Here is a 55,689-nt window from a genome sequence, read left to right as displayed (position 1 = left end):
CCGGGCGTCGAGGCACGCGGTTCCATGGCCCGCGCCAGCTTGCCGTCCAGGGTGGTGACGGAAATCGCCACCTTGACGAGGCCCTCCCGCGCCATCTCGCTCAGAATGTCGATATCGCGGGTGACCAGCGCCGACTTGGTGACGATGCCGACCGGGTGCTTGTGCTCGGCCAGCACCTCCAGCACCTGGCGCGTGATCCGCCGCTCCCGCTCGATGGGCTGGTAGGGATCGGTGTTGGTGCCGATGGCGATCACCCGCGGCTCATAGCCGGGCTTCGCCAGTTCCCGCCGCAGGAGCTTTGCAGCGTTCGGCTTGGCAAACAGCTTGCTCTCAAAGTCTAGCCCGGCGGACAGGCCCATATAGGAATGGGTTGGCCGCGCGAAACAATAGACGCAGCCATGCTCGCAGCCCCGATAGGGATTGATGGAGCGGTCGAAGGAAATGTCCGGCGACTGGTTGCGGGTGATGATGGTCCGGGCCGCTTCGTCGCTGACATGGGTGCGAAGCGGACGGTCGTCCTCTTCAATGTCCCATCCATCGTCAAACGCCTCCGCGGCCCGGTGCTCGAAGCGCCCGGACCGGTTGGAACGCGCGCCGCGACCTTTCTCGGCCTCCTGCAGCTTCCTCAGGGCATTGGGGGGGAGGCTGCTGCCCGGCCCGAATACAGGGCGGGTGACAGGGCGTGGGGGTGGGCGTTGGCCCCTGTCATCTGCGGGCAAGGAGGCAGGCGTCCCCGGCTGACCGGATTGGGGGGCAGTCAGCGGGAACACCGGCATGGTCGCGGCGCGCGCCGGCTCGGCGGCTTGGGGGGTGTCATCCGCCCGCACCGTGTTGCCGATCCTGTTCATGTGCGCCGTCCTCATCATGTGAGGAATAAAATCATATCAATAAGAACAAGACAAGAACATTTAGGTTAACATCCGCAGACTTTCGCGGGCGCAGCATTTTGGCGCTAGAGTGCGCCGCATGCTGAGCGTCGTGATTCCAACTCTCAATGCCGAAAAGAGCCTGACCCGCACCCTGGCGGCCCTGATCCGCCCGACCGTGCGCGGGCTGGTGAAGGACGTGGTGATCGCCGATGGCGGCTCCGACGACGGCACGCTGGGGATCGCGGAGACGGCGGGCGCCAAGATCGTGAAGGCGCCCAAAGGCCGCGGCACGCAGCTTGCGGCCGGCGCCCAGGCGGCCCGCGGCGAATGGCTGTTGTTCCTGCACGCCGACACGGTGCTCCAGCCCGGCTGGGACGAGGAAGTGGAGACCCTGCTGGAGCGGCTGGAAAAGCGCGGTGAGAAGGGCACGAGCTTCGCCGCCGTGTTCAAATTCGCGCTCGATGATTTTTCCTTCTGGGCCCGCATGCTGGAGCGCGTGGTGGCCTGGCGCTGCTGGCTGTTCGGCCTGCCCTATGGCGACCAGGGCCTGCTTGTGTCGCGCAAGCTCTATGACGAACTCGGCGGCTACCGCCCGTTCCAGATCATGGAAGACGTGGACCTTGTGCGCCGCATCGGCCGCAGGCGGCTCGTCTTCCTGCGCACGCCCGCCGTCACCAGCCCCGAGCGCTACCTCAATGACGGCTACCTCGCGCGATCGTCACGCAATGCGATGTGCCTGATGCTCTATTATCTCGGCGTCAATCCGGACCGCATCGCGCGTATCTATTCCCGCCGCTAGGGCAGACCCATTCATGCAGCACAGCCTCGTGATCATGGCCAAGACGCCGGTGCTTGGCCGCGTGAAGACGCGCCTGGCCCGCGACGTGGGCTATGTGGAAGCGACGCGCTTTTACCGCGTGGCGCTGGCGCGGCTCATCCGGCGTCTCGGCGCGGACCCGCGTTGGCGCACGATCATTGCCGCCAGCCCGGATACGGAAGCCGTGCCGGACGCACCCTGGCTGCAGGATGCCCATGCCGTAGTGCCGCAAGGGGAGGGGGACCTCGGCGACAGGATGCAGCGCGTGTTCGATCAGGCGCCAGCAGGTCCGGTGGTCATCATCGGCAGTGACATTCCCGATATCTCCCGCCGCCACATCACCGCGGCGTTCAAGGCGCTGGGCAGTCATCATGCGGTGATGGGGCCGTCCGTAGACGGAGGATACTGGCTCATCGGCCAGAAACGCCTGCCGCGTGTGTTGCGGCCGTTTGAGGGCGTCACCTGGTCCAGCGGCCGGGAGCGCGACGAGACCCTCGCCAATTTCGGTGACGCGCGCGTGGCGCTGCTGGAGCAGCTGTCCGACGTGGACAGCGGCGCGGATCATGCCGTGTGGCGGAAGGCTGAGGGCATCCGCCGCCTCCGATAGGCCCTCCGGTCAAGCCGGAGGGAAAGCGGTTGGGGGTGGGTCCACACATTCTGCGACGGGGTGGGGTCTTTGACACGTTCAGCGGTTGAGCGCGGGGCCGCCAAGAAATCCGCTCGCCCTCCGGCTTGACCGGAGGGCCCATCAGAGCGTGCGGCATGGATATACCGGTGAAGCCGGGGGAGGGCGGTGGATGGTTGTTTTCCCTCGCCCCCTTGGGGGAGAGGGAGGGGCCCGCGCGCGGTCAGCGCGTGGGAGGGTGAGGGGGCGCTGCGGCGTTTATGTGAGGTTTTTCCGGCAGCTGCCTTCCATCCCCCTCACCCGGTGCTGCGCACCGACCTCTCCCCCAAGGGGGCGAGGTGATTTTGCTTGAAGGCTTTGCCGCAAATACGCCGCTCATCCTCCGGCTTGACCGGAGGATCTCTTGCGGCTGGCCTGCGCGCCTGACGGCTGCTTAGAGCCGGGAGGCGTTTTGCAGGGTGACGCCGGCGCGTTCTACCGGGGCGTAGACGGGCCAGTCGCCGGAGGCGGCCTGGTCGAGGGAGGGGGAGGGCTGGCCGAGGCGGAGGCGGTAGAGCCAGAGATTGGTCATGATCCGCTCCACATAGCCGCGGGTCTCAGCGGCCGGGATGCTCTCGATGAAGGTGAGCGGGTCTTGGGCAGCGGGGCCGATCTGCTTGAGCCAGCGGTTGAGATTGCCCGGGCCCGCATTGTAGGCGACCGCCATGTGGAACAGATTGCCGTAGGGCTCTCCGTAATTCATCAACTCCTGCAGATAGGTCTGCCCCAGGGCAAGATTGTGGGCCGGATCCTGCAGGCGGTCCCGGTTGCGCCGGTAACTGGCGTCGCGGGTGATGTGATAGGCGGTGCCAGGCATGATCTGCATGAGCCCGGCAGCGCCCGCCCGGCTGGTGGCGCCGGAGATGAACTTGCTTTCCTGCCGGGCCACGGCCAGCAGCAGGGCGCGATCCACCTGAAAGCCGCCCTCGGGCTTGATGTCCGGCACCGGGAACAGCGCCGCGCCGATGGGCTGCGGGCTGGCAAGCGCCACGGCCAGCTGGGTGGCGGGCAGGTCAAGGTCACGGGCAAGGGCTGCCAGCGCGCGGTCAAGCGACGGGTCAAGCCGCCCATGCGCCCGGCGCAGCTCTGCTTCCGCCAGGTCACGCATGCCAAGTTCGGCAAGGGCTGCGCCCCGGCGCACCTGGTCGATCTGCAGCAGGGCCGAATGGCTGGCGACATCGGTCACCGGGTCCGACCATTCAACCTGCAGGGTGCGGCCAAGCTGGCGTTGGGCCAGCAGGCCGTAAAAGGTCATGCCGGTGGCGGCAGCGGTTTCAAGATGGGCGACAGCGCCCGCCGGGTCGCGCAGCTTGAGCGCGGTACGGGCCGCCCAGAAGGCACCGGCACCCCGCGTCCAGTCGGACACACCCACATTGCCCGCCAGAGCATCGAAATGGGTGTTGGCTGCGGCCACGTCGCCCAGCCGCCAGGCGGCAAGGCCCGCATACCAGTCAGCCAGCGGCGCATCCCGCCGGTGGCTCTCAGCCACGCCGGACGCGATGGCGAAGGCCTTGGTGATCTTGCCTTCCACGTAATAGGACCACGCGATGCGCGCCATCAGCGCGGCGCGCTCATCAGCCCCCAGGCGGTTGCGCACCTTGGCTGATTCCAGAAGGCCGAGCGCCTGGGTCGGCCGCTCGCGCGAGATCAGTGAGCGCACCTTGCGGGCGATGGTGCGGCCATAGGAGGTGCGCCCTTCGGCGCTGGACCCGGCAACCGCATAGACGGAGTGATATGCGGTGGGCCGGTAGGCGCGGCGCACCGGACGCATGGGCGCGGCACTTCCGCCGCGGCGCTTGAGCGCCAGCTTGTGGATTTTATCCGCCCCCGGATGATCCGCGTAGCGCGCCAGCCATGTCTTCAGTTCAGCGTAGCGCGAGCGGTAGGCGGTGGGGTGCATGTAGCGCTGGAACAGGACATGGCCCATCAGCACGTCATCTTCGAGCCCGTCGATCAGCCTGTCTGCTGTCTTCCAGTCCCCGGCCTCCTGGGCGCGGAAGATGCGCGCATAGGCAGTGCGGTCGGCGTCGGAGAGAACGGGTGCGACTGTATCGGCGCGGGCGATATTGGTGAAAGCGGAGATCAGCAGCGCCAGCGCGACAAGGGCTGTGGTGACAGCCATGCGCAGGCGCGCGGCCTCACGCTGCCGGCGCGCTTCAAGATCCGTGGCCCGTGCCATGGTCCGGGCACGGGCAACGAAGGATGCCATGCGGGTGTCCCGCGACGGCGCAAGGATAAGTGACGTCAGCGCCGTCCGGCGGCCGAATGTCATCCTGCCGTGATGGTCTGCAGTGATATCGCGATCTGGCATGTGGCCCCCCGGCACGTTGCCTGTTTCGGTCAGATACAAATCTAGCTTCTGCCAATGGCCGATGCGAGTCCCATGCCAGCCCGAGGTTAAGACGGGCTTGAGGGGATGGCGGTTGCGCCAGATGGTATGAGGTCAAACGGCGAGCCCAAGCTCCGCAATCCGCGCCTTCAGGCTCAGCAGATCACGCCAGGCCAGGCGTTTCTGGGCCGGCTGGCGCAGCAGATAGGCCGGGTGGAGCATTGCCAGGGCAGGAGCCTTGTGGCTGCCTGCGCTACCCAGCGTTGCGGAATCAAAATCCCGCCACTGGCCGCGAAGGCGGGTGATGCCTGTCGTGATACCGAACAGCTCCTTCGCCGACACACCGCCGACGCAGACGATGATCTCCGGTGCCACAAGCTCGATATGGCGCAGGATGAAGGGCAGGCACATGGCCACCTCGGCGGGGGTCGGTGTGCGGTTGCCGGGCGGCCGCCAGGGCAGCACATTGGCGATATAGACGGTCTCGCGGCTGAGGCCGATTGTCGCCAGCATGCGGTCCAGCAGCTGGCCGGACCGGCCGACAAAGGGCAGGCCGCGAATATCCTCGTCCCGGCCCGGCGCTTCCCCCACCAGCATGATCTTCGCCTGGCTGTTGCCATCGGCGAAGACGAGATTCTTGGCGGTCGCCTTGAGCGGGCAGCCGGTGAAGCCGTCCAGCGCCGCTTTCAATTCCTCAAGCGATGACGCAGCGGCCGCAAGGCTTCTGGCCTCGCTGATGATCGCCTTGTCGTCCGCCACCTCGCCCGCAGGCGCTCCGAACGCCGCCGGGGGCGAGGCCTGCGGCAGGGGAGGCTTGCCGCCGGAAGCAGCCTGGGGCTGGAAGGACGGCGCAGGCTCCGGCTCCGGCACATGGGCCAGCCGGTCTATGGGCTCATCGCCCAGCGCCTCGTCGGCCCCGGCTTCGGAAAACCAGCGCAGCAGGTCCGCAAGCGCCGCATGCTCGAGGGCAGGGTCCGTGCCGGCAGCGTCTGGGGCGGCCTCGCCGCCGGGTCCGTGAGTGGAAAGATCGGTCATGGGCGCTAGATTTACACCGCAAGAGGCCGCGCGTCACATCATCCTGCAGGATGACCGCGTCATCAGGTCCCGCCGCGGTGATGTCACACAGAGGTGACGCGCATCGTCATCGGGGCGCATTATGTGCGCAATGGGCCAAACGGGGCTGGGACCCACGCCGTGGCTTGACCCTTGGCCGGGCTTGGCCCCATAAACGCGGTCCGTCATGCCGGGTATGGCGGAATTCCGCGAAGTTTGAAGACCAGATGCCATGCGCCCGGCAGCACCGATCCGCTGCGGCCCTCTCCCCCGGCCGCGTGCGGACAGTCGAATTTTAGGAGGTTCACCGTGACTGACGTCCTCAAGCAGGCCAGCCAGGTCAACGCGACGCAGGGGTTCATCGCCCACCCCGAGCAGCGCGAGGCCATGGAATATGACGTGGTGATCGTGGGCGCGGGCCCGGCGGGCCTGTCCGCCGCTATCCGCCTCAAGCAGCTCGCCGCCGAGCAGGATTTCGAGCTCAGCGTCTGCGTGCTCGAAAAGGGCGCCGAAGTCGGCGCGCACATCCTGTCGGGCGCGGTGATCGACCCCATCGGTCTCGACGCCCTGCTGCCGGACTGGCGCGAGGACGAGACCTGCCCGGTCAAGACCGAGGTGAAGGCCGACCACTTCATGGTGCTGGGGCCGTCCGGCTCCATCCGCCTGCCGAACATCATGATGCCGCCGCTGATGAACAATCACGGCAACTACATCGCGAGCCTCGGCAACGTCGCCAAGTGGCTGGCCGAAAAGGCCGAGGCCCTCGGCGTTGAAATCTATCCGGGCTTTGCCGCCGCCGAAGTTCTCTACAATGACGACGGCTCGGTGAAGGGTGTCGCCACCGGCGACATGGGCATCGGCAAGAATGGCGAGCCCAAGGACGGCTACATGCCGGGCATGGAGCTGCACGGCAAATACACCTTCTTTGCTGAAGGCGTGCGCGGCTCCCTTTCCAAGCACCTGATCAACAACTTCAAGCTCGATGCCGACAGCGAGCCGCAGAAATTCGGCATCGGCATCAAGGAAGTGTGGGAAATCGACCCGGCCAAGCACAAGAAGGGGCTGGTGCAGCACTCCTTCGGCTGGCCGCTGGACATGTCCACCGGCGGCGGGTCGTTCCTCTATCACTTCGACGACAACCTCGTGGCCGTCGGCTTCGTGGTGCACCTCAACTATTCCAACCCGTACCTGTCGCCGTTCGACGAGTTCCAGCGCTTCAAGACGCACCCGTCGATCCGCCCGACCTTCGAGGGCGGCAAGCGCCTCTCCTATGGCGCCCGCGCCATCACCGAGGGCGGCTACCAGTCGGTGCCGAAGCTGACTTTCCCGGGCGGCGTGCTGGTGGGCTGTTCGGCAGGCTTCGTCAACGTGCCGCGCATCAAGGGCAGCCACAACGCCATGGCCACCGGCATGATGGCCGCAGAAGCCGCCTTCGAGGCGGTGCGCGACGGCCGGGCCAATGACGAGCTGGCCGCCTATCAGACGGCCTATGAAGGCAGCCACGTGAAGAAGGACCTGAAGCGCGTCCGCAACGTGAAGCCGCTGTGGTCCCGCTTCGGCACGCTGATCGGCGTCGGCCTTGGCGGCATTGATATGTGGATGAACAATCTGGGCATCGGCCTGCCGTTCACCCTGAAGCACAAGAAGACCGACGCGGCCTCGCTGAAGCCTGCCGCCAAGTGTAAGCCGATCGACTATCCGAAGCCGGACGGCGTTATCTCCTTCGACAAGCTGTCGAGCGTGTTCCTGTCCTCGACCAATCACGAGGAAGACCAGCCGGCGCATCTCACGCTCAAGGATCCGTCGATCCCGATCGATAAGAACCTGCCGACCTGGGCCGAGCCCGCGCAGCGCTTCTGCCCGGCGGGGGTGTATGAGGTCGTCACCAATGACGACGGCACCAATCCGCGCTTCCAGATCAACGCGCAGAACTGCGTGCACTGCAAGACCTGCGACATCAAGGACCCCAGCCAGAACATCAACTGGGTGGTGCCCGAGGGTGGCGGCGGCCCGATCTACGTCAACATGTAGTCAGGCCGGACTGATCCGACAGAAGGCGGGCCGGGGCACATGCTCCGAGCCCGCCTTTTTACTGTGCGGGAGGGGGCAACACGTGCAGACCGGGCACGGGCCCTGCTGATGGCGAATTGATGGGCCTGTTAAGCTATGCTCGGGTATGGTGCATTTGCAGAGGCATCAATCAGGCAAGATCAGGCAGGTCAGGTGAGCGGCGTGACATTCAGCATTCCCAGCATGGCAAAGATGAAATGCGTGACGGCGCTGGCGCTCGCAGGTGCCGTGCTGGCCGGTTGCGCCTCCGTTGGCGGCGGGTTTGGCAGCCCCGGAGACACCAATGCCGTGGTCGCCGATAGCGGGCGCAACACCGACACCAAGCTGGGCAATTATCTCGCCGCGCGCCACGCCACCAACCTGCGCGACCGGGATGCGGCAGCCGAGTTCTATGACCGGGTGCTGCGCGAGGACCCGGCCAACACGGTGATTCTCGACCGCGCCTTCCTGCTGCAACTCACCTCCGGCAACGTTCCGCGCGCCGCCGTTCTGGCAGAGCGCATCATCAAGCAGGACCCGGGTGACCGTACCGCGCGGCTGGTGCTTGGCACCCATGCCCTGAAGAAGGGTGACTTTGCCGGTGCCCGTGACCACTTCTCCAACGCCGCGGCGGGCCCCTTTACCCGGCTCGTGACTGGCCTGCTGGCGGCCTGGGCCCATGTGGGGGAAGGCCAGTATGACGCGGCCTATACGAGCCTCGAACTGGACGAGGACGGCCCCGGCCATACCCTGTTCGGCAGCTATCACCGGGCGCTGGTGGCGGAGCTTGAAGGCGACATCGACGAGGCGCGCGAAGCCTATGAAACCGCCATGGCATCCTCCGGCGGCGGCTCCATCCGCATCGTCGATGCCTATGGCCGCTTCCTGGAGCGCAACGGCAAGGCACCGGACGCCAAGGTGATTTACTCCGGCTACCTGGCCCTGTCGCCCGGCCACCCGATCATTTCCGACGCGCTGGACCGCGTGCGCAGCCTGCGGACGCCGGAGCTCTTGGTGACCAACACCCGCGCCGGTGCCGCCGAAGCGCTCTATGGCATCGGCAGTGCGCTCTCCCGCGACCAGGGCGTGGATGTGTCGATCCTCTATCTGCAGCTTGCGCTGTACATGAACGAGGACCTGGACGTGGCCCGCGTGCTGCTTGGCGAGTTGCTGTCGAACTCCGGTGATCTGGCCGCAGCGGCGGAAGCCTATGAGAAGGTAGACGACGACAGCCCGCTGGCGACCACGGCCTATATCGAGCAGGCGCTGCTGCTGGACCAGATCGGCCGCACGGAGGACGCGATCAAGGCGCTGCGCGGGCTGGGCCGTCAGTCCACGGATGATGCGGAAGCCGAAGTGGCGATTGCCCTTGCCGACCTTTACCGCGCAACGGAACAGTTCCGCGAGGCAGAGAAGCAGTACACCCGCGCCCTCGACCTGCTGAACTCGCCCGCCGGCCGCCTGTGGACCATCTACTATGCCCGCGGCGTCTCCCGCGAGCGACAGGACAAGTGGGACGGGGCGGAAGAGGATTTCTTCAAGGCCCTGGAGCTGAAACCCGAGCAGCCCTATGTGCTCAACTATCTCGGCTATTCCTGGCTGGAGCAGGGGCGCAATCTGGACGAAGCCATGGACATGATCCGCAAGGCCGTGGACCAGCGTCCGAATGACGGCTTCATCGTGGACAGCCTCGGCTGGGCCTATTTCCGCCTCGGCCAGTATGACAACGCGGTCGAACATCTGGAGCGCGCGGTGGAACTTGACCCCACCGATCCCACCATCAACGACCATCTGGGCGACGCCCTGTGGAAGGTGGGCCGCCGCACGGAAGCCCGCTTCCAGTGGCAGCATGCGCTCGACAGCAACCCCACCGAGGACGCGGCCCTGCGCATTCAGCGCAAGCTCGACAAGGGGCTGGACGCAGTGGAAGCCGCCGAGCGGCAGGACGACCGCGCAGGCTCCTGATATGCGGCGCACGGGATTGGGGTGCGGCTTGCTATGACCGGCGATGACTTCAATGCGTTCTGCCAGAGCCTGCCCGCCACCACCCATGTGGTGCAGTGGGGCGGGGCGCATGTGTGGAAGGTGGGCGGCAAGGTCTTTGCCATCGGCGGATGGGATGAGAAGGAGCCTGCCTTCACGTTCAAGGTCAGCGACATGAGCTTTGAAGTGCTGCCGCAACTGCCCGGCGTGCGCCCGGCACCCTACATGGCGTCGCGCGGGCTCAAATGGGTGCAGCATTATGCGGCGCCGGGCTTGAGTGACGATGAGCTTCGGGACTACATCAGGGCCTCCCACGCCATGGTGGCGGCGGGCCTGTCGAAGAAGAAGCAACGCGAACTGGGATTGCTGTAAGTGACCGCCGTAACCGAGTTCGCCCCCGCCAAGATCAATCTCACCCTGCACGTGCTGGGAAAGCGCGGCGACGGCTATCACCTGCTGGAAAGCCTGGTGGTGTTTGCCGGTGCAGGCGACCGGCTGACTGTTGAGCCTGCGGACGGCCTTTCGTTCGAGGTGACCGGCCCCAATGCGGCCGCCCTGGCTGATACACCGGACACGGATAATCTGGTGCTGAAGGCAGCGCAGCTTCTGGATGACGGCGCGGGCCGGGGCGCGCGGATCATTCTCGACAAGCATTTGCCGGTGGCCGCAGGCATCGGTGGCGGCTCGGCAGATTGCGCGGCGGCCTTACGCGCACTCAACGCGCTGTGGGGCCTCGGCCACACGCCCGCGGCGCTGGCGGAGATGGGTCTGGCGCTGGGGGCGGATGTGCCGGTCTGCGTGCACGCGCCGACACCTAAAATCATGTCCGGCATCGGCGAGCGGATTGCGGCGGCCCCCGGCCTGCCTGACCTGTGGTGCGTGCTGGCCAATCCCGGCGCGCCGGTGCCCACCGGGCCGGTCTTCAAGGCGCTTGATGCCCCGCCTGCAACCCGCGACAGCGACACGTTCTGGCCCGGCAGCCTGCCGTCGCCTCAGGCACTGACCCGCTTTCTCGGCACCTGCCGCAACGACCTCGAACCCGCAGCCCGCGCTTTGGTGCCCGAGGTAAGCGCAACCCTGCAGGCGCTCGCTGCCACCAAAGGCTGCCTCCTCGCCCGCATGTCCGGCTCCGGCGCCACCTGCTTCGGCCTCTATGCGACAGAAACGGCCGCCGCTGCCGCGGCCAAGGCCGTGCGCCGCGATGGCTGGTGGGTCGAAGCGGCGAAGGTGCTGGGGGAGGGCATTAAGGCTCAGGCGGGCTGAGAGAGATCCTCCGGTCAAGCCGGAGGATGAGCGGAATTTTTTTTACCCCAACCATATACCGCTATCCCTCCGGCTTGACCGGAGGGTCTCTTGATAATCTGGCAGACACCCTAGAAGTGCGGCACGCGGCCCGTCAGATCGTCCCAATCCGGATTGTCGGCCTCGATCAGCGACACCTTCCAGTCGCGGATCCAGTGCTTGAGCCGCCGCTCGCGTTGCCTGGCTTCCTCGCGGCTGTCGAATGCCTCGAAATGCACCAGGCGCAGCAGATTGTATCGGGCTGAAAAGCCGGGCGCGCCTTTGGACTGGTGTTCGGTCAGTCGCCTGGCAAGGTCATCCGTGTAGCCCACATAGAGCGTGCCGCCGGGCTTGTTGGTGAGGATGTAGACGAAGAAGGCCATTGCGGAAGTGCAACGGCAGGGGCTGGGGGCGTCAAGGGGGGCTCAGGCAGGGTGAGAGAGATCCTCCTGTCAAGCCGGAGGATGAGCGGCACTATTTCAACCCCAACCAAAAACCGCTATCCCTCCGGCTTGACCGGAGGGTCTCTCAGTAATCTGGCGCTTTCAGCCTAGTAGCTGCGGTTGACGCAGAAATGCACGAGGCTGATCAGCACGTCGCGCATGTCACTTTCCGGGAAGATGGCGAGTGCGTCGCAGGCGATGGCGCCGTAGTGGCGGGCGCGGCCGATGGTGTCGTCGAGGCAGCCATGGCGTTCCATAATGGCGATGGCGTTTTCCATGTCGCCGTCCTGCTGGTCGCCGTCGCGCAGGGTGCGCTCCCAGAAGGCGCGCTCATCCGCCGTGCCGCGGCGATAGGCCAGCACCACCGGCAGGGTCAGCTTGCCTTCGCGGAAATCGTCGCCCACCGTCTTGCCGAGCGTTGCCTGGCGGCCTGAATAATCAAGCGCGTCATCGACGAGCTGGAAGGCGATGCCCAGATTGCGACCGTAGGAGGCCAGCGCCGCCTGTTCTGAATCGGGCCGGTCGGCCACTACCGCGCCTACTTCCGTGGCGGCGGCGAACAGGGCGGCGGTCTTGGCGTTCACCACCTGCAGATAGGCATCTTCCGTGGTGCGCGTGTCCTTGGTGGTGGCAAGCTGCAGCACCTCGCCCTCGGCAATGACGCAGGCCGACGACGACAGGATGTCGAGCGCCTTCAGCGAACCAACCTCGACCATCAGCTTGAAGGCGCGGCCGAGCAGGAAATCACCCACCAGCACGCTGGCCTGGTTGCCCCAGATCTTGCGCGCGGCCTGCTTGCCGCGGCGCAGGTCGCTTTCATCCACCACGTCATCATGCAGAAGGGTGGCCGTGTGCATCAGCTCGACGGCAGCGGCCAGTTTCACATGGTCCGTACCCTGATAACCGCAGATCTCGGCGGCAGCGAGCGTCATCATCGGGCGCAGGCGCTTGCCGCCGCTTTCCACGATGTGGCCTGCAAGCTCCGGCACCATCTCGACCTGTGACGCGAGGCGGGACAGGATCAGCTCGGTCACCCGCTCCATGTCGGAGCCGACAAGCGCCGTCAGCCGCTCGACAGCATCGCTGCCCTGGCCACGGTCACTTTCAAGGGGAACGACGACGCCCATGTCTCTTCTGCTGGCCCTTTGCATGATAGGGTGGAAAGACGCGCCCTTCGGGGCGGCCTGATCGGGCGGTCTAATCCCGATGATGTGAAGTCTAAGTGCGGGTCTTGGCTGGTCAAGTCAACTACCATGCGGCCCCCCGCCGCGCATTTCACGTCTGCGTCAGGGACAATACTCGAGCCTGCTCCCGGTCCGCCGGGATCCACGTCCTGTTTCACCTAGGTCTGCGAAACACCCCGCCCATGATCGAACTCCTGCGCACCAACGACCCGGTTACCGTCTCCTTCGCCGAAGCGCTCTTGAAGGATGCGGGCATCGCCTATCAGCTGCTCGACCTGCATATGAGCGTGGTCGAAGGCTCGCTGGGGGTGCTGCCGCGGCGGCTGGCCGTGCGCGATGACCAGGCGGCCCAGGCGCGCACGCTGCTGGTGGACGCCGGCATCGACGTGCCGCCGGTGGGGGAGAGCCGCGGATGAGCGGGACAGCACCCACAGAAGCACCAACAGACGCCCCAACGGTGCAGGAAATCGAGACCTCGGACGATGATTTCCTCAGCGGCAAGGTGAAATGCCTGCAGCCGCGCCAGGGCTTCCGGGCCGGGGTGGACACGGTGATGCTGGCAGCCGCCTGTCCGGCGAAGGAGGGCGAATTGGTGCTCGAGCCCGGCTGCGGGCCCGGTGTCGCCGCCATGTGCCTCGCCCGGCGGACCGGCGCGCGGGTGCTGGGTGTCGAGATTGAGGCTGGCGCGCTGGAGCTGGCCCGCCGTAATGCCGAGCGCAATGAACTTGCGCACATGGTGTCGCTCATCGAGGCGGATGTGACGCTCAAGGCGTCTTTATTGGCGGAGCACGGCCTGGCACCGGAAACCTGCGACCATGCCATCGCCAACCCGCCTTTCCTGACCGAAGGCGAGGCGACCCCGCCGCCGGGAGATGCCCGCGCCCGCGCCTTTGCGGGTCCGCAGGAGCTGCTGGACGCCTGGGTCAAGTTCGCCACGCGGATGGTCCGCCCCGGCGGCACGCTGAGCTTCATCCACCGGGCTGACCGGGTGGGGGATCTGCTGGCAGCGCTTGAGGGCCGGGCAGGGGGCGCACAGGTCTTTCCCCTGTGGCCGGCCCCGCGATCAACCGGCAAACCGGCCTCCCGCGTCATCGTGCAGGCCACCAAGGGCAGCCGCGCCCCGCTGAAGCTGCTGCCCGGCCTGGTGCTGCACGGGGCGGATGCGCGGTTTACCGGGGATGCCTGGGACATCCTCCGGAAGGGCCGCCCGCTCGAGATCGGCGGCTGAAGCACCGGACAGCCGCGCCGCTTGCGCTTTCACGGGCGCGTGACTATCTGATGGCCATGGCAATCAAGGATAATCTGCGCGCCCTGCGCGACCAGCCGCTGATCGGCCCCATCGCCCGCAAGCTGATGGGCGAGCCGGAACCGCTCGTCACCGTCGTCCGCCTCACCGGCGTCATCGGCGGCCAGTCCACCCCGCTGAGCCCGTCCTTGACGCTGGCCTCCTGCGCGGCGGACCTCGAGGCGGCCTTCACCAACAGTCAGGCCAAGGCCGTGGCCATCGCCATCAACTCCCCCGGCGGCTCGCCCGTGCAGTCGGCGCTGATCACCAAGCGCGTCCGCGCGCTGGCCAAGGAGCATGAAAAGCCCGTCTTTACCTTCATCGAGGATGTGGGCGCCTCCGGCGGCTACATGCTGGCGCTGGCTGGCGACGAGATCTATGCGGATGAAAACTCCGTCGTCGGCTCCATTGGCGTTGTCTCGGCGGGCTTCGGCTTCAAGAAGCTGATCGACAAGGTGGGCGTCGAACGCCGCATCTATACGGCGGGCACCAGCAAGGCGATGCTCGACCCGTTCCAGGAAGAAAACCCCAAGGACGTGGCGCATCTGAAGAAGCTGCAGGAAGAAGTGCACGAAAGCTTCAAGCAGATGGTGCGCGATCACAGGGGCGACAAGCTGTCCGCGCCGGAGGATGAGCTGTTCAACGGCGCCTTCTGGACCGGTGCCACCGCCAAGACTTTGGGCCTGATCGACGGGCTGGGCGATATGCGTGCGGTGATGCAGGAGAAGTTCGGCGACAAGACCAAGCTCAAGCTCGTGCATGTGTCCGGCGGCCTGTTCCGCCGCAACAAGAACGCTGCTGAAGTCGGTGCGCCCGCAGCAGCTGCCACAGCTTCGCCATCTGCCGCCGCCATGATGGCGGGCGAGGCTGCAAATCTGGTGGAAACCGGGCTTGCGGCGCTGGAAGCCCGCGCGCACTGGAACCGCTTCGGGCTCTAGGCCCGGATTCCGGGGCCCGGCAAAGGGGCCCAACGACTAGGGGATAATTTGATGGGAAACATCATCCTCACGGCCCTGCTGATCGTCGCCGCGGTGGCCGCCTGGCGGACGCTCAAGGACAAGGGTGTTAGCCGCCGTTCCGCCGTGGAGGAGGCCGCCCGCCGCGCCACCCAGCATATGAGCGGCAAATCCGACGCCCAGACGCTGGAAGCCGGCAAGGACGGCGTCTATCGCCCCACCGACCGCCAGCCGCGCTAGGCACGTGCCGCACGGGCGGCACACGGGCCAGTGCCCTGACACAGCGTCGCCCGCCGGTCAGCCAACGACCAGCCTGCGGCTAGCCTCCTGGCCCTCTCACCCCCCGGCAAGCCCGTCCTTGACCCCGCATGACCCGCGCGGCTAGGTTCCGCCGCGCCCGGGCATATAGCAGCCCTCTTGTCGATTCTGCGGTTTCAGGTCACCAGGGGGCGCCTGCTGGAAATCCGGGCCCGCACCGACCCCGTTTCACCCTTTTCAGGTGAGTTCCAAGCGCCTCGATGACCGCGTCACGGCCGAAGGCCGATACATCCTTTCAGGGCCTGATCCTGACCCTGCAACGCTTCTGGGCGGACCAGGGCTGCGTGCTGCTGCAACCCTATGACATGGAAATGGGCGCGGGCACCTTTCACCCCGCGACCACCCTGCGCGCGCTCGGCCCCAAGCCCTGGAACGCGGCCTATGTGCAGCCCTCCCGCCGCCCGACGGACGGCCGCTATGGCGAGAACCCCAACCGCTTCCAGCACTATTACCAGTTCCAGGTGATCCTGAAGCCGAGCCCGGACAACATCCAGGAGCTCTACCTGCAAAGCCTCTATGCGCTGGGCATCGACCCCAAGCTGCATGACATCCGCTTTGTGGAGGATGACTGGGAAAGCCCGACGCTGGGCGCCTGGGGCCTGGGCTGGGAAGTGTGGTGCGACGGGATGGAGGTCTCCCAGTTCACTTACTTCCAGCAGGTGGGCGGCATCGACTGTTCACCCGTGTCCGGCGAGCTGACCTACGGGCTGGAACGCCTGGCCATGTATGTGCAGGGCGTCGACAACGGGTTTGAACTGGATTTCAACGGCGCTGAGGGCGACAAGAAGGTCACCTATGGCGACGTGTTCCACCAGGCGGAGGTGGAATATTCCCACCACAATTTCGACGCCGCTGACACCGAGGCCCTGTTCCGCCAGTTTGCCGACGCGGAAAAGGAATGCGAGCGGCTGCTGAGCCACACGCCCGCGCTGCCGCTGCCCGCCTATGACCAGGTGCTGAAGGCATCCCACCGCTTCAACCTGCTGGACGCCCGCGGCGTCATCTCAGTCACCGAACGCCAGGCCTATATCGGCCGGGTCCGGAACCTGGCCAAGGGCTGCTGCGAAGCCTATCTGAAGACGCAGATCGAGGGGGCTGAGTAATGCCTGAGACCCTGATCGAACTCTTCTGCGAGGAAATCCCCGCGCGCATGCAGAAGCGTGCGGCGGAAGACCTGCAGCGCATGGTGACGGACGCGCTGGTGGAGGCCGGCGTCACCTATGAGTGGGCGCGCATCCATTATGGCCCGCGCCGGCTGATGCTGGCACTCGGCGGCCTGCCGGGGGCGGCACCCGACCGCAAGGAAGAGCGCAAGGGCCCGCGCGTCGGCGCGCCGGAAAAGGCGCTTGAGGGCTTCCTGAAGTCGGCGGGGCTTGCAAGCGTTGACGACTGCGAGCAGCGCGAGGACAAGAAGGGCGCGTTTTACGTCGCCGTCATCGACAAGCCGGGCCGCCCGGTGCCGGAGCTGCTGGCCGAGATCATTCCCGACACGGTGAAGAAATTCCCCTGGCCCAAGTCCATGCGATGGGGCGTGGGCACGCTGCGCTGGGTGCGGCCGCTGCATTCCATCGTCTGCACGTTTGATGGTGAGGTGGTGCCTTTCGAGGTGGCGCTCAACGACGACACCGTCATCACGTCCGGCAACGTCACCTATGGTCACCGCTTCATGGCGCCCGACGCGATCACCGTGTCGCGCCTTGAAGACTATGAGGTGGGGCTTGACCGCGCCAAGGTGATGGTGGACGCGGAGATCCGTATGCAGACGATCCTGCACGAAGCCAAGACCCTGTGTGAGGCGCAGGGGCTTGAGCTGGTGGAGGACGAGGCGCTGCTGGAAGAGGTGGCGGGGCTGGTTGAATGGCCCGTGCCGCTGATGGGGTCGTTCGATGAAAGCTTCCTCGACGTGCCGCCGGAAGTGCTGACCTCGACCATGCGGTCGAACCAGAAATATTTCGCGGTCCGCGACCCCAAGAGCGGCGGCATGGCAGCGAAGTTCATCTGCGTCGCCAATGTGGAAGCGGAAGACGGCGGCACCGCCATCGCCGACGGCAATGGCCGCGTCCTCCGCGCCCGCTTCTCCGACGCGCGCTTCTTCTGGGACGAAGACAAGAAGCGCACGCTGGACAGCCGCGTGGATGACCTCAAGAAGGTCGTGTTCCACGCCAAGCTCGGCACCGTGCATGACAAGATGGAGCGGGTGGCGGGTGTCGCCGTAGATCTCGTCGCACCCTATGTCGGCGCCGATCGCGGCAACGTTGATCGTGCCGCGCGCCTTGCAAAAGCGGATTTGACGACCGGCATGGTCTACGAGTTTCCTGATCTTCAGGGCATCATGGGCCGCTACTACGCGATTGAAGATGGTGAAGTGGCCGAGGTAGCAGATGCTATCCGAGACCACTATGCGCCCCAGAGTGCTGATGACGATGTGCCTACCGCTCCCGTATCAATCGCTGTCTCCCTTTCCGAGAAACTGGATACGCTCGTCGGTTTCTGGGACATCGGTGAGAAGCCGACGGGCTCGAAAGATCCTTACGCCCTTCGCCGGTACGCATTGGGCGTCACTCGGACGATTCTCGAAAACGAGATACGAATTCCCATCCGTCAGGTGATGGGAAGCGTATGGAGCTATGACGGTGACAATCGCGAGGCAGAGGATCGCGATGCGACGCTCGACGACCTCCTGTCCTTCTTCGCCGACCGCCTGAAGGTCTATCTCCGCGACCGTGGGGCGCGGCATGATCTTGTGGATGCGGTCTTCGCAATGGAGGGCCAGGACGACCTCTGGCTGATCGTCCAGCGCGTCAATGCGCTGTCGGATTTCCTGGCAACCGATGACGGGGCCAATTTGCTGGCGGGCTACAAGCGCGCCGCCAACATCCTGCGCATCGAGGAAAAGAAGGACGGCGCGCCGGTTTCCGGCACGGCCAACACCGAGCTGTTTTCCGAAAAGGCCGAGAGCGATCTTTACGCGGCGATTGATGCCGCCACCGGCATCGCGCGCGAGGCGGTGGCGAAGGAAGATTTCGCCGGGGCCATGGCGGCGCTTGCCAAGCTGCGCGGGCCGGTCGATCTGTTCCTCGATACCGAGACCGGTGTGCGGGTGAATGACAACGACCCGAGAATCCGCGCCAACCGGCTCAAGCTGCTGGCCCAGATCCGCGACGCCCTGCACACCGTCGCCGACTTCTCCAAGGTGGAGGGCTAGGGCAGTGGCTGTGGCCCCGGGCCATGACGCGCGGCCGGGCGTGACCGCGACCGCTGCCGCCCCCTCACCCTCCCCCCGTGCAAACTGTCGTTTGCGCGGCGGGCCCCTCCCTCTCCCACGAGGGGAGAGGGACCAATACTTTACCTCTCCCGCTCCTGTCCGCTTTTGCGGACGGACCGCAAAAGTGGGGGGAGAGGTCGGTGCGGAGCACCGGGTGAGGGTGGAGCGGCACTTCGGGGCGGCACCTGAGGGCATCTCGTTTGCCCCCGCCCCCGACAGCGCAGCGGCTCAAGCGGCCAATCCAAAGATTCCCGTGGCTGCGACCCAGCCATGCCTTGACCGCACCGCCTGTCTCTTCCATGAGTCCGGCACGAGTCGCGGGTTCACACAGAATTCACATCACCACCTCAAGACAGGCACACGACCATGACCAAGTGGGTGTACAGCTTCGGCGACGGCAAGGCGGAAGGGTCCGCTGAGGACCGCAACCTTTTGGGCGGCAAGGGCGCGAACCTTGCGGAGATGTCCAATCTCGGGCTGCCGGTGCCGCCGGGCTTTACCATCACCACCGAGCTGTGCACCTGGTACTACGACAATGGCCGCAAGTACCCGGACGAGCTGTCCGACCAGGTTGATGATGCCCTTGAGCAGATCGGCAAGCTGGTCGGCGCCACCTTCGGCGACACCGCAAACCCGCTGCTCGTCTCGGTGCGGTCGGGCGCCCGCGCCTCCATGCCGGGCATGATGGATACGGTGCTGAATCTCGGCCTCAATGACGAGACCGTGGGCGCGATGGCCAAGCTGTCGGGCGATGAGCGCTTCGCCATGGACAGCTACCGCCGCTTCATCCAGATGTATTCCGACGTGGTGCTGGGCGTGGACCACTACCACTTCGAGGAGATCCTCGAGGTCTACAAGGAAGAGAACGACTATACGCTGGACACGGATCTTTCCGCCGATGACTGGAAGGAAATCATCCAGCACTACAAGGCCGCTGTTGAGCGCGAGCTGGAGCAGCCCTTCCCGCAGGATGTGAAGGACCAGCTCTGGGGCGCGATCTCGGCTGTGTTCGGCTCCTGGCGCAATGACCGCGCCAACACCTATCGTCGCCTGCACAACATCCCCGAAAGCTGGGGCACTGCCGTCAACGTGCAGGCCATGGTGTTCGGCAATATGGGCGATACGTCGGCCACGGGCGTCGCCTTCACCCGCGACCCGTCCACCGGCGTGAAAGAATTTTATGGCGAATTCCTCATCAATGCCCAGGGCGAGGACGTGGTGGCGGGCATCCGCACCCCGCAGAACCTGACCAAGGCCTCCCGCGAGGCAGCCGGTGCGACCGCCCCCAGCATGGAGGAAGCCATGCCGGAAGTGTTCGGGCAGCTTGTGGACATCTACAAGAAGCTCGAAGGCCATTACCGCGACATGCAGGACATCGAGTTCACCGTCCAGCAGGGCAAGCTGTGGATGCTGCAGACCCGCAACGGCAAGCGCACGGCGAAAGCCGCCCTCAAGATCGCCTGCGACATGGTGGATGAGGGACTGATTTCCTCCGAAGAAGCCGTGAAGCGCGTGGACCCCGCGTCGCTGGACCAGCTGCTGCACCCGACCCTTGATCCGGATGCGGAACGCAACGTGATTGCCTCCGGCCTGCCTGCGTCGCCCGGCGCGGCATCCGGTGCCGTCGTGTTCACCGCCGAACACGCGGTGGAGTGCATGCAGGAAGGCAAGAAGGTCATCCTGGTACGGATCGAAACAAGCCCCGAAGACATTCACGGCATGCACGCAGCCCAAGGCATTCTGACCACCCGCGGCGGCATGACCAGCCACGCGGCCGTGGTGGCCCGCGGCATGGGGCGGCCCTGTGTGTCCGGCGCGGGTACGATCCGTGTTGATTATGCGGCAAAGACCTTCACCGTCGGCGGCGTGACGATCTCTGAAGGTGACATCATCACCATCGATGGCGGCAACGGCCAGGTGATGCAGGGCGAAGTGCCGACCCTGCAGCCGGAACTCTCCGGTGATTTCGGCAAACTGATGGAATGGGCCGACAAGGCCCGTCGCATGAAGGTGCGCACCAACGCGGAAACCCCGGCGGATGCCGAGACCGCGCGCAAGTTCGGCGCCGAGGGCATTGGTCTGTGCCGCACTGAGCACATGTTCTTTGAAGCCGAGCGCATTGTCGCCGTGCGCGAGATGATCCTCGCCGACGAGCACGACAAGTCAGCCCGCAAGGCGGCGCTGGACAAGATCCTGCCCATGCAGCGGCAGGACTTCACCGATTTGTTCGAGATCATGTCCGGCCTGCCGGTGACGATCCGCCTGCTTGACCCGCCGCTGCACGAATTCCTTCCGCAGTCGGACGAAGAAATGGAAGAAGTGGCGGCTGCCTCTGGCGTTGATGCCGCCAAGCTGAAGCAGCGCGCGCATGAGCTGCACGAGTTCAACCCGATGCTGGGCCATCGCGGCTGCCGCCTCGGCATTTCCTATCCGGAAATCTACGAGATGCAGGCCCGTGCCATCTTCGAAGCGTCGATTGCCGCCGCCGAGAAGACCGGCTCCCCGGTGACGCCGGAAATCATGATCCCGCTCGTTGCCATGAAGCAGGAGCTGGACACGCTGAAGGCGCGCATCGTGGCGATTGCCGGTGACGTTGAGAAAGAGACCGGCAAGAAGCTGAGCTATCTCGTCGGCACCATGATCGAGCTGCCGCGCGCAGCCCTTCAGGCCAACAACATCGCCGAGACGGCGGAGTTCTTCTCCTTCGGCACCAATGATCTGACGCAGACGACCTATGGCATTTCGCGCGATGATGCAGCGATGTTCCTCAAGACATATACGGAGCAGGGGCTGATCGAGCAGGACCCGTTCGTGTCGCTGGACCCCGATGGGGTGGGCGAGCTGGTGAAGATCGGCGCCGAGCGCGGCCGGTCGACCCGTGCCGACATCAAGCTCGGCATCTGCGGTGAGCATGGCGGTGACCCGGCCTCGGTGGCCTTCTGTGAGACAGTCGGCCTCGACTATGTGTCGTGCTCGCCCTACCGCGTGCCCATCGCCCGCCTGGCCGCTGCCCAGGCCGCACTCGCGACCAGGTAAAAACAGGCGGGAAACCGCCGGTTTTTGCTGCAGTGCAATATATTTCGGGTTGGAAGTGTCTGATTCTGGCACAGGATGCGGCTCGTCCGGTAAAAAACGGGCGGCATCCGTGCATGGCAGGTCTGCGCCTGATTTTGCCTGTAAAATCAAGGGGTTGCGCCAGATAACATGGGCGTGAGTGCTGTCCGCTTGAAGGCGGCAGGCCTTAATGCTATCTCCCTCCCCGACACCCGCACATAAATCTGTCACATCAGGGCAGGGGGCGGGACAAACACAGTTTCCGGCGCATTTTCCGAGGGGCAGAACGCCCGATCAGGCGCCAGGACAGGCCGGGGATAAACCGGCTGTCGCTGGCACGGGGATTGCGACGACGCCAAGACCGGTCCGGGAATGGGACGAGTGCCATTCCCGCCGGAACCGCCCGGCGCAGGGGAGCCAGATGCTCCCGCGTATCGCGCCCGGCACTGGGAATGCGGGTTGGGAAGCCCGCTTGGTTTCAAATCTGGGGGTGGAGCAAGGCCAGGGGCCGCAGCGCAGATGTGCGCGCGCCCGCAAGATGCCTGCCCGCCTCAAGTATCAGGGTCACAAGACCCCGATGCGGACCATGTGGAGACAGGACGATGCTGAACAGGCTCGACACCGTTTTGACGCAGATCCGTCATCGCTGCCGGTCTCTCACCGAGGGGCGGGAGTGGACACGCAAGACGGCCATCATCGCCGCCGCCGGTGCCATTGTGCTGGCCGGCAGCACCGCGGTTACCTTCCTCGGCGGGGAAGCTGACCCGTCGCAGCAGCAGGCGGCGCTGAGCATCAGCGAGACGCCGGACGTGAAGGCTGTCACCGCCAAGGCCCGTGCGCGGGTCGCCGGCGGCCGCCTCAGCGCCCCGGTGATAACCCTGCCGGCCGTAACCCGTTCCATGAGCGACGACACGTTTTACGCGGTGGTGGAAAACGCCATCGACATCGCCGGCGAGGACCGTCTCGCCAAGCGCTTCTCCAAGCTGTCGGAAGAGCAAATTGCCCGCGAGCGCCAGTGCCTCGCCGAAGCAATCTATTTCGAGGCCCGCAGCGAAGGCGCCAAGGGCAAGCTGGCCGTGGCCGAAGTGGTGCTGACCCGGGTGGCCGACAAGCGCTACCCCCGCACCATCTGCGGCGTCGTCTATCAGGGCGCGCACCTGGCCACGGGCTGCCAGTTCTCCTGGACCTGCGACGGCCTGAGCGACATTCCGCGCGAAAAGGCCGCCTGGGACCGCTCCCGCGCCCTGGCCGCCTATGTGATGCTGGACGTGAAGTGGGAAGAAGTGACCGGCAAGGCCACGCATTACCACGCTGACTATGTGGCGCCTTACTGGGCCCCGACGCTGGAAGAGACGGCCACCGTCGGCAAGCACGTCTTCTACCGCTGGGGCAACCGCAAGCCCGCCAAGCCGGCGCCGCTGCAGGACAGCTAGGCACCAGCCGGGCTTATAGCAAGATCAAACGGGAAGGCCGTCTCAGGCAGAGGCGGCCTTCTTGCTTTCTTCTTCCATGTTGCGGATCAGCTCTGCCAGCGGCCCGGTGGATTTGAGCTGCTCGCGCACGAGCTCCGGCGTGTTGCCGGCGGCCTTGTCGAGATCACCGATCTCCTCCGGCACGAACCAGTGCAGCTTCTCCGGCGTGTGATAGGCCTCCCACACACACACAGCCACCGAGTCCGCCGGCATCAGCCGGAACATGCCCTCGCTCGGCGCGTTGTCGGTGGTGCCCTCCGGCAGGATCGCCGTGTCGATCAGCCCCGGCAGCACGTCCGCTGCCCGCACGCCGTGGCGCGCAAACTCGATCGACAGCGCTTCCGTCAGGCCCTTCACCGCGTGCTTGGTCGCCGAATAGACCGCGATGCCCGGCATGCCGAAGGTGGCGGAGGAAGAGGACGTGGTGAAGCACAGCGAGTTCGGCGTCGCCTTGAGCAGCGGATAGGCCATGTGGATGCCGCGCAGCACGCCGATGAAATTGACGTTCACCACCGCCATCACGTCGGCGAAATCCATCTCGTCGAAAAAGCCGCCATTGCCGATGCCGGCATTGTTGAACAGTAGGTCGAGCGTCCCGCCCGTATCCTTCGAGAACGCCTCCAGCACGGCCCCGAAATCCTCGGCACTCGTCACATCCAGCGTTGAGATGAAGCAATTGTCCGGCCCGATATCGGCCTCAAGCGATTTGAGGCCAAGCTCGTTCACATCCGTCGCGCCGACAAACCAGCCCTTGGACGCAAACAGCTCTGCCGTCGCCCGGCCCATGCCGCTGGCAGCCCCGGTGATGAAAATTGATTTGCGGTTGCCCGCCTTGGTCTTGCTCATGACCCGTCTCCCTGAAACATCTTTTTGTTTTCAGGGCAGACTCTAGGCCCACCGGCCCCGCGTTGGAAGCTAGTCGCCGAAATCGATGTCGAGACCCAGATCGAGCGACGGGGCGGAATGGGTGAGCCAGCCCACGGAAATGAGGTCCACGCCGCTTTCCGCAACTCCCACGATGGTGTCCGCCGTGATGCCGCCGGAGGCTTCCAGCACGGCCCGGCCGTCATTGATCTCCACGGCCTCGGCAAGGGTGGCGGGCGCCATGTTGTCGAGCAGGATTGCTTCCGCCCCGGCATCAAGCGCCTCGCGCAGCTGGTCGAGCGTGTCCACCTCGCATTCGATCTTCACCATGTGCCCGGCCTGCGCCTTGGCAGCCTGAATGGCAGCGGTGACGCCGCCCGCCACGGCGATGTGGTTGTCCTTGATCAGCAGGCCGTCATCGAGCCCGAAGCGGTGATTGGACCCGCCGCCGCAGCGCACCGCATGCTTCTCGAAGGCGCGCAGGCCCGGCGTCGTCTTGCGGGTGCAGGTGACCCTCGCCTTGGTATGCGCGATGAGGGCGGACATTTTTGCAGCCTCCGAGGCAATGCCCGACATGTGGCCGAGGAAATTGAGCGCAACCCGCTCGCCGGTGAGGATGGAGCGCGCCTTGCCGTCCAGATGGCAGATCGTGTCCCCCGGCTCCAGCCGGTCGCCGTCACGCCGCTCAATTCCGATCATCAAGTCCGGGTCCACCAGCCGGAAGGCAGTACGCGCCGCATCAAGCCCCGCCACAACGCCCGGTTTGCGCGCGGCGATGCGTGCCTGCGCCCGCACATCTTCCGGCACCACATAATCGGTGGTGATGTCACCGGCGCGGCCAAGATCCTCTTCCAGCGCGCGGCGCACGGCGGGCTCGACGATCAGGCGGGGCATCGGGGGCAGATTGCTGTGGGGCATGGTGTCAGGCCGTCTTCTGGACAGGAGTGGGGGCAGCGGCAAGGCCCGTCGCGCGGGCCTCGTCCAGCGTCAGGGGCAGGGGGCGCCCCAGGGCATCATCCGCCTGCGGATAATCAAGCCGGGCGTGGCCGCCACGGCTTTCATGGCGGCGATGGGCGGCGGCGGTGATCAGCAGCGCGGCGGCAAGCATGTTGCGGTAGCCGGACGCCTCGGGCCGGGCGTCTGCGTCAAAGCTGCGGATCATGTCGAGCGTTGCGGCCAACTGACCGGCCTCGCGCGCCACGCCCACAGAAAGCGACATGGCGGTGCGTAGGTGCATGATCTGCGCCGCATGCGGGTCCGGCCCCTTGGGCGCTTCACCGCCCTGTGGGGCTGCCTTGGGCGCAGACGTGCCGGGCGTGAGGCCCGCAACGGCGTCGGCAATGCGTGCGCCGAACACGATGGATTCAAGCAGCGAATTGGACGCCAGCCGGTTGGCCCCGTGCGCCCCGGTGCGGGAGACCTCGCCGCAGGCATAAAGGCCTTGAAGGCTTGTCGCCCCAGTCAGATCCGTCACCACGCCGCCCATATGGTAATGCGCGGCCGGGGCCACGGGGATCATCTGCGTGACCGGGTCGATGCCCGCCCGCAGCGCGGCGGCATGCACGGCGGGGAAGCGCTCGGCGAACCGCGCGCCGACTGCTGTGCGGCAATCAAGCAACACCGTGCCGCCGCGCGCGATTTCACGGGCAATCTCGCGGGCCACAATATCGCGCGGCGCAAGCTCAAGATCCGGATGCACGCCTTCCATCAGCCGCGATCCATCAGCCCGGTGAAGCGTTGCGCCTTCCCCGCGCAGGGCCTCGGTCGCAAGGGGGGCAGGGTCTTCGTCGCAGGCGATGGCGGTGGGGTGGAACTGCACGAACTCGACATCGGCCACGCGGGCGCCCGCCCGGGCAGCGAGCCCCAGACCGTGGCCGCGCGAGCCCGGCGGGTTGGTGGTCACCCGGTAAAGCGCGCCCACACCGCCGGTCGCCAGCACGGTTGTATCTGCCCGCACGGCAAGGGTGGGGGCGTCCGGCTCCACGCCGCCGCGTGCCATGATGCCGGTGACACTGCCGCCCTCGACGATGAGATCAGCTGCGTTCCAGCCGGGGACGATGTGAATGTTGGGGTGTGCCTCAGCCGCCTGACCCAGCGCCTTCATGATCGCGGCACCGGCACCGTCACCGCCCACATGGGCAATGCGGTTGCGCGAATGCGCGCCTTCCCGGCCCAGCGCAAAGCTGCCGTCGGCCCTGCGGTCGAACGCAACACCTAGCGCTTCGAGATCGGCAATGCGGGCAGGCGCGTCTTCGGCCAGGGCGCGGGCGGCGGCTTCATCCACCAGCCCGTCACCGGCGGCCAGCGTGTCGGCCACATGCAGGTCCGCGCTGTCGTCGGGGCCCAGCGCTGCGGCGATGCCGCCCTGCGCCCAGGTGGAGGTGGCCCCGCCGGGACGCGCTACGCCGGACAGCACGGTGACCTGGCGGCCCCGGTCAGCGAGCTTCAGGGCCGTGAACAGCCCTGCCAGCCCGGCACCCGCGATCAGCGCGTCACCGGCCAGATGCTCGTTTGCTGTGCTCATGATGTCCCGCCTCCGGGCTGGACGATCAGATGACGGCCCTAATTGTTGAGGGCGATCATCCGCTCGATCGGCAGCCGCGCACGCTCGGCAATCGCCGGGTCAATCGTCACCTCGTCCTGCATGGAGTGCAGCGAGGCCAGGATCTTCGGCAGGGTGATGCGTTTCATGTGCGGGCACAGATTGCACGGGCGGATGAACTCCACATTCGGGTTCTCCACCGCCACATTGTCCGACATGGAGCACTCGGTCACCATCATCACCTTGGCGGGCTGGTTGTCCTTCACCCAGTTGATCATCGCCGAGGTGGAGCCGGAGAAATCGGCTTCGTCCAGCACGTTGGGCGGGCACTCGGGATGGGCGATGATCTTGATGCCCGGATCGTTCTCGCGATATTCGCGCAGCTCTTCCGGGGTGAAGCGCTCATGCACTTCGCAGGAGCCCTTGTAGGTGATGATCTCCACATCGGTCTGCTTCTGCACATTGCGGGCGAGATATTCGTCCGGGATGCACATGACGCGCGGCACGTTGAGGCTTTCGACAACCTTCAGCGCGTTCGACGACGTGCAGCAGATATCGGTCTCCGCCTTCACCTCGGCGGAGGTGTTCACATAGGTCACCACCGGCACGTCGGGATAGGCTTCGCGCATGGCGCGGACATCGGCCCCGGTGATGGAGGAGGCCAGCGAGCAGCCGGCCATCTCGTCGGGGATGATCACTTTTTTCTGAGGGTTCAGGAGCTTCGAGGTCTCGGCCATGAAGTGCACGCCGCACTGGACGATCACTTCTTCCTCGACCTTGGTGGCCTCAATGGCCAGCTGCAGGCTGTCGCCCGCGATATCGGACACGCAGTGGAAGATTTCCGGCGTCATGTAATTATGCGCCAGGATCACCGCGTTCTTCTCCGCCTTGAGGCGGTTGATCTCGTAGATATAGGGCGCAAAGAAAGGCCACTCGACGGAAGGGATGACCTTCGACACCCGCGCGTAGAGCGAAGACATCTCTTTCGCCAGGCCGGGGGTGTATTCCGGAACTTCGAATTCCGGCACCGGCTTTTTGGCCTTTGGTGCGGCAGCGGGCGCCTTGGCCTGCGTGCGCTTGATCCCGTCATTGATGCTGGCGTCATACACGATGGTCATGGCCAGGCCTCCCTTGCAGTCTGGGCAGCGGCGTTATACTCATTTTGAGTATATGGAGGGCCGCAAAAAAGGCGGACGTCAATCCGCACTGTCATCTGGGAGTAATGCTACGTTTGAGCATTACCCCTGTCAAGTCTGGTAAATGGGGCGGTCTCTCGCAGGATCAAGCCATTTCCGACTAAAGTACTGAGGCAAATCACTTTGCCCGGATCACTCATCCGGCCCGGCGGGCGCTGAGGAGGCGCCGAGCGGGCGTTGTGCGGGCACGGAACCAACAGGCAGTCAGGCAGCGTATCATGGCCGGCATTCCCCTCGACAAACAGCTCTTCAGCCTCCTGGCGCTGGTCCTCACTTTCGTGGCCTTCCTGCCCTATATGCGCGCCATCCTGCGCGATGAGACCCGGCCGCACGTCTTTTCGTGGCTCATCTGGGCGGGGGGCACCGTTGTTGTCTTCTTCGCTCAACTGGCGGACGGGGCGGGCATCGGGGCATGGCCCATCGGCATTTCCGGCGCCGTCACCTTCCTCGTTGCGTTCCTGGCCATGCGCACGACCGCCGACACCACCATCGTGGCGTCTGATTGGGTCTATCTGGCGCTGGCCATAACAGCGCTCCCCCTGTGGTGGCTGACGTCCGACCCGCTTTATGCCGTCGTCATTCTCACAATCGTGGACTTGCTGGGCTTCGGCCCGTCCATGCGCAAGGCCTATGGTGCCCCGCATGAGGAGAACGCCACCTTCTTCACGCTGATGGCGCTGCGGAATGGCTGCGTGGTGCTGGCGCTCGAGGCTTACACATGGGCCACGGTCCTCTTTCCGGCCGCTGTCGGCATCGCCTGCGTGCTGTTCGTCGCCCTCATCCTGCTCCGCCGCCGCGCGGTGGCACAGGCTGTCTGAGAGCGGGGCGAGGGGGCATGCCGCCGCCAGCGGATATGTGATCGCCCGCAGAATGCGTTAGAGCGGCCCGCAAAAGTGCGCTATGCCTCGCCCATGAAGATGCGTGACCTGGAAGCAGCCACCGGCGTCAACCGCGAGACCATCCGCGTCTATTTCCGCCATGGCCTGCTGCCCGAGCCCAAGCGGTCCAAACCCAACGTGGCTGATTACGATCAGGCCCATGTGGATGGCATTCGCCTCATCCGCCGCCTCCACAAGGAGGAGGGGATGACCCTGCCGCAGATCAAGCGCGTGCTTTCGGGTGATGTCTCCGACCCCTCCCTCAGCATCGGCGCTTTCCCGCATCTCGAACAGCTCGTCGCCGCCCGCCTCGACCGCTACGACGCCCTGGTGCCGCTGGCATCCGTCATCGAACGCAATCCGCAGGCGGAAGAAGACGCTCACGCGCTTCAGGAGATCAAGGCCGTGCGCCTCAAGGAGCAGGACGGGGAGACCATGCTGTCGCGGACTGATGCGGAGATCGTTGCCATCTGCGGCGACATGCGCCGCGTCGGCTTCACCACCGACAAGGGCTTCAACCCCGCGCAGTTGGGCTTCTATGTGGCGAACGCCAATGATCTCGGCCAGCGGGAGGTGGAGAGCTTTCTCGCCAGCATTGGCAAGAATGTGGGCCAGCAGGAAGCTGCCGATCTCGCCTTCGAGGCCATCAACCGCATGATGTCCTTTTTCGGCCTGTTGCGGACCAAGGCCGTCATGCGGGCGTTCGCCAACGCCACCCGTCCGGATACGGACGAAAAACCAAGCAGGGACTAGGGTTAGGACCGGTTCCTAGCGCGCCGCCGCCCGGCTGCTGCGTCCGCGCACTGGCGCACCCACGCGCACGCCCGGTGCCGCGCGCTCCGTCACAACTTCCCGGCGGAAGCGGAACTGCTCGGCGGGCCGCCCGCCGGTCTTGGTGGTCATCCGGCCCGTGCCTTCCACAAGGCCCGTCTTTTCCACCTGGCGGCGGAAATTCTGCTTGTGCAGCTTCTGGCCCATCACCGCTTCCACGGTGGTCTGTAATTCGGTGAGGGTGAATTCCTCCGCCATCAGCTCGAACACGACGGGCCGGTATTTGAGCTTGGCCCGCAGCCGGCCCATGGCGGTGGCGAGGATGCGGCGATGGTCATGCAGCATCGGGTCGCCGAGGGCGGGCACATCCTGCGCGTCTTCCGCGACGCCCAGTCTGCGGCGGGCGTTCTTGCGCCCGTCCATCGCCGCCTCGTCGGCAAGGCCCGCCTCATACAGCAGCTCGAAGCGCTCGAGCACCTTTTCCTCGTCCCAGGCGATGCCGTTGAGGCCGAAACACAGATCCAGCCGCTCCCGCCGCCGCGCCTTGAGGGCAGGCGTCGTGGCGCGGGCCACCCACTCCCCCACCAGCGGGGCGATCTTGCCGTCGATGATTGCCGGCCGACCCTGCCGCCAGTCCTCCCACGGGAAGTAACTGTACCAGCAGCGCCAGCTGCTCTGCTGCGCGGTGGCGTCCTCACCCATGTCCTGCGCCCGCACCAGCGCCAGATAGCCGACCGACACGATATGCGGCCCGGTATCCTCCGGGTGCCGGTGCCGGCCGCGGTCGCCGAACGTATAAAGCTGTTCCACATAGCCCAGATCGAGCTTGGTCTGGTCCTGCACCCAGCGCCGGAGGCCCACATCCATGGTGCGGTGCTTGAGCGGGTCGAACGGGCCGAAGGGCAGGGCATCCCATTGCCCCGGCGCGCGCACCACCAGGGTCCGCGGCTCGGCTTCGGCGATGGTCACGATGGCCGCGTTGAGGCCCACCACCACTGCAGTGGAGGTGTCGTCAAAGCCGGGTCCTGCCGTGGTCTGCTTCCGCGCCACCTGTGATCGCTCTCCGTTCGGGGGCTGCCGCACTTTTGCTCATTTGTAGCATTAGGTGCCCCCCATCTTTCAAGGCCCGGATTTAAGGGAGATGTGGGGGCCGCGACATGCGGGCCGGGTTTCTTCGGAACAACGGCCGGGGGCAGCCGGTTGATCAGGCATCCCGTAACCGAGTCCGAAAGGAGGCCCCCATGGCCGATCTCAAAGGCAAACGCATCGCACTGCTCGCCACCCACGGCTTCGAGCAGTCGGAACTGGAAGTCCCCCGCGACCGCCTGGCCGGGATGGGCGCCGAGGTGCATGTGATCGCGCCCGAAGATGGTGACATCAAGGGCTGGGACGGCGACGATTGGGGCCGCCCTGTCTCGATCGACAAGACGCTGGACCAAGCATCCATGGATGATTACGACGCCCTCGTGCTGCCCGGCGGCCAGATCAACCCGGACCTGCTGCGCGTCAATGACGACGCCCTGGCGTTCATCAAGCGCGCCTATGAAAGCGGCAAGGTGCTGGCGGCGATCTGCCACGCCCCCTGGCTGCTGGTGGAGACAGGCATCGCCGAAGGCGCGACCATGACGTCCTACCCGTCGGTGAAGACCGACGTGAAGAATGCCGGTGCCACCTGGGTGGACGAGGCGGTGGTGGCCGATAACGGCCTGATCACGTCCCGTAACCCGGATGACCTTGAAGTCTTCAGCAAGAAGATCGCCGAGGAAATTCTCGAAGGCCAGCACACCCGCGCCGCAGCCTAGAGCTTTGGTTTGAGGCTGCGGCCCTGCCTCCGGTTCCCCCAATGACGGCGCTCAGCCTTGGGGGGACCCGGGTGGCGCGGCGCCGGCCGCCTGTCGGCATCCCGCGATCCGGCTACCCCGCCGCCAGGGTCGCGAAGCGTTTGAGGTAGGCATCCTGTGCCTCACGCACCGGCAGCGGCTTGATCCACCGCCGCGCCGCCCGGGACTGGGCCGGCGTCAGCCGCGGCCGGCCGAACAGCCGCGCCGCTTCCGCAGGCTCGAACCCCGCAAGCTCCACAGCTTCCAGATAGGCCGACACGTGATCCGCCCGCTTGATGGTGCGGGTCACGTGTCTCGGCGTTTGTGCGGGAATGCCGAAGCGGATGTGGATCGCCTCCTCCAGCCGCGTTTCGAAGGTCTTGTAGTCAACGCCCAGGGCTGCCTTGAAGGGGCTGATCATGTCGCCGATGACATATTCCGGTGCGTCATGCAGCAGCGCGGCCAGCAGCTTGGTCTGGTCCCAGTCCGGTGCGAAAGCCTGCGCAAGGTCCGTGACCAGCAGGGAGTGCTGCGCCACGCTATAGGCGTGATCCCCCACCGTCTGCCCGTTCCAGCGCGCGACCCGCGCCAACCCGTGGGCAATGTCCTCGATCTCCACGTCGAGCGGCGACGGGTTGATCAGATCAAGCCGCCGCCCGCTGAGCATGCGCTGCCAGGCGCGCGGGGCGTCACTGTCCTTCGGCACGGTCATGTCATCCTCTCACTTAGGCGGCGAACGGGGGACCGTGTGTAAAAGCTCGGCCGCGCCCTGTCGATGCAAAAACCCCCTATCGCGCAATCGCCGGTTCAAGGCGCGCGGACGGCCCGCAAAACCCCTGTTGTTCCCCCTCGCCGGGCCGTTAAACTGCCCGCGGAGACAGCGCTGGCCTGGCCGGGGCTTGACCCACATCATGGTGGCGGCGCGCGCCCGCATAGGATCATGCAGACCTGTGCAGGGCGCTTTGAGACCGCCACCGATTTGACGCCCTATGCATAGTCCCCGCGCAGCCGGACCGGCGCGCAACGAAACGGAAGAGATATGTCCATCAAACGCATTCTGTGCCCGCTTTACGGCTCCGCCTCCGACGCGGCGTCGCTGACCATGGGCCTGTCCCTCGCCAAGCGCTTCCACGCCCAGGCGGACATTCTCTTCGTGCGTCCCAACCCGACCGACGCGCTGCCCTATCTGGGCGAAGGCATTTCCGGCCCCGTCGTCGAGGACATCATCGAGACCGCCCGCAAGGCCGCCGACAGCGCCGAGGACCAGTGCCGCAAGGAGGCCGAAGAAGCCGCCCGCGCCGCAGGCGTCGAGATCACCGATGAGGTGCGCGCCGATGCCGCCACCGCGCGCATGCGCATCAAGTCGGGCCGTGCGGTTGACGTGATCGCGGGGGAAAGCCGGTTGGCCGACCTCGTCATCGTTGCCGATGCCGGTGCCCGCGACCAGGCCTCCGGCCCCAACGCCCTTGAAACCTGCATGCTGGCCGAAGGCCGCCCGGTGCTGCTGGCTCCGCAGCAGGCCCCGGCGGATGTGGGCGCCAGCGTTGTCATCGGCTGGGATGAAAGCGGCGAAGCCGCCAACGCCATCACCGCCGCCATGCCGTTCCTCGTCTCCGCTGAAAAGGTCACCATCGTCTGCGTCGATGAGGACGGTGTCAGCGATGCACCCGGCGCCCGCGCCCTGCAGGAATATCTGGCGTTGCACACGGTCACCGCCGAGATCCACCTGGTGCCGGAAGACAACCGCAACACCGGCGAAGTGCTGCTGGCCGAAGCCACCAACCTCCAGGGCGACCTGCTGGTGATGGGCGGTTACAGCCACTCCCGCCTGCGTGAGCTGGTGCTGGGCGGCGTCACCCGCCACATCCGGTCGCATGCCACCATCCCGGTGCTCATGGCACACTGAGCCCGTCCGGCAATCCGCCTGCCGGGTCACCCGGCGGGCACCTGCCGCAACATTCTGCAAGAAGGACAATCACCCATGGCGCTCTACCGCGTTCACCTGCACGTCGCCCGCAGCGATCAGTACCCGGACGGATCGTCCGAGTGCGGCTATGAATTCATCGTGCCGCTCGACGGCGACATGCAGCTCGACCCCGAAGCCTGGAAGAACCACAAGGAAGACTGCACCGTCCACCGGTTCTGGAAGGACGAGGACGATCTGCGCGGCCATCTGCGCCATGTGGGCAAGGGCTGGAAGTTCGATTACGACAAGTCCGACGACGAGGACGACGAATTGCTGTTCAAGCTCGACCGCCACAAGCTGGCCGAAGGCGAGTATGTGTCCATCACCGAAAGCGACGGCGAGATGCACACCTTCCGCGTTGTCGCCGTGCGGCCCTATCCGTAAGTGCTGTGCGGGTGGAGAGAGAGCCTCCGGTCAAGCCGGAGGGTCTCTCTCGCCACAGCGAGCTCAAACAAAAAGCCCCGGACATTGTCCGGGGCTTTTCCGTTCGTGCGGGCAGTCACCGTCAGACGCGCCGCACCAGCACGCTGCCGGCGGAATAGCCCGCGCCGAAGGAGCAGATCACGCCCACATCGCCGGGGTCGAGGTCTTCGCTGAACTTGTTGAAGGCGATGATCGAGCCCGCGGAGGACGTATTGGCATAGTCCTTCAGGATGTTCGGCTGCTCGGCCTCCGACGGCGACCGGCCCATCACCTTCTTGCCGATCAGGTCGTTCATGTTGGCATTGGCCTGGTGCAGCCACATGCGCTTGAGCGAGTTGTTGCCGATATTCTCGTCCGCCATGTGCTCGAGGATCATCGCCGACACCATCGGCACCACTTCCTTGAACACCTTGCGGCCTTCCTGCACGAAGAGCTTGTCCTTGGCGCCGATGCCCTCAGGCGCGGTGCGGTTCAGGAAGCCGAAATTGTTGCGGATATTGTTCGAGAACTGCGTCTTGAGACGGGTGCTGATGATTTCGAACGGATGCTCCGCCGTTGCCGTCTCGGCATTTTCCACCACAACGGCGGTTGCCACGTCACCGAAGATGAAATGGCTGTCGCGGTCGCGGAAATTGAGATGGCCGGTGCAGATCTCGGGGCTCGTCACCAGTACGCATTTGGCCGAGCCGGAGCGGATCATGTCATAGGCCTGCTGGATGCCGAAGGTGGCGGACGAACACGCCACGTTCATGTCGAAGGCAAACCCGTCAATGCCCAGAAGGTCCTGCACCTCGATGGCGATCGCCGGGTAGGGGCGCTGCAGGTTGGAGCAGGCCACCAGCACCGCGTCCACGTCCTTGGCGGACTTGCCCGCCTGCTTCAGCGCGTCACGCGCGGCGGTCACCGCCATCTCGGCGAGGATCGACGGTTCTTCATTCGGGCGCTCCGGCAGGCGCGGGGCCATGATCTCCGGATCAAGAATGCCGTCCTTGTTCATCACGAAGCGCTGCTGAATGCCCGACGCCTTCTCGATGAAGGGCACGCTCGATTCCGAAAGCGCTTCCACCTCGCCGCGGTCGATCGCGTCCTTGTTGGCTGCGTTGAAGTTCTTCACATAGGTGTTGAACGCTTCAACCAGCTCCTCATTGGTGATTGCTTCCGAAGGCGTGAAGACGCCGGTTCCACTGATGACAACTTTGGTCAAACCTACCACCTGATTATGTCGCACTTCCTGGCCGCCATAGGGCCGAAGCGGCGTGTCTCTCGTCCCAATCCCCCGCGCGAACCTGCACGCACCCGCAAAAACACCGGGCGGCCGCTGGTCCGCGTCGCTTAATGGGATAATTTAAGGGAAGCGGTCTGGTCATGCCAGCGCAAGCCGCCTTCATTGGTGAACTCCCATCCGCTGCAGCCCGGCCGCCGGGCCGTTTCGCCGCCTGAAACCGTCTGATTTCTCCCGACTTCAAGGACTGCCCGTGACCGACACGACCCTTCCCAAGACCCTGCAAGAGGCCGGTGTGGCCACGGAGACCAGCAGTCTGCCGGTCTATTATTCCCAGCTTGACGCTGCGGAAAAGGCGGCCTGGGACATGCTGGAGGATGGCGCTGCCTCGGCGAAGACCGCCTTTCACACCCCGGTGCTCGCGACCGTGGCGCCGGACGGGGCCCCGCTTGCCCGCACCGTCGTGCTGCGCGAAGCGTCGCGGGCGGAAAAAATTCTGCGCGCCAACACGGACCAGCGCTCCCGCAAGGCACGCGACCTCGCCGGTGAGTCGCGCGCCCAGCTGCATTTCTATGATGCCGCCGCGAAGATACAGCTCCGCGCCACCGTGCGGGCCGACCTGCTGACCGAAGGCGAGGCGCATCGCCGGGCATGGGAAGCCTCGGCGCTCGGCAGCCGCGTTTGCTACCTGGCGGTGGATGCACCCGGGGCGCCGGCGCCTGACCCGACATCCGGCCTGCCGGTGGATGCCGATGAGGGCCGCCGTGTGGCCGCCGAGCGGCTGGAGGACGGCTATGGCAACTTCGCCATCATGCGCTTCCACGTGGAGGCGCTGGACTGGCTCTATCTGGCCAGCCAGGGCCACAGGCGGGCGATCTTCGACTATGTCGCCGGGACGCGGAGCTGGGTTATCCCGTAAGTGCAAGTTGGGGCTCTGTGGCGTGACCTCTTGGAACTCCCGGACGGCCTCCGGTGTTGTCGGAGCGTCAGGAGGCCAGATGAAACTTCCCTTTTTCCAGGACGCGGCCAGCAACAGGAACGAGCATTACACGGCGGTGTATTCGCTCTACGAGCTGGCCTATACGGCTGCCGACTTCATGGCCGCCATGCTCTTCGTCACCGGCAGCGTCCTGTTCTTCAGCGAGGAGACCAAACAGTCAGGCACCTGGCTGTTTCTGATCGGCAGTCTTCTCTTTGCCCTCAAGCCGTCCCTGCGCATGGCACGGGAAATTCATCTCTGGCGGCTGGGCAAGACACAGACCCTGGCCCGCCGGGCAGGCTTCGACGTCTAGCGGGCCGGTCAGCAGGCTAGCCCAATTAGCGGGCAAGATCGGCGCAGGCGGTGCGGCGCGGGCAGGTCAGCTGGTGATCATTCACCATCCCCACCGCCTGGGCGAAGGCATAGACGATGGTCGGCCCGCAGAACTTGAAGCCGCGCTTCTTGAGGTCTTTCGACAGGGCTTCGCTCATCGCCGTCTTGGCCGGGGCGTCCCGCCAGCTCTCCAGCGACGATTGCAGCGGCGTGCCGTCCACATAATCCCACAGATAGCCCGAGAAGCCGCCCGGCTCGGTCTCCATCATGTCGAGCCACACGCGCGCATTGCCGATGGTCGCCTCGATCTTGCCGCGGTGGCGGATGATGCCCTCATTGCCCAGCAGCCGGGTGATATCCTTTTCGGTGTAGCGGGCGATTGTCTCGGGCTCAAAGCCGTCAAACGCCGCGCGAAAGCTGTCGCGTTTCCGGAGAATGGTGATCCAGGACAGGCCGGCCTGGAACCCGTCGAGGATCAGCTTTTCAAACAGCGCCCGGTCGTCATATTCCGGCACGCCCCATTCCCCGTCGTGATAGGCCACATAAAGCGGGTCGTCACCGCACCAGCCGCAGCGGCCGGTCTCATCCTGCGCAGCGCTCATTGGGCGTCTTCCTCCAGCGTGCCGTCGAGGGTGAAGGCCGCATAGGGCGGCACGCGCAGGGTGAGCCTGGTATCGCCTGCCTGCGCGTCTGCGCCGCCGGCCCGCGCCACGCGGTCAAGAAACACGAGTGCCAGCGCGTCATTGCCCGCGTGGCCACAGATACTGCCGACCTTGGCGTCGCCCATGGTGATGTTGGTGCCCTGATCCGGCGCATCCCCCTCCATCGCCGCCACCACAAGCCGCTTGCGTGCCTTGCCCTTGCGGTGCATGCGCGAGGCGACTTCCTGGCCGACAAAGCAACCCTTCTTGAAGTCGATCCCGTTCAGCAGGTCGAGATTGCACTCGATGGGGAAATCCTTGTCCGCGCCGATGTCCTGCGCTCCGTCCGGCACCCCGCGCGACACGCAGAAGCTGCGATAGTCCTCAGCCGACGCATCTGCATCCGCGATTTCAGCGCCGGTCGGCACGAAGGCCCGCGTGCCTAGAAAGCCTGCCCGCGGATCTTCATAGGAAACCGCCCCGTCAAAGGCTTCAGCCCCGTCGCCGAACCGTGCTTCTACGCAATAGTCAGCGCTGGCATCATCAAAGGCTGCATCCGCGCGCAGCTTGTACATGGTGAGCCGCTTCTGCAGCTCGGCCGCCCGCGCGGCCGCGCAGTCGATCAGGTAGCTGGCCTCGCGCCCCGGTTCGGCGGCGATGAAAAAATCAAACAGGAACTTGCCCTGCGGCGTCAGCAGCAGCGAGTAGACCGGCGTGCCGCGATCCACGGCCTCGAGATTGCCGGTCACCAGCCGTTGCAGAAGGTCATGCACGTCGGCGCCGTGGGCGCGCAGCACGCGCCGGTCATCCAGGAGGGCGGTTCGGGTATTACTCATTGGGTCTGGTCCGGAACATCAGGGATTTGTCGGGCAGAAGGGTGGGGGCAGGGGGCGCGCTGTTCAAGGGGCGCATAAACCCTCCTGACAGCTGGTGATTGGCTTTCGGGCGGGAACGCACCTATAAGGCGGGAGGATAACTGCCCGGAAAGCCTGCCCGCGCCAAGATGAAGCACATTCTCTTCGTCACCTATAACCGCATCGGCGACGCCGTCCTGTCGAGCGGCGTGCTCTCCTGGCTGGCCGACCGGCACCCCGAGGCCGAGATCACGGTCGCCTGCGGCCCCGCCGCCGCCACCCTGTTCCGCGACCAGCCCGGCGTCACCCGCATCATCGAGATGCCCAAGCAGAAGCGGTCCGGCCATTGGATCGATCTGTGGAAGCAGACCCGCGGCACGAAATGGGACCTGGTGGTCGACCTGCGGGCGTCGCTCATCTCCTATTCGCTGCGCGCCAGGGAGCGGCGGGTGCTGCGGCAGGACACATCGCTCCACCGCGTGCCCCATATCGCCACCGTGATGGGCCTGACCCCGCCGCCGGTGCCGCGCCTCGCCACCGGGCGGGAGGCGCGCACAAAGGCGGCCGAGCTGGTGCCGGAGGGCGGCAAGGTGCTTGCCGTCGGCCCCACCGCCAATTGGGGCGGCAAGATGTGGCCCGCCGCGCGCTTCATCGAGTTGATCAGGCGCATTACGGGTCCGGACGGCTTTTTGCCCGGTGCCCGCGTCATGCTGATCGGCGCAGCCAGCGAGCGCGACGCGGCCCTGCCGGTCATCGAGGCGATCCCTGACGCGCAGCTGATAGATCTTGTCGGCAAGACCGACCTGCCGCTGACAGCCGCCTGCCTGGAGCGGGCGGACTTCTATGTCGGCAATGATTCAGGCCCCATGCACATGGCAGCCGCCGTCGGCCTGCCGACGCTGGGCCTGTTCGGCCCCAGCCCCGAAGACCGCTACGGCCCGTGGGGGCCGAAGGGGGCAAGCGTTCGCGGGCCGCGGAGCTTTGACGAAATCATCTCAAGCCCGACATACGATTTCCGCTCCTCAAAAAGCGAGATGACAGGCCTCACCGTGGACAAGGCCCATGTGGCCGCGAAAGCGCTGTGGGAGAAGGTGACCGGTCAGGCGACGGCACCCCGGCTCTCCACACTGACCGTTGCCCACAATGAAGAACACAACCTCAAGGCCTGCCTCGACGCCTTGTCCTTCGCCGATGAGCGCGTGGTGGTGCTTGATCGGTGTACGGATAACTCCCGCGCTGTCGCCGAAGCGGCGGGGGCGGACACCATCATCGAAGGGGGCTGGCCCATCGAGGGCGACCGCCGCAATGCGGGCATCGACGCCTGCAAGGGCGACTGGATCCTTGAGGTGGATGCGGACGAACGGGTGCCCGAGGCACTGGCGCGCGAAATCAGCGCCGTCACCCAGGCCTCGCCGCCGGGCGTCTATCTCATCCAGTTCGACAATTACGTGGGCGCAACGCGGGTGCGCTATGGCTGGGGTGCCTATATCGGGGCCAGCGCCGCCCCGCGCCTGTTTGCCCGCGGGGCCAAGCGCTGGGGCCGCCAGCGCGTGCACCCGTCCCTCGATATGGGTCCGCGTCTCGGCATGCTGGAGACCCGCGTCGATCATTTGGTGGACGAGAACATCAGCGACATGCTGGCGCGCTTCGACCGCTACACGACGGCCAATGCCCGTGACCTCATCTCGTCCGGCAAGGCGCAGCAGGAAACCCTGCGCCGCAACATCCGCCGCATTCCGTCGCGCTTCTACAAGGCTTATGTGCGCCGCAAGGGCTACCGCGAAGGCGGCTATGGCTTCCTCGTCGGCATGCTGGCAGGGCTTTACCCCATCGTCTCCTGGCTCAAGGCGACACTGGAGCCGGAGGTTTACCGCGAGGACGAGACGCCGGGCGGAGACGGGCCCGCGTGAACATCCTCCACACCATAGCCGGCGGCCCGGTCGGCGGCGCGGAGCGCTTCTTCGTCGATCTGGCCATCGCCCTGCAGGAGGCCGGCCATGACAGCCGGGCCGTGATGCGCCCCAATGAGGCGCGCGGGCAATTGCTGGATCAGGCAGGCGTGCGCCACGCGGATGTGCCCTTCAAGCGCTGGCTGGACTTCACCACCCCGCGCACCATCCGCCGCATGGCAAAGGACATGCAGGCCGACATCGTGCTGGCCTGGATGGGCCGCGCGGCCCGCGCGACGCCCGAAGGTGACTATGCGCGCATCGCGCGCCATGGCGGCTATTACAATCTCAGCTCGTTCCGCGGGTTCGATGCCCAGGTGTGCAACACGCCGGACCTTGTTCGCTATCTGACCGAAGGCGGGTTTGATCCGGATACGGTGCATTTCATCCCCAACTTCACCCCGATTGATCCGCGTCCGCCGCTTGCGCGCGCTGATTTCGAAACCCCCGATGACGCACCCCTGCTGCTCGCCATGGGGCGGATGCATGACGCCAAGGCATTTGATGTGACGCTGGATGCGCTCGCCATGACGCCCGGTGCCTGGCTGTGGATCGCAGGGGCCGGACCGCTGGAGGCGGAACTGCGCCAGCAGGCGCGTGACCTGGGCATTGACGGCCGGGTGCGCTGGCTCGGCTGGCGGGATGACCCCGGCCGGCTGCTGCGCACCGCCGACATATGCGTCTTTCCCTCCCGCACGGAGCCTTTCGGCAACGTCATCATCGCCGCCTGGGCCCATGGCACGCCGGTGGTGACGGCGGATGCGACGGGCCCCGCATGGCTGGTGCGCGACGGCGAGGACGCGCTCTTGGTGCCCAAGAACAACGCCGAGGCGGTGGCAGCGTCCATTGCACGGCTGCGCAACGACGACACGCTGGCAGCCCGGCTGGTTGCGGCAGGCAGCGCCCGCGTCGAAGCCGAATTTTCCCAATCCGCCTGCCTTGAGCGTTACCTTTCGCTCTTCGCACAGGTAAAAGAACGGCGCGGCTGATGCGGCCGATCCCCCGAAAACAGACAGGCTGACGACGAGATATGTGCGGCATCGCAGGCATGCAGACCACCAGCGGGCAGGCGCCGTCGATGACGGTGCTCAACGCCATGTCCGACGCCCTGACCCATCGCGGTCCGGACGGGGAGGGGAGCTTCGTCTCCGGCGCCACCGGCCTGATGCAGACGCGGCTGGCGATCATCGACCTTGAAACCGGCGACCAGCCCTTGTTTGACGATGAGGGCCTGGCGCTCGTCGCCAATGGCGAGATCTACAATTATCTCGAGCTGCGCCGGGAGCTTGGCGAGGCAGGCTTCAAGACCCATTCCGATTGCGAGCCGCCGCTGAAGCTCTACCGCCGCGACGGGGTGCGCTTTGCTGACGCCCTCCGGGGCATGTATGCCATTGCGCTCTATGACCCGGACGGCGAGCGCCTGATGCTCACGCGCGATCCCTTCGGCATCAAGCCGCTCTACTATGCCGAGACCGGCCACGGGTTCATCTTCGCGTCCGAGCCGCAGGCGTTGCTGGCCACGGGGCTCGTGTCACCTGAGATGAACAGCCCGGCCATCGGCGAATTGCTGCAGCTCCAGTTCACCACCGGCCGCGAAACCGCCTTCCGTCACATCTGCCGCGTGCTGCCCGGCGAAACGCTGGTGATCGAGCGCGGCCGCGTGCTGGAGCGTCACCGCCGCCACGCGCTGCCCGCTGAAGGCCCGCGCCCGCAAAGCGAAGAACATGCGATCGTGATGCTTGAAGACGCGCTGATCGACAGCGTGCGCGTGCATCAGCGGTCGGACGTGCCCTATGGCATGTTCCTCTCCGGCGGCATCGACAGCTCGGTCATCCTCGCCTGCATGGCGCGGCTGAACGATCAGCCGGTCAAATGCTACACGGCGGGTTTCTCGGGCACCCGCGTGCGCGACGAGCGGGAGCACGCAGCCCGCGTGGCGTCCGCCACCGGTGCCGACCATGAGAGCATCGATGTCACCGAGGAGGATTTCTGGTCGCTCCTGCCCGCAATGGTTGCCTCAACCGATGATCCGACGGCGGATTATGCGATCATCCCCACCTACAAGCTGGCATCCGTCGCCGCCCAGGACGTGAAAGTGGTGCTGTGCGGGGAGGGGGGCGACGAGCTGTTCGCAGGCTATGGCCGCTACCGCGCCGTGACACGCCCCACCTGGCTCGGCGGCCGGGCCATGCGCTCCCGCGGCGCGCTCGATGGGCTCAAGCTCCTGCGCAACGAGGCGCCCGCCTGGCGCGACGGCATCATGTCCGCCTGGAACAAATCCGCCATCGGCGGTCGCACGCGGCTGCAGCGCGCCCAGGCAGTGGATTGCGCCGACTGGCTGCCCAATGATCTGCTCATCAAGCTTGACCGCTGCCTGATGGCCCACAGCCTGGAAGGCCGCACGCCGCTGCTGGACCCGGTAGTCGCAGACATCGCCTACCGCCTGCCGGACAACCTCAAGCTCAAGGGCCGCATCGGCAAGCACCTGCTGCGCGCCTGGCTGGCAAAGCACTTGCCGGAGGCTGAACCCTTCGCCCGCAAGCGCGGTTTCACCGTGCCCGTCGGTGAGTGGATCGCCGGGCGCGGCGCGCGGCTGGCGCCGCTTGTGGCCCGCCAGCCCGGCGTTACCGAACTCTGCAATGCCGAGCGCGTGGCAGCGCTGTTTGCGGGCCTCACGACCACACCGGCCAAGCATGACGGCCAGGCAGCCTGGCTGCTGCTCTATTTCGCCCTCTGGCACCAGCATCACATGCTCGGCGTCCCGGCGGACGGCCCGGTGGAAGAGGTCCTGTCGGCCCGCTGAGAAAGCCGGTCTTGACGCTGCGTCCGCGATGGGGTCCCGTTGCGGCGAACCGATTTCCTGTTACGCCTGCCTTCATGGAGAGTTTCTGATGGCTGATAGTTTCCGCGCCCTCATGGTCACAAAGACGGATGATGGCCAATCCGCTGAAATCAAAGACATTACCGACGCGGATCTGATGGAAGGCGATGTCACTGTCGCTGTCAGCCATTCCACCGTGAACTACAAGGACGGCCTCGCGCTGACCGGCACGGCACCGATCCTGCGCGCCTCGCCGATGATTCCCGGCATTGATTTCGCCGGTGAGGTCATCTCGTCGGACCATGCCGACTGGAAGGCCGGCGACAAGGTGGTGCTCAACGGCTATGGCGTCGGCGAGGGCCACAGCGGCGGCTATGCCCAGCGGGCCCGCGTCAAGGGCGACTGGCTGGTGAAGCTGCCGGACGCCTTCTCAACGGCCGACGCCATGGCGATCGGCACGGCGGGCTATACGGCCATGCTGTGCGTGCTGGCGCTGGAAAAGCACGGCGTCGGCCCGAAGGACGGCGACATCCTGGTGACCGGTGCCAATGGTGGTGTCGGTTCCGTCGCCATCGCGCTGCTTGCCAAGCTGGGCTACCGCCCGGTGGCCTCCACCGGCCGCCCGGAAGAGGCAGACTATCTGAAGGCGCTGGGAGCGGTGGACGTGATCGACCGCAAGGAATTCTCCGAACCCGGACGGCCCATCGGCAAGGAACGTTGGGCGGGCGCGGTGGACGCCGTCGGCAGCACGACTCTGGCCAATGTCATTGCGCAGACCTCCTATGGCGGCACGGTTGCGGCCTGCGGCCTGGCCGGTGGCGCGGACCTGCCGTCGAGCGTCTATCCGTTCATCCTGCGCGGCGTCACCCTGTGCGGCATCGACAGCGTAATGGCCCCGCGCGGCATCCGCGAGGAGGCCTGGAGCCGCCTGGCCCGCGATCTGGACCTCGACAAGCTGAACAGCATGACCAACACCATCGGCCTTGACGGGGTGATCGGTGCGGCATCGGACATCATCGCCGGCAAGGTGCGGGGTCGTCTGATCGTCGACGTCAACGCCTGACATATCAAAAATCAAAAACCACCGCCGGACCGGCTCCGCCAAAATGAGAGCCGGCCGGCCCTTTACGGGGAGGCGCGCGCATGTCTTTGCCGCCATTCAGAAAAGTCAATTTCGTTGAAACCCGCGTTGATGTGGAGCGCCGGGACGATGGTTCGGTCGTCCTCGAAAATCCGCATCCCATGGGTGATGCCGCAGCCAATGTCATCGAGCCCCTGAAAAAATGGGCCGCTGAGAAACCGGACCAGGTGTGGCTCGCCAAGCGCCGTCCGCCCAAGGCGGGCGAGACATTCGGCGAGTGGGAGACGGTCACCTTCGCTGAGGCCTATGACCGCGTGCGCCGCATTGCGCAGGCGCTGATTGATCGCGGTGTGGGCCCGGGCAAGCCGCTGATGATCCTGTCGGGCAATTCCATCGAGCACGCGCTGATGACCTATGGCGCGATCCTCACCGGCGCGCCCGCGGTGCCCGTATCGCCCAGCTACAGCCTCATCTCGTCGGACTATGCCAAGCTGCGCTACGTGTTCGAGCTGATCGAGCCGCAGGCCATCTTCGTGCAGGACGGCCTGATGTTCGAAGACGCCATGGGCGCGCTGGACGTGGAGAAGCTGGCGCTGATCCATGTGGAGAAGCCCGCTCCGGCCTTCCATGGGTCGACATCTTACGAGGACCTGCTGACAACCGAGCCGACGGACGCCGTGGATGCGGCATATGACGCGCTCACCTATGACACGGTGGCGAAATATCTCTTCACCTCCGGGTCCACCGGCATGCCCAAGGCCGTCATCACCACGCACCGGATGATGTGTGTGAATTCCGTGATGGCCTCCAAGCTGATTGAGGAAGATGAGGACGAGCCCGCACCGACGCTGGTAAACTGGCTGCCGTGGAACCACGTGTTCGGCGGCAATGCGGTGCTCAACAATCTGCTCACCGCAGGCGGCACGCTCTACATTGACGGCGGCCGCCCGGTGCCGGGGCAGTTCGCGGAGACGGTGCAGAACCTCCGCGAAGTCGCGCCCACCACCTACACCAACGTGCCCGCCGCCTACACCATGCTCATCGAGGAGCTGGAAAAGGACGACGCGCTGGCAAAGAACTTCTTCTCGCAGCTCCGCTCCATGGGCTATGGCGGTGCCGCGCTCAACCAGGACCTGGCCGAGCGCATGCAGGCGGTGGCGATCCGCGTCACCGGTGAGCGCATCCTGTTTACCTCGGGCTACGGCGCGACCGAGACCGCGCCCACCATCATGAACACCCATTGGGAAACCGAGCGCATGGGCCTGCTGGGCCTGCCGCTGCCGGGCGTCAAGATCAAGCTGGTGCCCGCCGGTCTCAAGATGGAAGTGCGGGTGAAGGGCGACTGCATCACCCCCGGCTACTACAAGAACCCGGAAAAAACGGCGGAGGCCTTCGACGAGGAAGGCTATTACCGCCTGGGTGATGCTGCGAAATTCGTTGACGACAACGACCCCAAGCAGGGTCTCGTCTTCAACGGCCGCGTGGTGGAGGACTTCAAGCTCTCCAGCGGCACATGGGTCAATGCGGGCCGCATGCGCGTGCAGGCGGTGGAGGCCGGTAACGGTCTCATCAATGACTGCCTGGTGGCCGGGCTGGATGAGCCCTATGTGGGCATTCTCGGCTTCCCCAACCTGCCGGCCTGCCGCAAGGCCGCGGGGCTTGCCGACGACACCCCCGCCGAGGACGTGGTGCGCGCCCAGGGCGTGCTGGAACGCATCGCCGAGGGGCTTAAGGCGCACAACGCCAAGAACCCCGGCTCATCGACCCAGATCCACCGCGCCATCCTGCTGGCCGAACCGCCGTCGCTTGATGCCGGTGAACTGACCGACAAGGGCTACATCAATCAAAGCGTGTCGCTGGCCCGGCGGGCCGACAAGGTGGCCAAGCTGTTTGCGGACCCACCCGGCAACGATGTGGTGGTTGTGTAACGGCCCGCATTCGGGCACATGAAACCGGAAAACCGGCGGGACGGGGTCTGAACGGCTCCGTCCCGCCAAAGCCGAGCTGACCTGATAAGGCCCCGAATGCCCGACTGGTATCTGATCCTGAATGGCGTGCTGATTGGCATCGTCGTGGCAGCGCCCATCGGCCCCGTCAATCTCATCTGCATCCGCCGCACCCTGGCCTATGGCCGCACCAACGGCTTCGTCTCCGGCCTTGGCGCCGCCATCGGTGATGCGGTCTTCGCCACGGTGGCGGCCTTCGGGCTGACGGCCCTGTCCACCACGCTGGTGGCGGTGGGGGACTGGCTGCAGGCCATTGGCGGCTTCTTCCTGATCGGGCTGGGCGTCCACACCTTCCTGCACATCCCGGTGGACACGAAGGAAGTCAACGTCAAGACGACGGGCAAGCTGGCCGCCGCCGTCATGGCCACCTTCGTGCTCACCATCACCAACCCGGCCACCATGCTGGGCTTCGTCGCCATTTTCGGCGGCGTCGGCGGGCTGGTCACGACCGAGCCCAGCATGCTGACGGCGGGGCTTCTGGTGGTGGCTGTCTTTGTCGGCTCGGCCCTGTGGTGGCTCGGCGTCACGCTCACCGTGGGGCTGCTGCGCGACCGGATGACCGATCAGACCCTGATTCTGATCAATCGCATCTCCGGCGTGCTGATTGTATCCTTCGGCATCTTCATTATCGGGCGGCTCATCTATATGTCCGTCGCCTGATCCGGCATCAGGGGCCGAACGGGCCTCTCAAAACAAACATCATCAGGACAAACAGGGAGTTGGGTGACATGAACGGTGCGGAAAGCCTGGTGCAGACCTTCGTCAATTGCGGCGTGGAAGTCTGCTTCACCAATCCCGGCACGTCGGAAATGCACTTCGTGGCGGCGCTGGACCGCATCGACGGCATCCGCCCGGTGCTCGGCCTGTTCGAAGGCGTGGTAACGGGCGCTGCCGACGGCTATGGCCGCATGGCCGGCAAGCCCGCGGCGACCCTGCTGCATCTGGGCGCGGGGCTGGGCAATGGCTTTGCCAATCTCCACAACGCCCGCCGTGCCGCCACCCCGATCATCAATGTGGTGGGCGAGCACGCGACCTATCACCGCCAGTATGACGCCCCGCTCGCGTCCGACATCGCCAGCGTCGCCCGTCCCAACTCGGTGTGGATGGAAACGCCGGAAGACGCCCGCGACGTGGCCGCTGCCGGGGCCCGCGCCTATGCAGCGTCGATGAGCGCACCGGGCGGTATCGCTACCTTGATCCTGCCCGCCGACACCGCCTGGCTGGACGCGGACGCGGCGGCAAATCCGGTCGATTTCGATGCCCCGCACACGGTGGACGGGACCGAGATCGACAAGGTGGCTGCGGCGCTCAAGAACGGTAAAAAGTCTGCAATCCTGCTGCGCGGCCGCGTGCTGCTGGAAGACGGGCTGGAGCTGGCCGGGCGCATCCAGGCAGCCACCGGCGCGCGCATCATGTGCGATACCTTCACCCCGCGCATGCAGCGGGGCGCCGGCCGGGTGAAGCTTGAACGCATTCCCTATTTCGCCGAGCAGGCGCAGGAGTTCCTCGAAGGCACCGAGCAGCTCATCCTGGTGGGGGCCAAGAACCCGGTCGCCTTCTTCGCCTATCCCGGCAAGGAAAGCTGGCTGACGCCCAAGGACGCCGACACGCTGATCCTCGCGCGCCCGGAAGATGACGGCATGGCAGCGCTTGAAGCCCTCGCCGAAGCCGTCGGCGCCCCGGCCCAGGCGCCCGAGCATGTGGCGCTGGCCAAGCCCGACCTTGCCTCCGGTGATCTCGACGCTGACGGCGTCGGCCGCGCCATCGCGCATTTCCTGCCCGAGGGCGCGGTGATGTCGGATGAAGGCGCGACCGCGGGCCTGTTCACCAACATCTATACCGAGACCGCAGCGCCGCACGATCACATGACCCTGACCGGCGGCTCTATCGGCCAGGGCCTGCCGCTGGCAGCCGGCGCGGCGATTGCCTGCCCGGACCGCAAGGTCGTGTGCTTCCACGGCGATGGCGGGGCGATGTACACGCTGCAGTCGCTGTGGACCATGGCGCGCGAGCAGCTGGACGTGGTGACGGTGATCCTCGCCAACCGCTCCTACGCCATCCTCAATATCGAGCTGATGCGCGTCGGTGCCGAGAACCCCGGTCCCAAGGCGCTCTCCATGCTCGACCTCCATAACCCGGACCTCAACTGGGTGAAGCTGGCCCAGGGCATGGGCGTTGAGGCGGTGGCCTGCTCGACGGCGGAAGACTTCAACAAGGCGTTCGAGGCCGCGATGTCCCGCAAGGGCCCGTTCCTCATCGAAGCCATCATCTGACCGGCCCCGCCGTCCGAAAACGTGACACTCCCTGTTCCAGGGGCTGCCGCGCGGACGTTTCGTGCCTTTCATGCGCACCTCGTGCAGCCCGGCCGCCTCAGCGCTGCCGGGTTGCCGCCTTTTGGGCGTTAACCAGCTAAGCCGCTGGCGAAAAAGCCGTCTTTGCTGCTAGGCTGCCTGCGCCGGGCACGGGGAACCCGGCGCGGGCTGACCAGCAAGGGGATCGGCCCGGCACTTGCATTTTCAGTCTTGAATGAATCCGCAAGTGTCCGGGATCAGGCCAGCCACACCACGCGCCACGCCGCCCGGCACTGTGTTCGTCTTGAGGGCAGCCCTGCCATAGGTGCGGGCCGCCAGCCTGCCGGTCTGTCCGGCAGGGTACCGGTGCAGGAATGTGGGGGCGTCATGAACATGACCTTCGGCCGTAACAAGAATGGCAAGAGCGGGGCGGACAAGCCCGACACGGCTGCGCCCGGCGACAGCGCGGCAGAGGCTGCCAGCGCTGACGCAACCGCTCCCCGGGATGCCGCCAAGCCCACCCTCAACATCCATGACCTCGGCCTCGACCTTGAAGGCGAGGCGGATGGCTTTGCCGAGCAGGACAGCCCTGACGAGGTTGATCTGGGCATCGAACGGCTGATCCGTTCCGCCGGTGCCGCGCCCAAGCGTGGCGCACAGCCTGCCGATATCGCCGGTGCCAGCGTGACGCCGATCAGCGCCGCCCGGCCCGCCGCAGCGCGTCCCGAAGGTGCAGGCCGTGCCGGCCCGACCCTCAAGGTCACCGACGCCGCCATCGCCGAGGAAGTGGCGAAGGCCGACAATTCAGGCCGCCGCCCGACCATGGCCTCTCTCGGCGACATGCAGCGCCCGCTTGGCGAACGCCTGGTGGAACTGGGATATGTGACGCGCCGCGGCCTCGACACCGCCATCGCCGAACAGGAGCGCAACCCGCACAAGCTGCTGGGCAAGATCCTGTCCGACCTTGATCTGTTCACAGATGAAGTCGCGTCGGTGGAGATCACCTCAGCGCATGACCCGCTGCACACACTGATCGACCCCGAGGCCATCAAGCTCGCCCCGGAAGACCTGATCCGCACCGCGCAGGCCCTGCCTGTATCACGCGGCGGCGGTGCCATCATGGTGGCCCTGTCGCATCCGCGCGAGATCGACCAGGTGGAACTGCTGCGCCCCTATCTTCCCGCCGGCACGCGCATCGAGCCGTGCTTCTGGCCGAAGGCGGCGTTGGCTGAGACCATCGAAGCGGTGCTCGATTACGAGATGTCCGCCGAACGCATCCTCAAAGGGCTGGCGCGCGGCAGCGAAGCCCGCGGCGCCGACGCCACCGTCTGGACCGACCCGGCGGTGCGCCTCGTCAACGCCGCCCTGCTCGATGCGATCCGCGCCGGGGCCAGCCATGCCCATTTCGAGCCGGTGAATGGCTATGTGCGCCTGCGCTACCGGGTGGATGGCGCCATGCAGCAGTCATCCTCCATCGACAAGCGCTTCTGGGCGCCGGTGGCAGCCCATCTGCGTGCCATTGCCGGTCTCGGCGACACGACGGCGGCACACCAGGAAGGCTCCGAGCCGGGTGAATTCACCATGCGCCTGGGCGGCCGCATCTTCCTGTGCGCGCTCAAAACCTTCGATACGCTCAATGGTGAGCGCATGACGATCCGCCTCGGCGAGATCGCGCGCGATCCCATGTCGCTGGGCGAGCTTGGCCTGTCCGACCATTCCGCAGCCCTCGTGCTGCGCTCGCTGGTGCGCCCCTCGGGCATGATCGTCGTTGCCGGTGGCCGCGCCTCGGGCCGCACCACCACGCTTTACGGCATGCTGGGCGAGATGAAGGCCGCCGAGCGCTCCATCTTCACCGTCGAGCGCCGCATCGGCTACCGGCTGCCGCTGGTCAGCCAGCTCGAAGTGACGACGGCGCAGGCCAACAATCCGGAAACCCTGATCGACGACGTGATCGCCCAGGACCCGGATGTTCTCCTGTTCGACAAGATCGAGGACGGGGCCACCGCCCGGTCGCTTGCCAATGCCGCCTCCGCCGGCCGCCTGGTGATGACCTCCATGGATGCCCCGGACAGCCTTGCAGCCCTGATCGAGCTGATCGGCATGGTCGATGACCCGCGCCAGCTTGCCGGGCGCATCACCACGGTGATGGCCCAGCGCCTTGTGCGCCGCCTGTGCTCCGTGTGCAAACAATCCCGCCTGGCGAGTGCCGATGAATGCTTCATCTTCGGCCTTGATCCGACGGACCGGCCCACGGTCTATCACCCCAATGGCTGCCCCTCCTGCCGGTCCACCGGCTATCGGGGCCGCACGGTGATCTCCGAGGTGCTCAACATCGACGATGACATGAACGACCTCATCGCCGAGGGCGCGCCCATCGCCGATCTGCGTGCCGCTGCCGCTTCCAAGGGCTTCCAGACCCTGGCCGAGGACGGCGTGCGCAAGGTGCTGATGGGGGAGGTGAGCCCGGGCGAGCTTGCCCGCGCCGTGGACCTCGCCGCCCGGCTTTAGGCGACACTCAGCTTTCGAGCCTTGGCCCGATCCGGTCAGCCAGCCGGTTGGCTTCGGCGGCACCTTCCCGTGCATAGGTGTTGCCGAGATTGGCTGCAGCCGGTGTGCAGCGCTTATGAGCGGATTGCTGGCGGCTGTATCCCGCATTGAACGCGGCCACCATCCGGTCCCGCGCGGCCTGCTTGAGGTCGCCGCGGCCCAGCAGCGTCACCATGCGGTCACGCCACACCTGGCCCTCATTGGGGCGGCAGAGCGTGCGCAGGTAATGCACGGCACCAAGAGTGCCGGCCAGCCGCTCAAGTCCTGCTTCCATCACCGGGTCGGCTTTTGCCGGAGCGGGCGCAAGCAGCAACAGGGCGGCAGCCAATGCCACGCCACATAGGCTCTTGCGTCTCCTGCCCGGGTGCTGCCACATGCCGTTCCCACTCCGCCCGCCGGATCATTGGTCCGGGTGCCCTTTGAAAGGAGCCCATTATGCCGGAATTCCTCGACTTTGTGGCGATAGATCACGTGGTGATCCGGGTGAAGGATCTGGATGCCATGCTGGGTTTCTATGAGGGGGTGCTGGGCATGCCGGTGGAGCGCCGGCTCGACCTCGGCCTGGTGCAGCTGCGCGCCGGGGCCAGCCTGATCGACCTCGTGCCCATGGACAGCGAGCTTGGCCGCGCAGGCGGCGGCGCGCCGGATCCGGCGCACCGCAACATGGACCATGTGTGTCTCACCGTCGCTGACTGGGACCCGGACGAGATCCGGTCCTGGCTGGCAGCCCGGGGCGTTGAGGCAGGACCGGTGGAACGCCGCTACGGGGCAGGGGGGTACGGCCCCTCCATCTATGTGCAGGACCCCGAAGGCAACACGGTGGAACTGAAGGGCCCCGCGGACCGCGACCAGTCCGAACGCTGACCCCCGGTCACCGATATCTCTACGTATTTCCTTGGAAGCTGCCCCTGTTTTAGTTAGGGTAACTTACTAATAAGGGCTGCCAAAGGCCCGCAAGGTGCCGAAGGCCCTTAAGGAGGAAGTACGCAGATGAGTTCCCGTATACGTTCGAGTGCCGCCCGCAGGATCATGACGGGCATGAAGACGTGGGCCGTCGCCGCGGTACTGCCGCTGCTGGCAGTCCAGCTTGCCGTCACGCCCGCACATGCCGAGACCTATCCCTATCCGCTGGAAGACATTGCCACCGAGATGACCATCCCGGCGGACCGCTTCGAGGACTGGTGGTCGAAAGCGCCGGAAAAGATGAAGACCGAACTGCGCAGCCTGCCGCTGGCCAAGTGGCGGCCGACGGTGCTGTGCGATTATCTCGGTTTCCGCATGGGCACGCCGGAGGGCGTGGAGTGCCGCGAGCGGGAGTACCGGGAGCGCATGGCATCCGCTGACCAGTGGAACCCGGACGGCAGCTACAGGGGCCCGTCGGAGGAATGCCTCGCCCGCAACAAGACCGACAAATGGGGCCGTCTCATCTGCAACTGATCCGAACCCGCATCCTCTGCACCAGCAACAGGCGCACCGGCAGGTGACGCCGTAAGGAGCAAGAAATGACCAGGTTTGCGACGTGTCTGTTCGCCGTCATGGCGATGCTGTTCACAGCCCTTCCGACGAAGGCCGAAGCCGCCGGGGACTACACCGCCGAGCTTCAGGCTTTCCTCACCACCCTCGGCCCGGCGGAGCGCGAGCGCTTCGACAATTGGTGGGGCCGGATGCCGGATTACTTCAAGCAGAGCCTGTTCGAATCCAAGTTCGAAAACTGGCGTGAAGTCATCTATTGCGACTATCTGGGCTTCCGCGCCGGCACACCGCAGAGCGATGCCTGCGTTGCCGAACGCACCGAGAGCTGGCAGCAGAATGCAAGCCAGTGGAACGCCGACGGCAGCTTCCGTGGGCCGTCGGAGGAATGCGTGGCCCGGGGGCAGACGGACCAGTTCGGCCGCCTTGTCTGCGTTGATGAAAGCGTCCGCAAGGATGTGCAGGATTACTGGGACAGCCTGCCGCACGAGCAGAAGCTGAAGGAGTTTTCCCGCCCCGGCCATTTCTGGGAAGCCCTGCAATATTGCAACGAGCAGGAGGGGCTGACGGTCGGCACCGAGCTCTACAAGCAGTGCGAACAGGCCTACGCCAACCAGAACATCCCGATCAATTGACGCGCGGGCATTAGAGCAGATGAAAAAGCCGGAGCATTGCTGCTCCGGCTTTTGTCTTTATACGGACGGGCGATCAGAAGATCGCGTAGCCGCCGTCGATCACGAAGGTGTCGCCTGAGTGATAGGTGGAGGCATCCGACGCCAGATAGACGGCGACACCGCCGAAATCCTCCGGCTCGCCCCAGCGCCGCGCCGGCACGCGCGGGATCACCCGTTCGGCAAAGGCCGGGGCGTCCTGCGCAGCAGACGTCATGTCGGTGGCGATCCAGCCGGGCAGGATGGCGTTGGCGCGCACGCCGTGCCTGGCGAATTCGACGGCCACGCCCTTCATCATGGAAATGACCGCGCCCTTGGTCGCCGCGTAATGCTCGTTGCGCCCGGCGCCCTCGATGGCGGCAAGGCTGGCCACGCCGACAATGGACCCGCCGGGGTCGCCGTTCTTCGCGCGCTCTTCCATGTGGCGGCAGGCTTCCCGGAAGGTCCAGAACACGCCGTCGAGATTGACAGCCAGAACCTTGCGGTAGAGCTCCGTGGTGATGTTGAGGAAGGAGTTGGCGCCGTAGCCGATGCCCGCATTGGCATAGACCGCGTCGATCCGGCCCATTTTCTCGGCGGTTTCCTTCATCGAGCGGACGACCTGGTCCTCGTCGGACACATCCACCCGCATGGCCGCGATCCTGCCGCGCCCGTGGGCTTCCATCTGTGCGACGGCCTTGGCGTTCTTGTCCTCATTGGTGCCCCAGATCATCACGTCGGCGCCTGCCTGCGCCATGGCGTCCGCCATGCCGAGGCCGATGCCGCCATTGCCGCCGGTCACCAGCGCCACCTTGCCGGTCAGGTCGAAAGGTGCGTAACCCATGCGTTTCCCCTTTGGTGTTGTTGCTTCAAGGATTGGTGTCGGCGGCGACTATAGCGCGCGCGCCGCGGACCGTTCCATGGGCAAGGCCCAACGGGATCGAGGGATGAAGGGCAGACGGGGAGAGGAGGCCGGAAGAATGTCGGGGCCGGGGTCACGATTGGGGGCGCAGCCGCGCTAGCCGAACATGGCGTCGATCTCGTCCTGGCTGATGCCGTCATCGCCGGCCTCATCCTCAAGGATGGCGTCGATGTCTTCCTGGTGGGTGCGGATGCCATGGCCGTTGATGATGCCGCTGGCCATGTCCACCAGCCGCCGCAGGGTGGCCGCATGGGTGTTGGCCAGATGCGCAACCTTCTCCGCGTCCATGTTTTCACCGTCACCGACTGCTTCGGTGAGTTCCTTGGCCGCTTTCAGCGCCACCGCGTCCGCCTGCTCGACGATGGCGTCGAACGGATCGCGGAACTTGGGCGGTGAATTCTCATAGGCGAGGATCGCCAGTTCCTTGGCGGCGAAGGTGGAACGGCGGAAATGCTCCTGGTAGCTCAGCGGCTCCCAGGCGGCCACGTCCTCCACGCAATCGGGCATGTCGCAGGCCAGCTCGATGAGCATCACCACCTCGTTGAAGTGGTTGAGATAGTCGGTCGCCAGCAGGGTTTCGGGGTTGATGTTGCGGCCCTTGGCCAAGAGGCCGAGCGTGCGCGACCACCCCATCTTGCCGACGCGGCGCGTTGTCATCTCCAGTTTCTGTGCTGGAGCAGCCCCCATTCCGCACCCTTCACCCGTAGTGCTCCGCGCGGCCGTGACGGCCCGGCGGTTCTTCGACTATGGGTTGCAAGATAACAAGTCTAATCTTACCGGTCGCTTACCGGGCGCGACTTTATTAAAATCGTCAGGAATTCCGCCGGATCCGGGCTATTCCGTCACCGGGATTTCATCCAGCACCGAGCACTCGAACTGGGTCTTGTAGGTCAGCATTTCAGCCCCCGGCACAAGAGCACAACTGTAGAGCTCGGCGTCCTTCACCAGGATCATCGACCCGCCGAGAAGGCCCTCGACGCTGAAGCCGTCGTCCAGCAGGCTCCCCAGCGTCCGGTCGGTCACCACGAAGGGGCCCTTGCGGCCGTCATCTTCCGCGGCCTCATCGGCGGCGATCACAGACCCCGTGGTCATGACAAGGGCGAGGACCGCAGAGGCGAGGGGCAAGGCGCGGCGCATGGGCGTCTCCTGGAACTGGTAAATCCGGCATATCCGGACGATAGGCAAAGCGGCAGTTTCTTGCCATCAAACCGGTTAACGATGCATGGATAGCATCTGCGCTGCCCGGGGACGACAGGGAGACCCGGGCAGGCATGCCGTCACCGTCAGCCCTGCTTATGAAGGACATTGCCCCAGCCCATGTGCGGTCGCTACGCTATCACCCTGCCGCCGGACGCCATGCGGGATCTGTTCGGCTATCCGGAGCAGCCGAATTTTCCGCCGCGCTACAATGTGGCACCGACCCAGCCCGTCCCCATCATCCGCAAGGAGCAGGACGGCCAGCGGCATTTCCAGCTCGTCCGCTGGGGGCTGGTGCCGGACTGGGCGAAGGAAGTGGGGACGAGGCCGCTGTTCAATGCGCGCGGCGAGACGGTGGCTGAAAAACCGGCCTTCCGGTCTGCCTTCCGCCGCCGCCGCTGCCTCATCCCGGCCGATGGCTTCTACGAGTGGAAAACGTCCCCGCCATACGCCAAGCAGCCCTATCTGATCCGCCGCAATGACCACGCACCCCTGGCCTTTGCCGGCATCTGGGAGCACTGGCAGGCGCCGGACGGCTCGGAGCTGGAGAGCTGCAGCATCATCACCACCGAGGCCAATGCCACCCTGGCCCCGATCCATCACCGCATGCCGGTGATCCTGGAAGAGGGCGCGTGGGAGACCTGGCTGGACACCACCGAAACCCTCACCCGCGACGCGCAGGCGCTGATTGCTCCGTCCCCGGATGATATGCTCGAGGCGGTGCCCGTGTCGCGCCGGGTCAATGCGGTGGCCAATGACGATGAGGCCCTGATGGCCGAAGTGGCCCCCGCCGAGGAGCCAAAGCGCGAAAAAAAGACCCCGCCAAAATCAAAGGACAAGGATGACGGCCAGATGTCCCTGCTGTGAGCGGGGATGTCAGCGCGGCGTCAGCCATTTGCCCAGCTGTGTATTCGGCTCGACGTCATAGCCGAGCGCCTCGTAGAAGCCGGCCGCCCTGGCGTTCTCGTTGCGCACCAGGAGGTTGATCTTGCCCGCCCCGCGCGCCCGCAGCCAGTCTTCGGCAGCCGCCATCAGGCGACGGCCAAGGTCCGTACCCTGCTGCTTGGGGGCGACGCTTACGTAATAGACCGTGCCGCGATGCCCGTCATCGCCCACCATCGCGCTGGCAATGACGGCGTCAGCGCAAATCCCCACCAGCACTGTGGAGGAAGGGCCGGAAAGCGCCCGGTCGAAATCCGCCGCGGCATCATTCCAGGGCCGCGTCAGGCCGCAGGCCGCCCACA

52 protein-coding genes (2 of these 52 cut by a window edge) are annotated in these 55,689 nt (G+C 65.8%); 33 read left to right on the top strand and 19 right to left on the bottom strand.

Annotated elements, in window-relative coordinates:
- Positions 1-776, bottom strand: the 5' portion of a protein-coding gene (locus HG718_RS10055) for a PA0069 family radical SAM protein (protein ID WP_160588494.1). Its footprint begins 442 nt before the window's first position; the window shows 776 of its 1,218 coding nt (coding positions 1-776); the start codon lies at positions 774-776; its stop codon lies beyond the left edge, outside the window.
- 190 nt (positions 777-966) lie between these two features.
- Between HG718_RS10055 and HG718_RS10050 the strand changes: the two genes are divergently transcribed.
- The gene (locus tag HG718_RS10050) at positions 967-1,668 is read left to right on the top strand and encodes a TIGR04283 family arsenosugar biosynthesis glycosyltransferase (protein WP_160588292.1); all 702 of its coding nucleotides are present in this window, start codon (positions 967-969) and stop codon (positions 1,666-1,668) included.
- Between the two features lie 13 nt (positions 1,669-1,681).
- Complete coding sequence (locus HG718_RS10045) at positions 1,682-2,293, top strand: TIGR04282 family arsenosugar biosynthesis glycosyltransferase (RefSeq protein ID WP_160588290.1); 612 nt, start codon at positions 1,682-1,684, stop codon at positions 2,291-2,293.
- Positions 2,294-2,744: 451 nt separating this feature from the next.
- Here HG718_RS10045 and HG718_RS10040 read toward each other — a convergent pair whose 3' ends face one another.
- Together HG718_RS10040 and HG718_RS10035 are read right to left on the bottom strand one after the other, a co-directional pair.
- Positions 2,745-4,559 carry a lytic transglycosylase domain-containing protein gene (locus HG718_RS10040; protein WP_160588288.1) on the bottom strand — a complete coding sequence of 605 codons (1,815 nt, stop codon included), beginning with the start codon at positions 4,557-4,559 and terminating at the stop codon, positions 2,745-2,747.
- A 234-nt stretch (positions 4,560-4,793) separates the two neighbouring features.
- A complete protein-coding gene (locus HG718_RS10035; protein WP_160588286.1) occupies positions 4,794-5,714 on the bottom strand; it encodes a uracil-DNA glycosylase in 921 nt (306 codons plus the stop codon).
- 405 nt (positions 5,715-6,119) lie between these two features.
- Here HG718_RS10035 and HG718_RS10030 point away from each other — a divergent pair, with 405 nt between their 5' ends.
- The 4 genes from HG718_RS10030 (at position 6,120) to HG718_RS10015 (ending at position 11,027) form a co-directional block, all read left to right on the top strand.
- On the top strand, positions 6,120-7,763 hold the full coding sequence (locus HG718_RS10030; protein ID WP_160588493.1) for an electron transfer flavoprotein-ubiquinone oxidoreductase: 1,644 nt from the start codon (positions 6,120-6,122) through the stop codon (positions 7,761-7,763).
- 201 nt (positions 7,764-7,964) lie between these two features.
- A complete protein-coding gene (locus HG718_RS10025) occupies positions 7,965-9,746 on the top strand; it encodes a tetratricopeptide repeat protein (RefSeq protein WP_160588284.1) in 1,782 nt (593 codons plus the stop codon).
- A gap of 33 nt (positions 9,747-9,779) precedes the next feature.
- On the top strand, positions 9,780-10,136 hold the full coding sequence (locus HG718_RS10020; RefSeq protein ID WP_027844850.1) for an MmcQ/YjbR family DNA-binding protein: 357 nt from the start codon (positions 9,780-9,782) through the stop codon (positions 10,134-10,136).
- A complete protein-coding gene (locus tag HG718_RS10015; protein WP_160588281.1) occupies positions 10,137-11,027 on the top strand; it encodes a 4-(cytidine 5'-diphospho)-2-C-methyl-D-erythritol kinase in 891 nt (296 codons plus the stop codon).
- Between the two features lie 110 nt (positions 11,028-11,137).
- Here the strand turns inward: HG718_RS10015 and HG718_RS10010 are convergent, their stop codons facing one another.
- The gene (locus HG718_RS10010) at positions 11,138-11,428 is read right to left on the bottom strand and encodes a GIY-YIG nuclease family protein (protein ID WP_160588279.1); all 291 of its coding nucleotides are present in this window, start codon (positions 11,426-11,428) and stop codon (positions 11,138-11,140) included.
- Positions 11,429-11,595: 167 nt separating this feature from the next.
- A complete protein-coding gene (locus tag HG718_RS10005) occupies positions 11,596-12,615 on the bottom strand; it encodes a polyprenyl synthetase family protein (RefSeq protein ID WP_027844847.1) in 1,020 nt (339 codons plus the stop codon).
- A 239-nt stretch (positions 12,616-12,854) separates the two neighbouring features.
- Between HG718_RS10005 and HG718_RS10000 the strand changes: the two genes are divergently transcribed.
- From HG718_RS10000 to HG718_RS09965, 8 genes are all read left to right on the top strand, one after another.
- On the top strand, positions 12,855-13,088 hold the full coding sequence (locus HG718_RS10000) for a putative signal transducing protein (protein WP_160588277.1): 234 nt from the start codon (positions 12,855-12,857) through the stop codon (positions 13,086-13,088).
- On the top strand, positions 13,085-13,900 hold the full coding sequence (locus tag HG718_RS09995) for a tRNA1(Val) (adenine(37)-N6)-methyltransferase (protein ID WP_160588275.1): 816 nt from the start codon (positions 13,085-13,087) through the stop codon (positions 13,898-13,900). Before HG718_RS10000 ends, HG718_RS09995 begins: the two co-directional genes overlap by 4 nt.
- A 50-nt stretch (positions 13,901-13,950) precedes the next feature.
- Positions 13,951-14,895, top strand: a complete 945-nt coding sequence (locus HG718_RS09990) for a S49 family peptidase (protein WP_170080202.1) — start codon at positions 13,951-13,953, stop codon at positions 14,893-14,895.
- Between the two features lie 51 nt (positions 14,896-14,946).
- Positions 14,947-15,153 (top strand): hypothetical protein, encoded by a 207-nt coding sequence (locus HG718_RS09985; RefSeq protein WP_160588273.1) that lies wholly within the window; start codon positions 14,947-14,949, stop codon positions 15,151-15,153.
- Between the two features lie 278 nt (positions 15,154-15,431).
- Positions 15,432-16,334 carry a glycine--tRNA ligase subunit alpha gene (locus HG718_RS09980; protein WP_160588271.1) on the top strand — a complete coding sequence of 301 codons (903 nt, stop codon included), beginning with the start codon at positions 15,432-15,434 and terminating at the stop codon, positions 16,332-16,334.
- A complete protein-coding gene (glyS, locus tag HG718_RS09975) occupies positions 16,334-18,436 on the top strand; it encodes a glycine--tRNA ligase subunit beta (protein ID WP_160588269.1) in 2,103 nt (700 codons plus the stop codon). The genes HG718_RS09980 and glyS overlap by 1 nt, the downstream gene beginning before the upstream one ends.
- A 426-nt stretch (positions 18,437-18,862) precedes the next feature.
- Positions 18,863-21,532 carry a pyruvate, phosphate dikinase gene (gene ppdK, locus HG718_RS09970; protein ID WP_160588268.1) on the top strand — a complete coding sequence of 890 codons (2,670 nt, stop codon included), beginning with the start codon at positions 18,863-18,865 and terminating at the stop codon, positions 21,530-21,532.
- 620 nt (positions 21,533-22,152) lie between these two features.
- The gene (locus HG718_RS09965) at positions 22,153-22,983 is read left to right on the top strand and encodes a cell wall hydrolase (protein ID WP_160588266.1); all 831 of its coding nucleotides are present in this window, start codon (positions 22,153-22,155) and stop codon (positions 22,981-22,983) included.
- Between the two features lie 42 nt (positions 22,984-23,025).
- Here HG718_RS09965 and HG718_RS09960 read toward each other — a convergent pair whose 3' ends face one another.
- From HG718_RS09960 to nadA, 4 genes are all read right to left on the bottom strand, one after another.
- Positions 23,026-23,868, bottom strand: coding sequence for an SDR family oxidoreductase (locus HG718_RS09960; RefSeq protein ID WP_160588264.1), 843 nt, complete (start codon positions 23,866-23,868; stop codon positions 23,026-23,028).
- A gap of 69 nt (positions 23,869-23,937) precedes the next feature.
- Positions 23,938-24,804 (bottom strand): carboxylating nicotinate-nucleotide diphosphorylase, encoded by an 867-nt coding sequence (gene nadC / locus HG718_RS09955; RefSeq protein WP_160588263.1) that lies wholly within the window; start codon positions 24,802-24,804, stop codon positions 23,938-23,940.
- 4 nt (positions 24,805-24,808) lie between these two features.
- Positions 24,809-26,410, bottom strand: a complete 1,602-nt coding sequence (locus tag HG718_RS09950; protein WP_160588261.1) for an L-aspartate oxidase — start codon at positions 26,408-26,410, stop codon at positions 24,809-24,811.
- Positions 26,411-26,448: 38 nt separating this feature from the next.
- Positions 26,449-27,546, bottom strand: coding sequence for a quinolinate synthase NadA (gene nadA, locus HG718_RS09945; protein ID WP_160588260.1), 1,098 nt, complete (start codon positions 27,544-27,546; stop codon positions 26,449-26,451).
- Positions 27,547-27,842: 296 nt separating this feature from the next.
- Here nadA and HG718_RS09940 point away from each other — a divergent pair, with 296 nt between their 5' ends.
- Together HG718_RS09940 and HG718_RS09935 are read left to right on the top strand one after the other, a co-directional pair.
- Positions 27,843-28,442: a hypothetical protein gene (locus tag HG718_RS09940; RefSeq protein WP_027840312.1), complete on the top strand. Its 600-nt coding sequence runs from the start codon at positions 27,843-27,845 to the stop codon at positions 28,440-28,442.
- A 93-nt stretch (positions 28,443-28,535) separates the two neighbouring features.
- A complete protein-coding gene (locus HG718_RS09935) occupies positions 28,536-29,255 on the top strand; it encodes a MerR family transcriptional regulator (protein ID WP_160588258.1) in 720 nt (239 codons plus the stop codon).
- A gap of 15 nt (positions 29,256-29,270) precedes the next feature.
- On the opposite strand, the gene HG718_RS09930 is transcribed toward HG718_RS09935, so the two are convergent.
- On the bottom strand, positions 29,271-30,323 hold the full coding sequence (locus tag HG718_RS09930) for an NUDIX hydrolase (protein WP_160588257.1): 1,053 nt from the start codon (positions 30,321-30,323) through the stop codon (positions 29,271-29,273).
- A gap of 191 nt (positions 30,324-30,514) precedes the next feature.
- Here HG718_RS09930 and HG718_RS09925 point away from each other — a divergent pair, with 191 nt between their 5' ends.
- Positions 30,515-31,075: a type 1 glutamine amidotransferase domain-containing protein gene (locus HG718_RS09925; protein ID WP_027840313.1), complete on the top strand. Its 561-nt coding sequence runs from the start codon at positions 30,515-30,517 to the stop codon at positions 31,073-31,075.
- A 112-nt stretch (positions 31,076-31,187) separates the two neighbouring features.
- On the opposite strand, the gene HG718_RS09920 is transcribed toward HG718_RS09925, so the two are convergent.
- Entirely contained in the window at positions 31,188-31,805 is a 618-nt protein-coding gene (locus HG718_RS09920) for a YfbR-like 5'-deoxynucleotidase (protein WP_160588255.1), read from the bottom strand.
- A gap of 327 nt (positions 31,806-32,132) precedes the next feature.
- Here HG718_RS09920 and HG718_RS09915 point away from each other — a divergent pair, with 327 nt between their 5' ends.
- Together HG718_RS09915 and HG718_RS09910 are read left to right on the top strand one after the other, a co-directional pair.
- Positions 32,133-32,999: a universal stress protein gene (locus tag HG718_RS09915; protein ID WP_027840315.1), complete on the top strand. Its 867-nt coding sequence runs from the start codon at positions 32,133-32,135 to the stop codon at positions 32,997-32,999.
- Between the two features lie 75 nt (positions 33,000-33,074).
- Positions 33,075-33,443: a sortase family protein gene (locus tag HG718_RS09910; protein ID WP_027840316.1), complete on the top strand. Its 369-nt coding sequence runs from the start codon at positions 33,075-33,077 to the stop codon at positions 33,441-33,443.
- Between the two features lie 121 nt (positions 33,444-33,564).
- Here the strand turns inward: HG718_RS09910 and HG718_RS09905 are convergent, their stop codons facing one another.
- Positions 33,565-34,686 (bottom strand): beta-ketoacyl-ACP synthase III, encoded by a 1,122-nt coding sequence (locus HG718_RS09905; RefSeq protein WP_160588254.1) that lies wholly within the window; start codon positions 34,684-34,686, stop codon positions 33,565-33,567.
- Positions 34,687-34,957: 271 nt separating this feature from the next.
- Here HG718_RS09905 and HG718_RS09900 point away from each other — a divergent pair, with 271 nt between their 5' ends.
- Together HG718_RS09900 and HG718_RS09895 are read left to right on the top strand one after the other, a co-directional pair.
- Positions 34,958-35,623, top strand: a complete 666-nt coding sequence (locus HG718_RS09900) for a pyridoxamine 5'-phosphate oxidase family protein (protein ID WP_160588253.1) — start codon at positions 34,958-34,960, stop codon at positions 35,621-35,623.
- Positions 35,624-35,702: 79 nt separating this feature from the next.
- Positions 35,703-35,996, top strand: a complete 294-nt coding sequence (locus tag HG718_RS09895; RefSeq protein ID WP_160588251.1) for a YrhK family protein — start codon at positions 35,703-35,705, stop codon at positions 35,994-35,996.
- A 25-nt stretch (positions 35,997-36,021) separates the two neighbouring features.
- Here the strand turns inward: HG718_RS09895 and HG718_RS09890 are convergent, their stop codons facing one another.
- Together HG718_RS09890 and ygfZ are read right to left on the bottom strand one after the other, a co-directional pair.
- Positions 36,022-36,618, bottom strand: coding sequence for a DNA-3-methyladenine glycosylase I (locus HG718_RS09890; RefSeq protein WP_160588250.1), 597 nt, complete (start codon positions 36,616-36,618; stop codon positions 36,022-36,024).
- Positions 36,615-37,493, bottom strand: coding sequence for a CAF17-like 4Fe-4S cluster assembly/insertion protein YgfZ (gene ygfZ / locus HG718_RS09885; protein ID WP_160588249.1), 879 nt, complete (start codon positions 37,491-37,493; stop codon positions 36,615-36,617). Before ygfZ ends, HG718_RS09890 begins: the two co-directional genes overlap by 4 nt.
- A 167-nt stretch (positions 37,494-37,660) precedes the next feature.
- Here ygfZ and HG718_RS15580 point away from each other — a divergent pair, with 167 nt between their 5' ends.
- From HG718_RS15580 to HG718_RS09845, 8 genes are all read left to right on the top strand, one after another.
- A complete protein-coding gene (locus HG718_RS15580) occupies positions 37,661-39,421 on the top strand; it encodes a glycosyltransferase family 9 protein (protein WP_205345689.1) in 1,761 nt (586 codons plus the stop codon).
- Entirely contained in the window at positions 39,418-40,449 is a 1,032-nt protein-coding gene (locus tag HG718_RS09875) for a glycosyltransferase (protein ID WP_160588247.1), read from the top strand. The genes HG718_RS15580 and HG718_RS09875 overlap by 4 nt, the downstream gene beginning before the upstream one ends.
- Positions 40,450-40,490: 41 nt before the next feature.
- The gene (gene asnB, locus HG718_RS09870) at positions 40,491-42,263 is read left to right on the top strand and encodes an asparagine synthase (glutamine-hydrolyzing) (RefSeq protein ID WP_160588245.1); all 1,773 of its coding nucleotides are present in this window, start codon (positions 40,491-40,493) and stop codon (positions 42,261-42,263) included.
- 88 nt (positions 42,264-42,351) lie between these two features.
- Positions 42,352-43,344 carry an acrylyl-CoA reductase (NADPH) gene (acuI, locus tag HG718_RS09865; RefSeq protein ID WP_160588244.1) on the top strand — a complete coding sequence of 331 codons (993 nt, stop codon included), beginning with the start codon at positions 42,352-42,354 and terminating at the stop codon, positions 43,342-43,344.
- Between the two features lie 80 nt (positions 43,345-43,424).
- Positions 43,425-45,290: an AMP-binding protein gene (locus tag HG718_RS09860; RefSeq protein ID WP_160588242.1), complete on the top strand. Its 1,866-nt coding sequence runs from the start codon at positions 43,425-43,427 to the stop codon at positions 45,288-45,290.
- Positions 45,291-45,386: 96 nt separating this feature from the next.
- Complete coding sequence (locus HG718_RS09855) at positions 45,387-46,028, top strand: LysE family translocator (protein ID WP_160588240.1); 642 nt, start codon at positions 45,387-45,389, stop codon at positions 46,026-46,028.
- A gap of 68 nt (positions 46,029-46,096) precedes the next feature.
- Positions 46,097-47,641 carry an acetolactate synthase large subunit gene (locus HG718_RS09850; protein WP_160588238.1) on the top strand — a complete coding sequence of 515 codons (1,545 nt, stop codon included), beginning with the start codon at positions 46,097-46,099 and terminating at the stop codon, positions 47,639-47,641.
- 405 nt (positions 47,642-48,046) lie between these two features.
- Positions 48,047-50,167 carry a GspE/PulE family protein gene (locus HG718_RS09845; RefSeq protein ID WP_160588236.1) on the top strand — a complete coding sequence of 707 codons (2,121 nt, stop codon included), beginning with the start codon at positions 48,047-48,049 and terminating at the stop codon, positions 50,165-50,167.
- A 7-nt stretch (positions 50,168-50,174) separates the two neighbouring features.
- Here HG718_RS09845 and HG718_RS09840 read toward each other — a convergent pair whose 3' ends face one another.
- Positions 50,175-50,540, bottom strand: a complete 366-nt coding sequence (locus tag HG718_RS09840) for a TIGR02301 family protein (protein ID WP_160588234.1) — start codon at positions 50,538-50,540, stop codon at positions 50,175-50,177.
- A gap of 101 nt (positions 50,541-50,641) precedes the next feature.
- Here HG718_RS09840 and HG718_RS09835 point away from each other — a divergent pair, with 101 nt between their 5' ends.
- The 3 genes from HG718_RS09835 (at position 50,642) to HG718_RS09825 (ending at position 52,311) form a co-directional block, all read left to right on the top strand.
- Positions 50,642-51,070, top strand: coding sequence for a VOC family protein (locus HG718_RS09835; RefSeq protein WP_160588232.1), 429 nt, complete (start codon positions 50,642-50,644; stop codon positions 51,068-51,070).
- Between the two features lie 126 nt (positions 51,071-51,196).
- A complete protein-coding gene (locus tag HG718_RS09830) occupies positions 51,197-51,643 on the top strand; it encodes a hypothetical protein (RefSeq protein WP_160588230.1) in 447 nt (148 codons plus the stop codon).
- A gap of 65 nt (positions 51,644-51,708) precedes the next feature.
- Positions 51,709-52,311 carry a hypothetical protein gene (locus tag HG718_RS09825; RefSeq protein ID WP_160588228.1) on the top strand — a complete coding sequence of 201 codons (603 nt, stop codon included), beginning with the start codon at positions 51,709-51,711 and terminating at the stop codon, positions 52,309-52,311.
- 73 nt (positions 52,312-52,384) lie between these two features.
- Here HG718_RS09825 and HG718_RS09820 read toward each other — a convergent pair whose 3' ends face one another.
- The 3 genes from HG718_RS09820 to HG718_RS09810 all read right to left on the bottom strand — a co-directional run bounded on the left by HG718_RS09820 (position 52,385) and on the right by HG718_RS09810 (position 54,385).
- The gene (locus HG718_RS09820; RefSeq protein WP_027840330.1) at positions 52,385-53,170 is read right to left on the bottom strand and encodes an SDR family NAD(P)-dependent oxidoreductase; all 786 of its coding nucleotides are present in this window, start codon (positions 53,168-53,170) and stop codon (positions 52,385-52,387) included.
- A 174-nt stretch (positions 53,171-53,344) separates the two neighbouring features.
- Complete coding sequence (locus HG718_RS09815) at positions 53,345-53,905, bottom strand: hypothetical protein (RefSeq protein WP_188658412.1); 561 nt, start codon at positions 53,903-53,905, stop codon at positions 53,345-53,347.
- 177 nt (positions 53,906-54,082) lie between these two features.
- A complete protein-coding gene (locus tag HG718_RS09810) occupies positions 54,083-54,385 on the bottom strand; it encodes a hypothetical protein (RefSeq protein WP_160588226.1) in 303 nt (100 codons plus the stop codon).
- Positions 54,386-54,565: 180 nt separating this feature from the next.
- Here HG718_RS09810 and HG718_RS09805 point away from each other — a divergent pair, with 180 nt between their 5' ends.
- Positions 54,566-55,312 carry an SOS response-associated peptidase gene (locus tag HG718_RS09805; RefSeq protein ID WP_160588224.1) on the top strand — a complete coding sequence of 249 codons (747 nt, stop codon included), beginning with the start codon at positions 54,566-54,568 and terminating at the stop codon, positions 55,310-55,312.
- Positions 55,313-55,321: 9 nt separating this feature from the next.
- Here the strand turns inward: HG718_RS09805 and HG718_RS09800 are convergent, their stop codons facing one another.
- Positions 55,322-55,689, bottom strand: the 3' portion of a protein-coding gene (locus HG718_RS09800; protein WP_160588222.1) for a GNAT family acetyltransferase. The gene runs 76 nt beyond the window's last position; the window shows 368 of its 444 coding nt (coding positions 77-444); its start codon lies off the right edge, out of view; its stop codon occupies positions 55,322-55,324.

Origin of the sequence: Pyruvatibacter mobilis (assembly GCF_012848855.1) — a bacterium.
GTDB classification, from domain to species: Bacteria; Pseudomonadota; Alphaproteobacteria; order CGMCC-115125; family CGMCC-115125; genus Pyruvatibacter; species Pyruvatibacter mobilis.
This window is presented reverse-complemented; position numbering and strand designations above follow the sequence as displayed.

What these genes read in the sequence shown, in the direction of transcription:
- HG718_RS10050 (WP_160588292.1), top strand. Translation starts at nt 967, where the DNA reads ATGCTGAGCGTCGTGATTCCAACTCTCAATGCCGAAAAGAGCCTGACC.
- HG718_RS10045 (WP_160588290.1), top strand. Translation starts at nt 1,682, where the DNA reads ATGCAGCACAGCCTCGTGATCATGGCCAAGACGCCGGTGCTTGGCCGC.
- HG718_RS10040 (WP_160588288.1), bottom strand. Translation starts at nt 4,559, where the DNA reads ATGGCATCCTTCGTTGCCCGTGCCCGGACCATGGCACGGGCCACGGAT.
- HG718_RS10035 (WP_160588286.1), bottom strand. Translation starts at nt 5,714, where the DNA reads ATGACCGATCTTTCCACTCACGGACCCGGCGGCGAGGCCGCCCCAGAC.
- HG718_RS10030 (WP_160588493.1), top strand. Translation starts at nt 6,120, where the DNA reads ATGGAATATGACGTGGTGATCGTGGGCGCGGGCCCGGCGGGCCTGTCC.
- HG718_RS10020 (WP_027844850.1), top strand. Translation starts at nt 9,780, where the DNA reads ATGACCGGCGATGACTTCAATGCGTTCTGCCAGAGCCTGCCCGCCACC.
- HG718_RS10010 (WP_160588279.1), bottom strand. Translation starts at nt 11,428, where the DNA reads ATGGCCTTCTTCGTCTACATCCTCACCAACAAGCCCGGCGGCACGCTC.
- HG718_RS10005 (WP_027844847.1), bottom strand. Translation starts at nt 12,615, where the DNA reads ATGGGCGTCGTCGTTCCCCTTGAAAGTGACCGTGGCCAGGGCAGCGAT.
- HG718_RS10000 (WP_160588277.1), top strand. Translation starts at nt 12,855, where the DNA reads ATGATCGAACTCCTGCGCACCAACGACCCGGTTACCGTCTCCTTCGCC.
- HG718_RS09995 (WP_160588275.1), top strand. Translation starts at nt 13,085, where the DNA reads ATGAGCGGGACAGCACCCACAGAAGCACCAACAGACGCCCCAACGGTG.
- HG718_RS09990 (WP_170080202.1), top strand. Translation starts at nt 13,951, where the DNA reads ATGGCCATGGCAATCAAGGATAATCTGCGCGCCCTGCGCGACCAGCCG.
- HG718_RS09985 (WP_160588273.1), top strand. Translation starts at nt 14,947, where the DNA reads ATGGGAAACATCATCCTCACGGCCCTGCTGATCGTCGCCGCGGTGGCC.
- HG718_RS09980 (WP_160588271.1), top strand. Translation starts at nt 15,432, where the DNA reads ATGACCGCGTCACGGCCGAAGGCCGATACATCCTTTCAGGGCCTGATC.
- glyS (WP_160588269.1), top strand. Translation starts at nt 16,334, where the DNA reads ATGCCTGAGACCCTGATCGAACTCTTCTGCGAGGAAATCCCCGCGCGC.
- ppdK (WP_160588268.1), top strand. Translation starts at nt 18,863, where the DNA reads ATGACCAAGTGGGTGTACAGCTTCGGCGACGGCAAGGCGGAAGGGTCC.
- HG718_RS09965 (WP_160588266.1), top strand. Translation starts at nt 22,153, where the DNA reads ATGCTGAACAGGCTCGACACCGTTTTGACGCAGATCCGTCATCGCTGC.
- HG718_RS09960 (WP_160588264.1), bottom strand. Translation starts at nt 23,868, where the DNA reads ATGAGCAAGACCAAGGCGGGCAACCGCAAATCAATTTTCATCACCGGG.
- nadC (WP_160588263.1), bottom strand. Translation starts at nt 24,804, where the DNA reads ATGCCCCACAGCAATCTGCCCCCGATGCCCCGCCTGATCGTCGAGCCC.
- HG718_RS09950 (WP_160588261.1), bottom strand. Translation starts at nt 26,410, where the DNA reads ATGAGCACAGCAAACGAGCATCTGGCCGGTGACGCGCTGATCGCGGGT.
- nadA (WP_160588260.1), bottom strand. Translation starts at nt 27,546, where the DNA reads ATGACCATCGTGTATGACGCCAGCATCAATGACGGGATCAAGCGCACG.
- HG718_RS09940 (WP_027840312.1), top strand. Translation starts at nt 27,843, where the DNA reads ATGGCCGGCATTCCCCTCGACAAACAGCTCTTCAGCCTCCTGGCGCTG.
- HG718_RS09935 (WP_160588258.1), top strand. Translation starts at nt 28,536, where the DNA reads ATGAAGATGCGTGACCTGGAAGCAGCCACCGGCGTCAACCGCGAGACC.
- HG718_RS09925 (WP_027840313.1), top strand. Translation starts at nt 30,515, where the DNA reads ATGGCCGATCTCAAAGGCAAACGCATCGCACTGCTCGCCACCCACGGC.
- HG718_RS09920 (WP_160588255.1), bottom strand. Translation starts at nt 31,805, where the DNA reads ATGACCGTGCCGAAGGACAGTGACGCCCCGCGCGCCTGGCAGCGCATG.
- HG718_RS09915 (WP_027840315.1), top strand. Translation starts at nt 32,133, where the DNA reads ATGTCCATCAAACGCATTCTGTGCCCGCTTTACGGCTCCGCCTCCGAC.
- HG718_RS09910 (WP_027840316.1), top strand. Translation starts at nt 33,075, where the DNA reads ATGGCGCTCTACCGCGTTCACCTGCACGTCGCCCGCAGCGATCAGTAC.
- HG718_RS09895 (WP_160588251.1), top strand. Translation starts at nt 35,703, where the DNA reads ATGAAACTTCCCTTTTTCCAGGACGCGGCCAGCAACAGGAACGAGCAT.
- HG718_RS09890 (WP_160588250.1), bottom strand. Translation starts at nt 36,618, where the DNA reads ATGAGCGCTGCGCAGGATGAGACCGGCCGCTGCGGCTGGTGCGGTGAC.
- ygfZ (WP_160588249.1), bottom strand. Translation starts at nt 37,493, where the DNA reads ATGAGTAATACCCGAACCGCCCTCCTGGATGACCGGCGCGTGCTGCGC.
- HG718_RS15580 (WP_205345689.1), top strand. Translation starts at nt 37,661, where the DNA reads ATGAAGCACATTCTCTTCGTCACCTATAACCGCATCGGCGACGCCGTC.
- asnB (WP_160588245.1), top strand. Translation starts at nt 40,491, where the DNA reads ATGTGCGGCATCGCAGGCATGCAGACCACCAGCGGGCAGGCGCCGTCG.
- acuI (WP_160588244.1), top strand. Translation starts at nt 42,352, where the DNA reads ATGGCTGATAGTTTCCGCGCCCTCATGGTCACAAAGACGGATGATGGC.
- HG718_RS09860 (WP_160588242.1), top strand. Translation starts at nt 43,425, where the DNA reads ATGTCTTTGCCGCCATTCAGAAAAGTCAATTTCGTTGAAACCCGCGTT.
- HG718_RS09855 (WP_160588240.1), top strand. Translation starts at nt 45,387, where the DNA reads ATGCCCGACTGGTATCTGATCCTGAATGGCGTGCTGATTGGCATCGTC.
- HG718_RS09850 (WP_160588238.1), top strand. Translation starts at nt 46,097, where the DNA reads ATGAACGGTGCGGAAAGCCTGGTGCAGACCTTCGTCAATTGCGGCGTG.
- HG718_RS09845 (WP_160588236.1), top strand. Translation starts at nt 48,047, where the DNA reads ATGAACATGACCTTCGGCCGTAACAAGAATGGCAAGAGCGGGGCGGAC.
- HG718_RS09835 (WP_160588232.1), top strand. Translation starts at nt 50,642, where the DNA reads ATGCCGGAATTCCTCGACTTTGTGGCGATAGATCACGTGGTGATCCGG.
- HG718_RS09830 (WP_160588230.1), top strand. Translation starts at nt 51,197, where the DNA reads ATGAGTTCCCGTATACGTTCGAGTGCCGCCCGCAGGATCATGACGGGC.
- HG718_RS09825 (WP_160588228.1), top strand. Translation starts at nt 51,709, where the DNA reads ATGACCAGGTTTGCGACGTGTCTGTTCGCCGTCATGGCGATGCTGTTC.
- HG718_RS09820 (WP_027840330.1), bottom strand. Translation starts at nt 53,170, where the DNA reads ATGGGTTACGCACCTTTCGACCTGACCGGCAAGGTGGCGCTGGTGACC.
- HG718_RS09815 (WP_188658412.1), bottom strand. Translation starts at nt 53,905, where the DNA reads ATGACAACGCGCCGCGTCGGCAAGATGGGGTGGTCGCGCACGCTCGGC.
- HG718_RS09810 (WP_160588226.1), bottom strand. Translation starts at nt 54,385, where the DNA reads ATGCGCCGCGCCTTGCCCCTCGCCTCTGCGGTCCTCGCCCTTGTCATG.
- HG718_RS09805 (WP_160588224.1), top strand. Translation starts at nt 54,566, where the DNA reads ATGTGCGGTCGCTACGCTATCACCCTGCCGCCGGACGCCATGCGGGAT.